The organism is Flavobacterium riviphilum (assembly GCF_055231795.1).
Genome location: NZ_JBUYSY010000006.1, coordinates 57,672 through 115,342 on the forward strand (window position 1 = coordinate 57,672; position 57,671 = coordinate 115,342).

Here is a 57,671-nt window from a genome sequence, read left to right on the forward strand (position 1 = left end):
TTATAGAGCGAAATATTCTAGTATGTCAAGCATAACCTAAAAGTTACTTGATAAAAAAGTATAAAGATATCACACATTGTGCTATATCTTCTACTTTCAAATTTCTACTTTCAAATTTCTACTTTCTAATTGCTACTTTCTAATTGCTACTTTCTAACTTCTATTTTCTAACTTCTATTTTCTAACTTCTATTTTCTAACTTCTACTTTCTAACGTCTACTTTCTAACGTCTACTTTCTAACGTCTACTATCTAACTTTCTACTATCTAACTTTCTACTATATGTTTTTCGCTCGCAATGAATCACGGGATCAAAGTTTTTCCAAAGCAGATGAATGGCATTGTTTTCTAGTAATTCAGGGGTGCGAATACAAGTTTCGATGCCTTTTTCGGAAAAAGTCTTGTAGTACTCTTCAAAGATCAAAGCGGTAACGCCTTTGTTTTGGTATTCGGGGGCTATACCGATGAGGTAAAAAGCCACTTCTTTGCTGTGCTTTCTTGCTTGTAATAAATGCCAAAATCCAAATGGGAATAACTTTCCTTTGGCTTTTTGCAACGCAGGAGCAAAGTTGGGCATCACTATGCTAAATGCGATCAATTGATTGTCTTTGTCTACTACAAACTTAATGTATTCTGGATTGATAAAATTGAGGTACTTTTTCTTGAAATAGGCCTTTTGTACTTCCGAAATAGCCACAAATGAAGCTAATTTGGCATAAGTAGTATTAAACAAATCGAACATTTTATCCACATAGGGCATAATGTCTTTGGTTTTGGTGAAGTTAAGCGTGCGCAATTGATATCTTTTCTTGATCAATTCTGAAGCTTTCATGAAATGTTCTGGTTTCACATTCGAAAACGGGAAAAGACTTTCGATGTATTGTTTTTCAACAGTAAAACCCAATTGTTCCAAATGGGAAACATAATACGGATGGTTGTACCAAGTAATCATGGTACCCATTTGATCATAGCCTTTTGTTAATAAGCCTACTTTGTCCAAATTCGAAAAACCAATAGGGCCTTCGATATGGTCCATTTGATGTTGACGACCCAATTCGGTTACCTTTTTCAATAAGGCTTTGGTAACCTCGATATCATCGATGACATCAAACCAGCCAAAACGTGTTTTCTTTTTACCTTGTTGGCGCACTTCTTGCCAATTGATGATGGCGGCCACACGTCCTACGATTTCATTGTTGCGTTTGGCTACATAAAAATACGCCTCGGCATGTTCAAAAGCAGGATTTTTGGTTTTGTCAAAACTTTCCAATTCATCGGCTATTAACGGGGGGACCCAATACGGATTGTCTTTATAGAGTGAAAAAGGAAACTTGATGAATTCAATAATTTCTTTTTTCGTCTTGGCTTCGTGTAGTGTAATCATATCATGTGATGCTATAAGTAGGAGTGCGAATATAACCAACTTTAGGTCATAAAAAAAGCCCTTTCTTGGGCTTCTTACATTGAGGTCTTAATTTAATTTAACTTTACCTTTCTTGATTTGATTCGCTAAGTTTTTTTGATAAAATCCATCATATCGCCAAGAAATTCCAAATCCTCCATACACAAAGGACGGAGTGTCTTTGAAAGTAGTACTTACTGAAGCGTCGATTTGGAAGTTATTGTTTAGTAAATAAGCCAGTCCTCCACGTACAATAGCATCGCTATAAAAATCACTTTTGTAGCCTTGGTTTTCAATAAAGCCTGACCACTTTTTGCTAAATCCGCGAGTTAAGGTCAAAATGTAGCCATAACTAGGATAATCAGTTCCAATGTAATCGGCTATAAAGTTACCAACTAGCACCCAACGACCGTCTCCAAAATGATTTTGAGTGATGATCATGGCTTTGGGCGAAATACTCGATTCAAGTGAAAAAGCATAGGGATTGCCGTCAAATACAAAATTGGCACCAGCAAACACGGATACAGCGGGCACAAATTGTCTCCAATTGAATCGCTGATTGGCTTTCCAGCTGTATAAATTGACTTTCTTTTCATAGTTTTTGAAAGGATCGTAGATGAGATATTTAGCACCAGCAATAGTTTGTCTGAAGTTGGCTCTATTGGTAGTACTCAAATCGGTCACATATTCGTCATTCTGATATTGAATATCGGCGACAATTTCTAAATTTTCTAAAAAAGCTCCCCATCGTAGTGTGGCATCAAGACCAAAGCCTTTTACTTCATAATCTAGTAGACTATGTTTGGAAGTAATACCATAAACGCCAGTTTCAATTTGTATCACATTTTTTCCTACTCCATAAGCCGACATGGTTTCGCCTGGACGATTGGAGTTGATTTGGTCGGTGTATTGCGCATAAGTAAGAAAAGGGAGAAAGGAAAAAACGATGAAAAATGCTAAAAAATGGGTTTTCATAATTTAATGGTTTTAAGAGTCTGATGTACTAACGGTATCAAATGTACATTATTTTATTATTTATTTAAGAATTTGACTTTACAATTCAATTTTAGATTTACTAATTTTGAAAAAAATTTTCTTTATGCAAACAGCTTCATTTAATGGATTTATAAAAACATTATTTTACATGATTATGTTCTATTATGTTTTTAAATTTTTAGCCAAACTATTGCTACCGCTTTTGGTCAAAAAGGTGGTGCAAAAAGCGGAAGAAAATTTCCATCAACAACAGCAATATAGTCAGCATCAGTACACTCAAAATAGCACCCACTATTCCAATCAAGACGAGATTATCATTGATACTGCTCGTTCCAAAAACCCAAAAGAAACCAAAAAAGTGGGAGAATATGTGGATTACGAAGAAATAGATTAAATTTGTGGCCTAAGCACTATTTTTAATCTAATCCAAATTTATTTCCATTGAAAGTTCTAAATAAATTCTATCCCCACGCTTTAGCAATTCTAGGTTTTGTACTGATTTCATTAATCTATTTTTATCCAGTACTTCAAGGCAAACAAATTTTCCAGTCTGATATTGCGCAATATACAGGCATGGCCAAAGAACAAAACGATTTCAGAGCCATGGAAGACCAAGAGCCCTATTGGACCAATTCGGCTTTTGGAGGAATGCCAACGTATCAGCTGGGAGCCAAGTATCCACATGATTACATTGGGGCACTAGACGATGCTATCCGATTTTTACCACGCCCAGCCGATTATCTATTCTTATACTTTTTAGGGTTTTATGGCCTTTTACTGGTTTTCAGAATCGATCCGCTAAAAGCATTTTTTGGCGCTATTGCCTTTGGATTTTCAACCTATTTGATAATTATACTAGGCGTGGGGCACAATGCCAAGGCTCATGCCATTGGGTATATGCCCTTGGTAGTGGCAGGGTTTGTGTTGGTTTTTCAACGAAAATACATTTTGGGTGGATTAGTGACTTTGTTCGCTACGGCACTTGAGATCAATGCCAATCACTTTCAAATGACGTATTATTTGTTGTTGTTTTTGTTGGTTTTGGTAGGCTATTATGTATATCAAGCCATCAAAGAAAAGCAATATCAAGAGTTAGCCAAAAGTATGGGGATACTTGCCATTGCTGGGATATTGGCAATAGGAGCCAATGCAACCAATTTATTAGCTACCTCCGAGTATGCTGCCTTTAGTACCCGAGGAAAAAACGAATTGACGTTCAATCCCGATGGGTCTCCTAAAACGGGAAATAGTGCCTTGTCTCGAGAATACATAACCGAATACAGTTATGGTATTATGGAAAGTTTCAATTTGATGGCTCCAAGATTATTTGGAGGCTCCAATAGCGAGGCTTTAGGCAAAGACAGCCAAATGTACGAATTCATGATAGGGCAAGGGGTACCTGAAGGACAAGCAGCAGAGTTTGTCAAAGGAATGCCCACCTATTGGGGAGATCAACCTATAGTGGCGGCGCCGGCCTATATCGGAATTGTGGTGTTTTTCCTAGCCATTTTGGCCTTATTTGTCGATGATAGAAAAATAAAATACGTCTTTTTTGGTGGAGCCATGATGGCCTTGGTGTTATCTTGGGGTAAAAATTTTAGTTTACTTACCGATTTTTGTATTGATTATCTGCCTTTGTACGATAAATTTAGAGCGGTTTCTTCTATACAAGTAGTGTTGGAGCTTTGCTTCCCGGTGTTGGCCATAATGGGATTACAATCGTTTTTCAAGTTAGAAAAAACAGCTCAGACCAAAGGTTTGATCCAAACTTCCGTACTGAGTTTAGGTATTCTTTTGATTTTATTCTTAAGCAAAGGTGCCTGGAGTTTTGCAGGAAGTAGCGATGGAATGTTTTTACAAAATTACGGCCCCGGTTTCGTAGACGCCTTAAAAGCGGATCGACAAACCTTGTACACGGCCGATATTGTTCGTTCTGGATTTTTTATCATTTTGGTAGCCTTGCTCTTGTGGGCATACACACAAAAACGTTTAGCCGAAAAAACAGTGATCATTGCTATTGGCGTACTCATGGTATTCGATTTGTTTTTTGTAGATAAAAAATACGTAGCTGCGGACGATTTCATTAGCGGACGCGAAGTGGCGGTGCCTTTTCAAGAAACACCTGCCGATAGACAAATATTACAGGATCAATCCAATTATCGTGTGTTTGAAGTCAATGGTAATTTTTCGAGTGCCAGAGCTTCCTATTTTCATAAGTCTTTAGGGGGGTATCATGCCGCCAAACCCAGAAGAATCCAACAGTTGTTCGATTATCAAATTGCCAAAAACAATATCGAAGTGCTGGATTTTTTAAATGTAAAATACATCATTCAAACGGACAAAGAAGGCAAAGAATTTCCAACGGTAAATCCAAATGCCAATGGCAATGCTTGGTTTGTAAATCAAATAAAAGCTGTGGCTTCTGCCGATGAAGAAATGAAAGCTTTGGATCAATTGGATTCTAAAAATGTCGCTATTGTTAACACAAAAGAGTTTACCATTCAAAATAAAAGCTTTGTAAAAGATAGTTCAGCGGTAATTACTTTAGAAGCCTATAAACCGAATCATTTAACGTATACTTCAAGTAACGCTAACGCTGGTTTAGCACTGTTTTCTGAAATGTATTATGCCAAAGGTTGGAAAGCCTATATTGATGGTAAAGAAACGCCAATTTACAGAGCAGATTATGTTTTGAGAGCTATTGAAATTCCAGCGGGTAAACACAAAGTGGAATTCAAATTTGAACCACAAGTAGTGCAAACCGGAAGTACTATTGCCTTGGTTAGTTCTATTGGAATCCTATTGCTTTTGGTAGGAGGGATATATGTCGAGCGAAAGAAAGTTACGAATGAGGTAAAGTAATTATTTGTAATTTTGTGGAACTTAATTTATTAAAATGGAAGCGTCCAGATTACATCATGCTCATCCATCTACAATGGAAGAGCGGTATATTAAGGAAATAAAAAAAATGTCGCCACAGCAACGTTTTGAAAAACTAATGGCTATTATCGAGATTTCGTATATTTTGAAAACAGCCAAAAAAATTACTAGATAATCAATGCATAGTCAAATCATAGAAATTTGGAAATATTTTTCCATACATCAAGTAAAATATTTGACTATAGGTGGTTTTGCTGTTAGCATATATGGATTTGGTAGAAATACTGGAGATATTGATATTTTTATAGAGGATACCCTTGAAAATAGAGAAAATTTACGATTAGCTCTATTGGATTTAGGTTTAGGTAATTTTGAAAATATCAATACAATGCAATTTATCCCAAGCTGGACAGATATTACTTTAAATTTTAATTTAAGATTGGATATAATGACTTCTGTTAAAGGATTAGAAAATATATCTTTTGACCAACTTTTAGAGAAAGCCTATATCGCGGAAATCAGTGAGGTCCCTGTTTATTTTATTGATTATGAGAATTTAATTAAAGCTAAAAAAGCGGCCAATCGTCCAAAAGATCTTTTAGACATTGAAGAATTAGAAAAAATCAATAAAAACTCAAATACATAACTTTTGAATACTGACTCCAAAAAAATTTTAATCATCACCTATTATTGGCCGCCAGCCGGAGGGCCAGGGGTGCAACGTTGGCTAAAGTTTGTGAAATATTTACCCGATTTTGGGATTCAACCCATAGTGTACGTGCCAGAAAATCCAACGTACCCTATTGTAGATGCGCATTTAGAAAAAGAAGTGTCTGACCAAGCCATTATTTTGAAAAAAAGCATATTTGAACCCTACCAATTGGCTTCTTTTTTTTCCAAGAATAAAACCAAAAAAATTAGCTCAGGAATTATTCCCAATCAAAAAAAACAATCTTTTTTAGAAGCGTTTTTATTGTGGATACGTGGTAATTTGTTCATACCTGATGCTCGGGTGTATTGGGTGAAACCCTCTGTTGCTTTTTTAGAGAAATACATTACTGAAAATGATATTGACACTATCGTTACTTCTGGTCCACCGCACAGTTTGCATTTGATTGGACTAAAGTTGCAGAAAAAAGTAAAGTTCCAATGGATTGCCGATTTCCGAGATCCTTGGACAACGATAGGTTATCACAAAGCCTTGCGTTTGTCTGCTTATGCCGCCAATAAACATAAAACATTAGAACACCAAGTGCTCAATGCAGCCGATACGATTATTGTAACGAGCAAAACAACTAAAACGGAGTTTCAAGCCATCACTTCAAAACCCATTAAAGTGATTACCAACGGCTATGATACCGAAAATGTTGCGCCACAAACCTTAGATGCTAAATTTACTTTGGCGCACATAGGTTCTTTTCTATCGGCGCGTAATCCAATGATTCTTTGGGAGAGTTTGGTGGAATTAATAGCCGAAGTACCAGACTTCAAAAAGCATTTGGAGATAAAATTGATAGGAGCCATTAGTCAAGAAGTTTTAAATACTATTGCGCAATATCAATTGGATGACTATTTGAATAATTTAGGTTATGTATCGCATCAGGAAGCCGTGGCGCATCAACGTAAATCACAAGTGTTATTGCTTATCGAAATTGACTCCGAAGAAACCAAAAGCATCATCCCAGGGAAACTTTTTGAATATATGGTTTCTGGTAGACCTATACTTGCCATTGGTCCCAACGACTCTGATTTTGCCGAGATTATCACTAGTACCAATACAGGGGTGTTTTTTGAGTACGATAAAAAGCAGGAGTTAAAGGCTACAATTTTGTCGTATTATCAGCAATTTTTAGAAGGCAAGTTACAATCTCATGCCGTAGGTTTGCAAAAATATTCCAGAAAAAGTTTAACCAAAGAATTAGCTACACTTCTAACTTCTAATTTCTAACTTCTAACTTCCAATTAATGGGCATTGTTTTAAATCAATCACTAAAAAATACAATTATAACGTACATAGGTTTTGGTATTGGCGGTATAAGTACTTTGTTCTTATTTCCTCCAATTTTGGGAAAAACCTATTATGGTCTATCCAATTATATTTTATCTTGTGCCAATGTCATTATGCCGTTGTTTGCTATAGGGATGCAAAATACAATGGTCAAATTTTACTCGCAGTGCCGAACCGAAGCGGAACGAAATCAGTTTTTATCCTTTACGGTTGTTTTTCCCTTGGTATTGAGTATTCCTTTACTGCTGTTAGGAGTGTTTTTCTATGACGAAATTACTTGGTTTGTGACCCAAAAAAACCCAATCGTTCAAGACTACATTTGGTTGATTCCCTTTGTAGGTTTATGTATGGCTTATTTTGAAATTTTTTACGCCTGGTTACGGGTGCACATGCACTCGGTTTTTGGAAATTTCATTAAAGAAGTGGGACTTCGACTTTTCTCTTTATTGGCATTAATTGGTATTTATTTGAAATGGATAACGGCGGTACAGTTCATTTATATGACAGCTGGTATTTATTTTGTAGCCTTAATCGTGACCATGTGGTATGCTTTCCGAATAAAAAAACCGCACTTTCAACTTGCTATACCATCGAATGTGAAAGGAATAATTGAGTATTCTTTTTATATTATACTTTCGGGTAGTGTGGCCAATTTGTTGTTAGATGGCGACAAAATCATGCTCAACCAATACATGGATATTGGTAATATTGCTTTTTATTCGGTTGCGACTTATATTGCTTTGGTGATTTCGGTACCTAGTCGTGCCATGCATCAAATTGTGTATCCAATAACGGCTAAGTTGATGCATGAAAACAAACACGACGAATTAAACGATTTGTATAAAAAAACTTCCATCAATTTGCAAGTGGTGGGCGGATTTGTGATGTTGTGCATTTTTGTCAACATCAATCAATTGTATGAATTGTTGCCTCAAGAATATGCCGGAGGTATTATGGTAGTATTCATGATTGGGCTGTCCAAATATTTCGACTTAGTGTTAGGCAATAATAATGCGATTATTTTCAATTCTAAGTACTATCGTATGGTCTTATTTTTGGGGGTAATGTTGGCCTTGTTGACTTTTATACTCAATTGGATTTTCATTCCTTTATATGGAATTATTGGTTCTGCATTTGCTACTTTATTGTCTATTACTTGTTACAGCGTTGCTAAACTGCTTTTTGTGGTCAAGCGCATGCATTTGTATCCATTTAGCAAACAAACGCTGCTTTCCTTAGGAGTTACTTCAGGAATCTTTGTCCTTTTTTACTTCTGGCAATTTCCTATACATCCTATTTTAGGGATTCTTTTAAAATCTTTTTTCCTTACGCTTATCTATGTGTATGTGAATTACAAAATGGTTGTTTCCCCCGAAATTAATCAAGCAATGGATGCTGTTTTGGCACGCTTTAAAGGGAAAAAATAAGCTAATGTTATTTTTTAATCGAATGCTGAATTAAAAAAGATTCGGTTTTATGATGGTATTTATAATCTATTTTGTACTTTAGAATAAGGTAAGGTGTTGAAAAACAGTGAGTACCTCCTTGATTGGCCTACTTTTTTCAATTTTCTGTGGGAGTCAAGCGAAAGGGAGTAGTCAAGCAGACTTACGTTTCGACTATCGTTGCCTACATTTCATAATTAAGAAAATAGTGCATATGATATTACCCATGAAAGCCTCTTGTTTTTTAGTACTCGTTTTAGGTATTGCTCAGCTTACTTTTGGACAAAAAAAAGGCGATATCCCCAATCAAGGAACTGCTAAAAAAGACAGCATTTCCATGGCAAGCAAAATCCAAGGCTATCCCGTAACTCCTTTCAAAGACACTTTGTTTTTTATTTATCATAAAATTGGAAGTTTCTCTCCCGAAAAACGTGCACAAGCCATTACAGATCGCATTTTGCAAATTGCTTCCGATCCATTATTTGAAGCGGATTCTTTGAAAATTGTGCCTTCAGATTTTACCCTGGATTTGGTGTATAAAGCAGATTTTATCTTATTATCCATAACCGCTAAAGACGCAGCTGCGGAGGGAAAAGAGCCTCCTATATTGGCAGAACAACGCAAGAAAATTATAGGAAATGCAATTAAAGAGGATTTGATTACCAACGCCCCTTTAAAGTGGATAAAGCGCATCGGTATTGAGTTGCTTTTTATAAGTTGTGTGCTCTTACTGTTGTACGGTATTCATGTGCTTTTTCGAAAGTTTATGCTGTATTTGGTGCAAAATGACGATCGCTTCTTTAAAGGGTTTTTAGTCAACAATCACCACATACTTTCGCCCAAAAATCAATTGTATTTTACATTGCGATTGATAAAACTACTACGGTTGGTGACCAGTATTTTTTTGGTCTACCTTTCCTTGCCTTTGTTGTTTAGTGTGTTTCCTTCTACAGTAGGGTATACCACCACTCTTATAAACTGGATTATGAAACCCGCCAAGTTTATCTTGGTCAGTTTCGTAGACTTTTTACCCAATTTGTTTTCAATCCTAGTAATCGTATTGTTGTTTCGTTATTTGGTCAAAATACTGCGCTATTTTGTGGATGAAATTCAAAAGGGGAACATCGTGATTAAAGGATTTTATAGCGATTGGGCCAAACCCACGTTTAATATCGTGAAAATGCTTTTGTATGCATTCATGCTAGTTATTCTTTTTCCCTATTTGCCGGGATCAGATTCGGTCATTTTCAAAGGGGTTTCTGTTTTTATTGGGGTGTTGTTTTCCATAGGTTCTTCTAACGCTATCGCCAACATGGTGGCGGGTTTAGTAATAACGTATATGCGCCCATTTAGAACGGGTGATTTTATCAAAATTGGGGATATTAGTGGCGAAGTGATAGAAAAAACCGCTTTGGTGGTGCGCATTCGTACCCCTAAAATGGAAGATATTACCATACCCAATGCTACTATATTGTCAAGTTCTTCTATTAACTATTCTTCCAACTGTAAGGAAAATGCTCCAGGGTTGGTGATTCATTCTACTGTGACCATTGGGTACGATGTGCCATGGCGCGCCGTCCACCAAGCACTTATAACGGCAGCGCATCGCACGGAATTTTTATTACAAGAACCTCCACCTTTTGTCATTCAAAAGAGTTTAGACGATTTTTACGTGTCGTATGAAATCAATGCTTTTACCAAAGAAGCTAATAGGCAACAACTGGTCTATTCTACACTGCATCAAAATATTCAAGATAGTTTTTTTGAAGCGGGGATAGAAATTATGTCGCCACATTACAAAGCCTTGCGCGAGGGCAATCATACGACCATCCCTGAATCCTACCTGCCTGACGATTATGTTGCTCCTAGTTTTAACATAAAAAAAGAGAAATAACGAGTAATTACTTGGTATTCAAACGGAAGGTCGATAGAGGAATAAGGGTGTTGGTCGAGTTTTTTTGAGTTTTATCGATTTACGATTTTTCCATTTTACGGGAAACCTCATAGTAAGTAGCTTTGAAAAGAAAATAGTGTTTTTGAATTAAAAATCACCAAATCTAGGTATTGCTCAGGCATTTTTACTGTTGTAAATTTGTGCTATAAAAAATTAAGAAAATTATAACAGTTTATCTTAAAAAAAAAATAGCAAATCATGAAAACAAATGTAAAATCTAGTCAGAAAGACCTTGCTGTTTTTAATGAATCTATAAATTCTAAATTACAAGAAGGTTTTGTTTTAGAAGAAAGAAATGACGAATTGCCCTTTGCGGTATTATCCAAGCGTAAAAGATTTGTCAATCATAAATTAAATTTTAGTTTAGCCTGTATAACCTTTGGGATTTGGTCATTTGTTTGGGTGTACATCAATCACATTTCCAAAGCTCGTAAAATTGTCTTAGGTATAGATGAAGACGGTCAGTTTTTTGAGGAAAACTGTCTTTTATAATTTTTTTTCAATTTAGTATTAAACCCAACAAATCAATCATTTGCTGGGTTTAATTTTTCCGCTAAATATTGAGCGGTAATGGATCGCTCTTCCTTACAAATTGTTTCAGGGGTACCTGCAGCCAAAAGTTGCCCACCATTGGCGCCCCCTTCTGGACCCAAATCGATAATCCAATCGGCACACTTAATCAAATCAAGGTTGTGCTCAATGACCAATAACGAATGCCCTTTTTCGATCAACGCATCAAAGGAAGCGACTAGTTTTTTGATATCGTGAAAATGCAATCCGGTAGTAGGTTCGTCAAATACAAATAAAGCTTTTTCCTTGGTAGCTCCTTTAACCAAAAAGGAAGCCAACTTAATACGCTGGGCTTCACCACCAGATAAGGTGGAGGACGATTGTCCCAACTGTACATATCCCAGACCTACATCTTGCAAGGGTTGTAGTTTTTGAACAATCTTTTTTTGTTGATGTTGTTGGAAAAAGGCCAAGGCATCATCAATGGTAAAAGTAAGGATATCGTGAATGTTCTTTCCTTCGTATTTAACTTCTAAGATTTCTTTTTTAAAGCGATGTCCTTCACAGGTTTCACACGGCAACTGAACATCGGCCATAAACACCATTTCTACCGTGATGCTGCCTTCTCCTTTGCACACTTCGCAACGACCACCGTCAACATTGAAGGAGAAATGTTTAGCTTGGTAGCCTCTGGCTTTGGATAGTTTTTCTTTGGCAAACAAATCTCGTATGTCATCATAGGCTTTGATATAGGTCACCGGATTGGAACGAGAGCTACGTCCAATAGGATTTTGATCAACATATTCTACGTGTTTTATATGCGAAAAGGAACCTTTCATTTCCGAAAATTGACCGGCTTTTTCGCCTACATTTTCCAGTTTCTTTTGCAAAGCAGGAAACAAAATTTTCTTCACTAAAGTACTCTTTCCACTTCCAGAAACGCCTGTAATTACGGTAAGTACATCCAGTGGGAAAACCACATCGATATTTTGTAAGTTGTTTTCTCTAGCCCCTACAATCTCGATGTAGTTTTTAAACGGACGTCTTTTTTTTGGGACGGCAATGCTAAGACTGCCATTCAAATACTTTGCGGTCAACGACTGCGCTTTGATAAAGTCATCATAACTGCCTTGCGCGACTAAGGTACCCCCAAAACTTCCGGCCTCAGGACCAATGTCTATAATAGTGTCGGCAGCTTTCATGATGTCTTCATCGTGTTCCACCACAATGACGGTGTTGCCTAGGTCACGCAACGCAAGCAAGACCTGAATCAATCGATCGGTATCTTTAGGATGCAATCCAATGCTAGGCTCATCTAAGATATACATAGAACCTACCAAACTGCTACCTAAAGAGGTGGCCAAATTAATGCGTTGCGATTCTCCACCCGATAAAGTGGCTGAGGGGCGATTCAGAGTCAAATAATCCAAGCCTACATTGCTTAGAAAAGTCAATCTATTGTTGATTTCTACTAATAAGCGTTTGGCAATTTGTGTTTCATAGGGGGTTAATTCTAGTGATTTGAAGAACAAAAGCAGGTCTTTGATGGGCATATCCACCAAGTCTGAAACGGTTTTTTGATGTATTTTTACATAATTAGCCTCGGTTCGTAAGCGCTTTCCTTTGCAAGTAGGGCAAGTGGTTTTGCCTCGATAACGAGAGAGCATGACCCGATTTTGAATTTTATAATTTTTCTCTTCTAATTCTTTGAAAAAACCATCCAATCCTTGAAAATAGGCGTTACCTGTCCAAAGCAGTTCTTTTTGAGCAGGGGTCAATTGGAAATAAGGTTTGTGGATGGGAAAATCAAATTTATAAGCATTTTTTACCAATTCATCTCGATACCACCCCATGCTTTCGCCTCGCCAGGGAAAAATAGCATTTTCAAAAACGGATAAGGTGGTGTTGGGGACCACCAAGTCGGGGTCGATACCTATAATATTACCATAACCCTCGCAAGTGGGGCAGGCACCATAAGGATTGTTGAAGCTGAATAAATGCACATTAGGTTCTAAAAAAGTAAGATCGTCTAAGGCAAAACTGTTAGAAAAAGTATAAGTAGTGTCTGAGGATAACGCTTTGATACTGCAAGATCCTTTGCCTTCATAAAAAGCCGTTTGTACAGCATCGGCCAATCGATTGTAGAAAGCTTCGTCGGTTTTGACCACAATACGATCCACGATTAAAGCAATGTTGACTTTTTCTAGTGCTGCTTCTGGAGTACTAGCAATGGAAACCAGATACTCATCCAAGCGCAACATCTCTTGATCAACCAATACTCTGGCAAATCCTTGTTGTTGCAGTATTTTTAGTTTGTCGATGGTTTTTCGCCCCGCTTCCACATGCAAAGGAGCTAATAGTAACCATTTGCTGTCTTCGGGCAACGATTGTACACATTGCACAACATCCGTTACGGTGTCTTTTTTGACTTCCTGCCCCGAAATCGGGGAGTAGGTACGACCAATTCGTGCATAGAGCAATTTGATATAGTCATAAATTTCGGTAGAGGTACCTACGGTCGAACGCGCATTGGTGGTATTGACTTTTTGTTCAATAGCAATAGCAGGAGCAATACCTTTGATATAGTCTACTTTGGGCTTGTCCAAGCGACCCAAAAACTGGCGGGCATACGAAGAAAGACTTTCTACATAACGACGTTGTCCCTCAGCATACAAGGTGTCAAAAGCCAAACTCGATTTGCCTGATCCTGATAAGCCTGTGATGACAACCAATTGATTTCTAGGAATCACTACATCCAAATTTTTTAAATTATGGACTTGTGCTCCTTTGATGATGATATTTTGTTTGGGATCTAATGTAGAAAGGTCAATAGACATAATAGCAAGTAATTTTCGCAAAAGTAGTCAATTTTACGCTTTTTAAAGAGTGATGTCTTGCTGTTTTTTTTGCTGTTATTTTGCTTTAGTGGTTTGATTTTTAAGGATTTTCGATGGTTTATGATAGTGTTTTACCTCATTTATTTCAAAATCATTACTTTTGGGTCGATTTATGTTAATTCTGGATACTATGCGTTTACTATACACTTTTCTTTATATTTTTCTTTTTTCTTTTTTAGGGGTTTGGTCTCAAGAGATTCCTCCAATATTACGATACACCCCACTTTCATATGGGGGAGGGAATCAAAATTGGATGATTGCTCAAGATCAAAATCAGTACCTGTATTTTGCTAACAATGAAGGGGTTTTGTCTTATGATGGCTCCAAATGGGAAATCTATCCCGCGGCCAATGAAAGTATTGTACGTTCTGTAAAAGTAATAGGAGAGCGCATTTATACGGGAAATTATATGGATTTTGGGTATTGGACCCGCATGGGAAATGGACAGTTACGTTATACGTCATTAGGTGCTAAAGTCAAAAACAAAATTCAAGAAGACGAGCAGTTTTGGAACATTCATCATTTTGATCAGTGGGTAATTTTTCAGTCCTTAGATAAGATTTTTATTTATGATTCTAAAAAAGACACCTTCAAAATTATTGCCCCGAGTAGTTCTATTTTAAAGTCTTTTCACACGGCAAACACTGTATATTATCAAACGGTAGCTTCGGGTTTATACGAAATTGTTCGCGGCCGAGAGAGTTTAGTAAGTGCCGACCCAATTTTGAAAAACAATAAAATTGTAAACGTGTTTGCTACCGAAGGCGGACTATTGATTCAAACACAGTCGAATGGGTTTTATACCTTAGTAGATGGAAAATTAAAACGTTTTGCTACCGAAATTGATGCAGAATTGTTTTCAGTAGTAATCTACAATAGTTTGCAGTTAGCTAATGGTGATTTTGCTATCGGGACGGTGTCCAATGGGGTGTTTATTCTCAATGCTAACGGAAAACTACGGTACCATCTTTACCAAGGAAAAGGCTTGTCTAATAATACGGTCTTGTCTTTGTTTGAAGATAAAGATGCCAATTTATGGGTAGGTTTGGATAACGGGATCAATTGCATCAATTTGCAATCACCCATTAAAAGTTTTGTCGATATTTCGGGTAAATTAGGAACGGTATACGCCACTAAGCTTCATAACGGATTGCTATATATAGGAACTAATCAAGGGCTATTTTTTAAAAAATTCAATAGCAATGAAGATTTTAAGTTTATTCCAGGTACCAAAGGCCAGGTTTGGTCTTTGTATGAGTACGATGGAGCTCTTTTTTGTGGACACGATTCGGGTACTCTTTTAGTCAATGGAGGAACGGCATCTTTCATTTTCAAGCAGTCGGGTACCTGGAAGTTGAGCCCTATTCCTAATCGAAAAGACGTTTTATTACAAGGAAATTATTACGGGGTTTCAGTCTTGCAAAAAGTGAACAACCAATGGGTGTTCAAAAACAAAATTAAGGGATTCAACAATTCGGCTAAAAGTTTTGAAATCACCAACGGACTTGATGTTTATATCAGTCATGAATACAAAGGGGTTTTTCGTTTGCATCTAGATAAAGAATTGACCCAAACCACACCGGTGTACATGTATACCTATCCCAAAAAAGGCATCAATTCTGGATTAACCAAGTTCAATGGCGCAATCTATTATGCGTACAAAGAAGGGGTGTTCAAATTGAACCCCAAAACGAAACAATTTGAAAAAGATCCTTTTTTGAGTGGCATTTTTCAAAAAGACCAATACAAATCGGGCCGAATGATAGTAGACAACGCTAATAGATTGTGGTTGTTTACCAAAAACAGCATGCATTACATCACCGAAAGCAAATTGAGCAATCAACTTAAGGACAATACCATTCCGATAACCTCGGCATTGTCTAATGCAATGTTGGGCTATGAAAATTGTACCCAAGTGGGCAAGTCAACAATGTTGCTGGGGACTTCCAACGGGTATTTGACGGTGAATTTTAAAGAATTGGAAGATAGAAATTATAAAGTAAATATTACTAAAGTTGGTATTAGCCGCTTGGATGAAGGAACTTTTTTCTTTCCCACAACTGGCAATTCAAAATTTGATGCCAAACAAAACAACATCATCATTAATTTTACGGTACCGGTGTACAACAAGTTCATTAATCCTCAATACCAATTTCAATTGGAAGGGTTTCAAGAACAATGGAGCGCTTGGAATGGTCGCTCTTCCATGTTTTACAAGAATTTACCCCCTGGTGATTATGTTTTTAAAGTACGCGCTCGTTTTTCCAATGAAGTTTTGGAAAATGTAGGGACGTATTCCTTTACCATTTTAAAACCTTGGTATGCGACCAATTTTGCCATAGTGATTTATATGTTGCTTTTAGGGGTGCTAATTTATTACGTTCATCAAGCGTATCAAAAAGCCTATGAAAAAAAGCAAGCCAAATTGATCGAAGAAAACAATCGTTTGTTAGAAATTCAAGAACTAGAAAATCAACAAGAATTAATGCGTCTTCGCAACGAACAGTTAGTACAAGATGTGGATTCTAAAAATAGAGAATTGGCGGTGTCCACCATGAGCTTGCACAACAAAAACGAATTGTTGGCTTTTATTAAAGAAGATTTAAAGAAGACCGCACAAAGCGATGGCAGCACTTCCAAAATTAAATCGGTGATTTCTACGATTAATAAAAACATCACTTCGGAAGATTCTTGGAAGGTGTTTCAAGAAGCCTTTGATAGTGTCGATAAAGATTTCCTAAAGCGTATCAAACAACTCCATCCCAATTTAACCTCCAACGATTTGCGCTTGTGTGCTTATCTACGCATGAATTTATCGTCTAAAGAAATTGCGCCACTACTCAACATCTCGGTTAGAAGTGTAGAAATTAAACGGTATCGTTTGCGTAAAAAATTAGATTTAGAACACGAAAAAGGCTTAGTAGAGTACATTCTAATGGTATAGTTTTTCTTTTTTTAACATAATTTACCTATACAACACCTCAACATTGGGGTTTTTTGGGAAGCTTTTAACAGGATTAACATTTTATTTAAATTGCTGAATTCGCAATAATTACGGGGACTATTTTGCGATTAATAAAAAAATAGACTGCTTTTTTTGCTTTGTATGTTTTTTGTAGAGGTGGAATTTAAACTATCACGTTGTAGTTAGCTTAAATTTACAATTCAATACAAAACCTAAACATTATGAGATCTAAATTAGTAGTAATTGCTTTCATTTTGTTTGCATCATTAGGATATGCGCAAACAAATGAAATCAGTGGAACGGTACTCAGTGCCACAGACGGACTCTCTCTTCCGGGGGTTAATGTGAGAGTGAAAGACGGAAGTCAAAGCACACAAACCGACTTTGATGGAAGTTTTAAATTAAAAAACCTAGCCAACAACGCGGTGATAGTTTTTAGTTACATCGGATACAAAGACTATCAAGTAACGGTATCGGGAAATAAACCCATCACCGTGAAAATGGTAGAAGAATCCAACACACTGAAAGAAGTTGTGGTAATTGGATACGGTACCCAAAAGAAAAGAGAAGTAACCGGTGCCGTTTCTGTTCTAGACGGTAAAGCACTGGATGTTATTAAACCTGTTAAAGTAGAACAAGCCCTTCAAGGAACGGTTTCTGGGGTAAACGTAACCACACAATCTGGTGCTCCGGGTGCTGCCTTGGATATCCGTATTCGTGGTATCGCTACCAATGGAGAAAACCGTCCAACCACTATTATTGACGGTTATGTGGGGGAATTAGGATTGTTAAACCCTAACGATATTGAGACCATCACCGTTCTGAAAGATGCACAAGCCGCTATTTATGGTACTATTGGTGCTAACGGGGTAATCTTAGTAACAACCAAAGCCGGAAAGAAAAACCAAAAAACAAAAGTAAATTATAATACTTACGTTGGTTTTCAAGAAGCAGCTCGTATATTACCTACTTTAAATGCTACAGAATACGCTTTATTATTGAATGAAAGCTATGCCAATGGAGGACAAACCATACCTTATCCTAACGTAACAGGCTTGGGCAAAGGAACCAACTGGCAAAAACAAGTGTTCCAAACAGGCGTACCAATGATTAACCATGACATGACCATTTCTGGTGGTGCAGAGAAAATCAATTACTCTGTGAGTGGTTCACATTTAGATCAAGAAGGTATCATTGGAGGCGCTAAATCAGGTTTCCTTAGAAACACAGCAAGAATTGCTCTTGGTGCCGATTTGACTGATAAAATCAAATTGAAAACCAACGTTATCTATACTTATTTTGATAGAAAAACATTAAACGAAAACGGATTAGGTTCAGTATTGTTCAATGCCTTGAACGTACCGGCAACTTTTAGTCCATATGATGCCAATGGTAGCTTTACCGTACTACCAATAACTGGTTTAGGTACTGAAATCATCAACCCATTAGCTCAAATAGACAATACTTACAATGCTTACAACTTCAAAAAATTGAATGGTAACTTCGGTGTTGACTACAAACTTTTTGAAGGATTTACCCTTTCTAGTACCATTGGTTTTAATACCGCAAACGCTAAGTCTAAAACTTTTGCCAAAGAAGTATCTTATGGAGGAAAAGTATTTGATGTAGTTCGTAGCTCGGTAACCCAAGGAGCAGTAAATGACAACGATTACTCATTTGACCTTTTTGCTACTTACAACAAAACATTTGGCGAAGACCATAACTTGGTAGGAACTTTAGGAAATACCATTTATAAACAATGGGGGAATGGGTTATTTGCTACTGGATTTGATGTACCCTATAATTCTTGGGAATATGCTGATATTGCATTAACTCCGGGTACTATTGATGGTAGAACCAACAGTTCTTATGTATATGACGAAAGAAGATTGTCGTACTTCGGTAGAGTACAATACGATTATAAAGGAAAATATTTGTTGTCGGCCATGTTAAGACGCGATGCTTCGACCAAATTTGGACCTGGAAATAAGGTTGGATATTTTCCATCGTTCACAGCGGGTTGGATCATTTCTGACGAAGGATTCTACGGGGAAAACAGAACCTTGAGCTTTATGAAATTAAGAGCAAGTTATGGTACCCTTGGAAATGACCAAATTCCAAATAATGGCTATGTAGGGTTCCTAAACGGTGAAGCAACTTACGTTTTTGATAATGCCATTGTAAATGGTACAGCTACAGGACAAACACCTAACCCTGATTTAAAATGGGAAGAAGCCAAGAAATTCGACGTTGGTTTGGATTTAAAATTATTCGATAACCAATTATCTATCATTACCGATTATTTTATCGATACCCGTGCTGACCTATTGATTCCAAACATTCCTGTTTCTGGTATTACTGGAGTATTTGCTCCAGGGGCAAGTGCTCCTACTTTGAATGCCGGTACGGTAAGAAACTCAGGGATCGAATTTGCGGTAGATTACAAAAAAACGTTTGAAAATGAATTATCCTTTAGCGTAGGTTATAATGTTACCTTCTTGAAAAATAAAGTGTTGGAAGTGAATAACGGTACTGGATTTATCGAAGGAGGTTCATTTGGAGTTGGACAACCTGCTCCTTCAAGAATGCAAGTAGGATTACCAATCGGATATTTCTATGGATACAAAACCGATGGTATCTTTCAAAACCAAGCCGAAGTTGACGCTCATCCTTCTCAATTAGCTTTAGGAGCCGAAGCAGTACCTGGTGATATTCGCTATGTTGATATCAACGAAGATGGAGTAATTGACGCCAAAGATAGAACCAATATCGGTGACCCAGTTCCTGCCGCTACTATGGGATTCAATGTTCAATTGAACTATAAAAATCTTGATTTTGCATTATACACTTTTGCTTCTGTAGGCAACGATATGGTGCGTAACTACGAAAGAACTTTATCAGACGCAAATCGTTTGAACTATGTATTAGACCGTTGGACAGGAGAAGGGACTAGCAATTCTGTACCTAGAGTAACTACGGGAGCTACATCCAATAATGTGTTCTCTGATTACTTTGTAGAAGACGCTTCGTATTTCAGAATCCAAAACATTCAATTAGGATATACTTTGAATTCTAAATTTACCGAAAGATTTAGTATGTCTAAATTCAGAATGTACGCTGGGGTAAACAACTTGTTGACCTTAACCAAGTACAGAGGTTACGATCCAGGGGCTTCGAATGGTGCTCCAATTGGAGGGGGAATTGACTACGGTTTCTATCCAATTCCTAGAACATACATGTTCGGTTTAAACATTAATTTCTAATTGCAATTACAATGAAAAAGTATCTTATTTTAACCATAGCAACGGTAGTGGTTTCAGCCTTTAGCGTAACCTCATGTACTGATGACTTTGTGGATCGTAAACCCGAATATTCTATCGATTCCGAAAATTATTTCAATGCGAAAGCAGATTATGAATACGCTCTTATCGCAGCTTACGACTTGTTGCAATCGTCTTATGTGAATGTATTGTTGGGCGAAATTGCTTCAGACAATACCTTAGCAGGGGGGGAAAACCCAACCGATGTGATCGGTTTTCAACAAGTAGACGATATGATCCATACTCCTATCAACAGTAACTTGAGAGATGTATGGAACTGGATGTTTGCCGGTGTGCAAAGAGCCAACTTTATCTTAGAATTCAAAGATAAAATCGATTTTCAAGGCAAAAACCAAATCATCGCCGAAGCGCGTTTCTTGCGTGCGTACTACCATTTTGAATTGGTAAAATGGTTTGGAGGTATTCCTTTAAAAGGCGATGCCCGTTTCAAAATTGGAGACGAAAAAACCATTAAAAGAGCCACTAAAGAAGAAGTATATGCGTCTATCGAATCCGATTTGATTTTTGCTTCTCAAAATTTAGCAGCGGTTCCTGCTCAAAAAGGACGTGCTACTAAAGGGGCTGCCTTAGCCTTGCTAGGAAAAGCATACTTATACCAAAACAAATTTGCGCAAGCAGCAACTACTTTAGAAAGTGTAATTACATCCAATACGTACCAATTGGTTACTGATTATAACAGTATTTTTGAAGCCGAAGGAGAAAACAACAAAGAATCGGTTTTTGAAGTACAATATACCGATGCTGAAGGAGCTGGGTTTAATTGTTTACAATGTAGTGAAGGTAACGTAGCTGTAGGATTTAATGGGATACGAGGCTATAAATTAAAGCCTATAACCGCAGGGGTACCTAATCCTAATCCTCCACCTAAATATACTTCTGGTTATAGTTTCAATGTACCAACAAAAGAAAGTTATAATGCATTTGAAGTGGGAGACAGTAGATTGAGTACTTCTATATTAGATATAGTTGCATGGTCAGCAGCCAATAATACTATTTATGATGAAGGGAATGAGCATACAGGTTACTATAATCAAAAATATTTGCCAAGAAAACGTAGCTCTTCTTCTCAAGGAGATTTGAACTTGACCAATCCAAACAACTACAGAGCTATTCGTTATGCTGATGTATTGTTAATGGCGGCCGAAGCCAATGCTAGAGGAGGAATTAGCGATGCCAAAGCCAAACAATATTTGAACGATGTACGTCGTCGTGCTTTTGGAGATTTGAACCATGATATTACGGCTTCTGGTCCAGCTTTAGTTGACTTTATTTTAGCAGAAAGACGTTTAGAATTGATGGGAGAAGGACACCGTTTCTTTGACTTAGTGAGAACTGGTAAAGCGGCTGGGAAAATTCCAAACTTTAAAGCGAATAAAAATGAGTTATTCCCAATTCCAATCGAAGAAATTCAGTTTTCAAACGGTAACTGGGAACAAAACCCTGGATATTAATTCCTAGAAGTCATAATGGCTATGGCAGAGGCAATTCCATAATTCAATTGCATCTTTCGAAGCTGACATAATATAAAAGTAAAGTTTTATGAAATCGCCCATTATCAATCTGTTTGTTGCAAACACCAATGGGTTAAAGGCGATAACATATATGACATACAAAAAATAAATTTTACATATATGAAAAAAATAGTTGTAATCATACAAATGTTAGTACTCACAATACTGTTGAGTTGTACTAACGAAAACGATCTGATCGATTTGAGCGGTGTTCCTGCTCCTGGCAATTTATCAGCGTTAACTACCGTTACCCAAGACAATACGGGTAAGGTGACCATCTTACCTCGTGGAGAAGGGGTAACTCGATATGAAATATATTTTGGTGATGGTACCAAAGATCCTGCCTATGTGATTCCTGGACAATCGGTAGACCATGTGTACAAAGAAGGGGTATACGATGCTAAGATTGTGGGAACTACCATAGATGGCAAAAGAACTGAAGCGATCCAAAAAGTGGTAGTGGCCTTTAGAGCACCTGAAAACTTAGTGGTGACAATTGAAAATGACAAAGTGGTGTCTTACAAAGTAACCGTAAAAGCTACAGCCGATTTTGCTTTGTTTTATGAAGTGTATTTTGGAGAACCAGGTAATGATAAACCAGTTTTAGCCAACAATGGCGAAGCGGTTTCATATACTTACAAAGCGGCAGGTGAATACAACATTAGAGTGGTGTCAAAAAGTGCGGCCATTGCTACTACAACCTATACGGCAAAAGTGATAGCAACTAAAGTAGTGGCTCCAAGTGCCTCGGCTCCAACACCTCCTAACAGACAACCTGCTGATGTGATAAGTTTATATGGTAGCAAATACACCAATTTAGCCGGTACGAATTTCTTCCCAGATTGGGGACAAGGCGGACAAGGCAGCAGCTGGGCTGAGTTTGATTTGAATGGTGATAAAATGCTAAATTATATCAACTTGAGCTACCAAGGAATTCAATTGGCCGATGGAAAAACAATTGATGTTTCTGCTATGGAGTTTTTACACATGGATGTTTGGACCGCCGATTTAGCCAAAATCGAAACCTCTTTGATCAGCTTAACAGGTGGTGAAAAACCAGTAGTGAAAGATCTAGTGGCTAACCAATGGACTAGTATCGAAATTCCAATTTCAGCTTTCACTAGTCAAGGATTGAAAGTGTCAGATATTTTTCAATTGAAATTTGTTGGGACTCCATGGGCTAAAGGCTCTGTATTTATTGATAACATTTATTTCTACAGAACACCTAAGGAATTGACACAATTCCCTATAGATTTCGAATCTACAGTATTGCCATACACTTGGTCTGGTTTTGGATCATCAAGTTTTGGTCCTATTCCTGCATCGGTGGTTACTAATCCAGACAAATCGGGAGCCAATGTTTCTAACAAAGTAGTTAAAATAGAAAAGACTGCTGGAGCACAAATTTGGGCAGGAGCTACTTTACCATTAGATACTAAAATGGATTTTACCAAAGGAACTAAAGTGAAAATCACCGTTTGGTCACCAAAAGTAGGCGCAACGATTAAGTTCAAAATGGAAGATCAAGCCAATTCTAATACTAACTTCGAAGTGGACGCGACTACTACTAAAGCTAATGCTTGGGAAGTATTAACTTTCGATTTAACAGGTAAATATGATGCATCAAAAACGTACAATCTAATCGCGTTATTCCCTGATTTTGGAGTGGATGGTACTGGAACGACTTATTATTTTGATGACTTCAAACAATCCAACTAAAACTATTCAACAATGAAAAATATTTTAAAACAGATAACAGCTGTCTTTTTACTACTGATGATGGTAAATTGCCAGGACGATAATGTAGAGTTTGGAGCCTTGACTGCTCCGACCAACTTACAAGTAAAAGTGGATATTATCGGAAAAACGGCCGCTACCCCTGATGGGGACGGAACGGGTAAAGTTTTGCTAACCGCCAAAGCCGATAACGCCATTTCTTACAAATATATTTTTAGTGACGGTACGTCAGAAAATGCCCCTAGCGGAATTTTTGAAAAAGCCTTTACCAAACCTGGGGTAAATACCTATACCGTAACGGTTTTGGCCAGCGGAAAAGGAGGAATCACTACCAATACTACCATTGAAGTAAAAGTATTGAGCACTTTCAAAGACGAGGAAGCCGTACAATTCTTAACAGGAGGAAGTTCAAAAAAATGGTATTGGTCACAATCAGAGCAAGGACACTTAGGCGTAGGACCCAACAGTAACGATGCGACTCAAAATTACTATCCTGTATGGTATGCAGCGGCACCGGATGAAAAAGCAGGTACTTGTTTGTACAATAGCGTGATGACATTCTCTAAAGTTGGAAATGACTTGAAATTTGAATTGGACAACAAAGGCGATACATTCTATCATGGTTCTTATTTAGGAGGAGGAGATGACCGTTGTCAAGCTTTAGACACCAAAGGACAAAAAACAGTATTGTTAAGCCCTTCGGATTCATTCGTGTCTAAAAATCCAAATGCAGCGACTCAAACTCGTGGTACCATGTTGAATTTCTCTGATAATGGTTTTATGGGGTATTTCATTGGAACTAGCAAATATGAAATCCTTTCCTTAACAGAAAACAGAATGGTAGTAAGAGCCGTAATGGGCAACAATAAAGACTTAGCTTGGTATCATATCTTTACGTCAACACCTCCTGGTTCAGCAGGTCCAAGTGATTATACTAAATTAGTATGGTCAGACGAATTTGATACAGACGGAGCTCCAGATGCTAATAAATGGGGATACGACCTTGGCGCTGGTGGCTGGGGGAATAACGAAGTACAAAACTATACCAACAGCGCTAACAATGTGGTAGTTCAAGGTGGTGTTTTGAAAATTACAGCTAAAAAAGAAGGAGCCAATTATACCTCAGCACGTATCAAAACCCAAGGGAAATACAGCTTTAAGTATGGTAAAATTGAATTTAGAGCCAAAATGGCCAAAGGCGGTGGTACTTGGCCTGCAGTGTGGTCTTTAGGTAGTGATTTCCCTACTGTAGGATGGCCAGCTTGTGGCGAAATTGATTTCTTAGAGTATGTGGGCAACAAACCAAATGAAATAAGTTCAGCTCTACATTTCCCTGGAAATTCTGGTGGTGGTGCCTTGGTAGGTAAGAAAACCATCACGAATGCAGAAACAGAATTCCATGTGTACAAAACCATTTGGTCTCCTGCTGCTATCAAGTTTTATGTAGACAATGAATTGTATTACACGTATGCTAATTCTGCCTCTACAGTATTCAATAAAGAGTTCTTCTTGATTATGAATGTGGCCATGGGTGGAAGCTTAGGCGGAACTATCGATCCGTTATTCACGCAAGGTACAATGGAAGTGGATTACATCAGAGTATACCAATAAATTAATGTTGCTTTTTTCAATATCGAGTAAGTTGGGTAATACCAACTTACTCTGGTATTGATTTTTAATCTTATCCGTCAATATTACTATTTAAACAAAGGAGTACTTAGACATCGTGCAGTAGTAATAGCACTCATTTTTCAAAACATTTTAAGAAACCATTTTTTAATGTTTTTTACCATTCCAAGTGAGTTGTAAAAAACATTCAGAGTAAGTATATCTAATGATGAATAAAATTATAGCAGTACTACTATTAGCTACCGTATCTTTTTCGGTCTTTGGTCAAAGCCAATCGGTAAAGATACATTCGGATAACAAAGGTATTACCCTTCAAATAGATGGTAAAAATTGGCTGGTGAAAGGCATGAATTGGGATTATTTTCCCGTGGGACATAATTACGCTTTTAACTTATGGGAGCAACCCGAGGAGTTTATTCAAAAAGCCTTAGACAATGAAATGGGCCTACTTCAAAAAATGGGTGTAAACACTATTAGAGTGTATACAGGAATTCCCAAAAAATGGATCGAATACATTCATACGCGATTCGGAATCTATACTATGCTCAACCATCCTTTTGGCCGATATGGTGTAGCGATCGAAGGCAATTGGGTAGCCAATACCGAATATGCCGACCCCAAAGTAAGAACCGCTTTGTTGCAAGAAGTACAACAATTAACACAAGAATACAAGGATACCAAAGGACTTTTACTCTTTTTGTTGGGCAATGAAAACAATTTTGGACTGTTTTGGGAAGGAGCCGAAACCGAGAATGTACCCGTAGCAGATCAAAAATCAACCCAAAGAGCGCAAGCCTTATACCGCCTTTTTAATGAGGCAGCAACCGCTATGAAGAAAATCGATACCCATCATCCTGTGGCGATTTGCAATGGCGATTTGATGTTCTTGGATCTTATCGTAAAAGAATGTCCCAATATTGATGTGTTGGGCATCAACGTGTATCGAGGATTGTCTTTTGGCGATCTATTCGAAAGAGTACAAAAAGAATACGGAAAACCGGTACTGTTAACCGAGTTTGGTGCCGATGCTTTTAATGTGAAAACCCAAAAAGAAGACCAAGAAGCACAGGCAGCCATCTTAAAAGGGAATTGGCAAGAAATATATGAAAACGCCTCGGGTTTAGGCAAAGGTCAAAATTGTATCGGCGGGTTTACGTTCCAATTTAGCGACGGCTGGTGGAAAACAGGTCAAACCTACAATTTAGACGTGCACGACACCACCGCATCGTGGTCCAACGGCGGCTACACTGCCGATTATGAAAAAGGAAAAAACAACATGAACGAAGAATGGTTTGGGATTTGTGCCAAAAAACCGGCACCACCTGCGAAAGTGTACGAATTGCAACCCCGCTTGGCCTATTTCCTTTTACAAAAAATACACCAAGTAAACCCCTTATCAAAAGGGATGACCTCCAAAAAACTACATAAAAAGATAGCAGGAATAACAAACAAAACAAAAAAAAACTAGAACAGATAACGAGTGAAGATTCCTCAAGAGGAATACCACAATAACGGAATTACAGCACCACTCTTTTTATTAATTTTTAAAATCAGTACATCATGAACCTTGTCGAAATAGCAGGAGAAAAATATTATAAAATAGAAAATAGCGACGCACTAAGACCCTTCCTAATGAGTGTAGTAAGCGATTCCGATCATTGGCTGTTTTTGGCTAGCAATGGCGGACTGTCAGCAGGAAGAAAAAATGCAGACTATGCATTGTTTCCATATTATACCGATGATAAAATTACAGAATCAGCCGATATAACCGGTAGCAAAACCATTTTCCAAATTCGATTAAAGGACAAAACCCTGATTTGGGAACCTTTTTCCGATCGTTTTAATGACACCTATACCTTGACGCGAAACTTGTACAAAAGTTTTTATGGCAACAGTGTAATTTTTGAAGAAATACACGAGGATTTACAACTTACGTTCCGTTACCAATGGAGTTCAAGCAACCGCTTTGGGTTTGTTAAGCAATCAACGGTAGTCAATAATTCCGATAAAGACTATGCGTTAACCGTTTTAGATGGTCTTCAAAATATTATACCGTACGGTGTAGGTAGCGATTTGCAAAACAGTACCAGTAATTTAGTAGATGCATACAAAAGAAGCGAATTGCATGCCGAAAGTGGTATGGGAATTTTTGCTTTAAGTGCCATTATTGTGGATAGAGCAGAACCAAGCGAGGCGCTCAAAGCGAATATTGTTTGGTCCATGGGTATGGAGCACCCCACTTATTTAGTGTCTTCCAAGCAAGTTCCTGCCTTTAGAAAAGGGCAAAAGCTTAGCAATGAAAATGATAATAAAGGCGAAAAAGGAGCTTATTTTATTAGTAGCGAACTTCAGATGGCTCCCAATTCAGATAAGTCTTGGAAATTTATTGCGAATGTAAATCAAAACCAAGCACAAGTAGTTGCCCTTTGTGAGGCGATTCTTAAGGATGCCACTTTAGAACGTCAACTTAAGGAAGACGTGTTACTAGGTACTAAAAACTTAATTGCCCTGAATGCTGCGGCAGACGGATTGCAGTTTACTGCCGATAAAAAATCGGATGCACGTCATTTTTCGAATGCACTCTTCAATTGTATGCGTGGAGGAATTTTTGACGAAAACTACAAAATAGAAAAAGCAGATTTTGTGCCGTATTTCGAAAAAGCAAATGCTGTCGTTTTTGCCAAAAACAGCGCGTTTTTTGAGGCCTTAGCCGAAGCGTTCAATTACACCGAATTACTAGAACGGGTACAAAATCATGAAGATCAAGATCTAGTGCGTTTGTGTACGGAATATTTACCACTCAAATTCAGCCGTCGTCATGGGGATCCAAGCCGTCCTTGGAATAAATTCTCTATCAACACCCGAAATGAAATAGATGGCTCTAAAGTGTTAGATTATCAAGGCAACTGGCGCGATATTTTCCAAAACTGGGAAGCTTTAGCACATTCGTACCCTAATTTTATCGAGGGGATGATTCATAAGTTCTTGAATGCTTCAACTTTTGACGGATACAATCCGTACCGTGTAACCAAAAGTGGGTTTGATTGGGAAGCTTTAGAACCAGACAATCCATGGGCCTACATTGGTTATTGGGGCGACCACCAAATCATTTATCTACAAAAGTTTTTAGAGTTCATTCAAAAGTTTTATCCAGGCCGATTACAGTCGTATTTTGACAAAGATTGTTTTGTATATGCTGCGGTTCCTTATACCATTAAGTCCTATAAAGACATCGTAAAAAATTCTAAAGAGACTATTGATTACAGTTTTAGTTGGGAAAAGAAAATTCATGAACGTAAAGCAAAAATTGGAGCCGATGGCGCTTTGTTAACCACGTCCAAAGGAGGGATTCACCACGTGAACTTTATCGAGAAAATGTTGGCGACTCTATTAGCCAAAGTATCGAATTTTATTCCAGAAGGAGGAATTTGGATGAATACACAACGTCCGGAGTGGAATGATGCTAATAATGCCTTGGTGGGCAACGGTGTTTCTATGGTAACCCTATACTATTTGCGTCGTTTTATGACTTCTTTTGAAGCGATGTTGTCCGCTTATGCTGCAGAACAAATCGAGCTGTCCAACGAAATCATTCAGTTCTTCGATGATACTAAGGAGTGTTTGGCACATCATCAGTCGGCTCTTTCAGGACCGATTAATGATCAAAAACGTAAAGCCATTTTAGATGGTTTAGGCGAAGCTGCTTCAAAATACCGTTTGCATATTTATGAATTCGGTTTTTCGGGGCAAAAACGTTCGGTGTCGGTAGCCGAATTAAAAGCGTTTACTGCCTTGACCTTAAAATATATTGATCATACCATTAAGGCCAACGAACGTCCGGATCATTTGTATCATGCTTATAACTTGATGGAAGTGGTGAATGATGGCGTTACCATTTCGTATTTAGACGAAATGCTAGAAGGTCAAGTAGCCGTGTTAAGTTCGGGTTATTTAACTGCGGAAGCCGCCTTACAAACTATTGAGGCATTGCGAAACAGTGCTTTGTATCGTGAAGATCAAAATACGTACATTTTATACCCGAACAAAGAGCTGCCTAAATTTCTGGAGAAAAACTGTATTCCAGCACCAAGCGTGGCGCAATCCACCTTATTGTCGCTTTTAATTGCGGATAACAATGGAGCAATTCTTAACCAAGATGTGAAAGGAGCGTACCATTTTAATGGAAATTTCAATAATGCCAACGATTTGAAAAAGGCATTAGAACAATTGGGTAAAAACCAAAAATACAGCACATTAGTCGCTTTGGAAACGCCTAAGATTCTTCAGATTTTCGAAGAAGTGTTCAATCACAAAGCCTTCACAGGCCGATCTGGAACTTTCTTTGGGTATGAGGGCTTAGGATCTACCTTCTGGCATATGATTTCTAAATTGCATTTGGCCGTTCAGGAAGTATTGCAAAAAGCAACGGTTGAGCAAAAAGAAAAGAATTTAGTTAGCGCCTTAACCGCTCATTACGAAGGAGTAAAAGCCGGTATTGGGGTACATAAACCCACCAAATTATACGGGGCGTTTACCACCGATCCGTATTCTCATACCCCTTCACATCGCGGGGCACAACAACCTGGAATGACGGGACAAGTAAAAGAGGATCTTTTAACGAGAAAAGGGGAATTAGGAGTAACCGTGAAAGAAGGAATCCTATCATTCGAACCTACATTCTTGAGTGCCAATCAGTTCTTACAAGAGGCAGAGGAGGTTGAGTTGTATAACGTTAATCAGGAGAAATTTAGTGTACAATTGCCCAAAGGTAGTTTATCATTTACGGTTTGTCAAGTGCCTGTAGTATACCAATGGGCTGACCATGATGGTATCGAGGTCATCGCAAACACAGGAGCCAAAACAGCCCTTCCTGCTAGGACGTTGACCCATGAAATCAGCCAAAAAATATTCAACAGAACTGGAGAGATAAGCCAATTGGTGGTTTCCTTAAAGTCGCTTTAAGATGAAAATAAATAAATACTGCCACGGTATTGTAATGCTATTGCTAACCTTGGTTTTTTTTAGTTGTAAAAGCAGTCAAACTTCCTTACCTAAGGAAGTTTCGGCAGCTACTATACTCGGAAATCCCAACTATCAAGCCATGTGTTATGGCGGATACCGAACCAATTCCAGAGAAAACGTGCCTACCGTAGCACAAATTGTAGACGATTTGAGGATACTCTCGGCTATGAACATCAAAGTGTTGCGTACCTATAACGTGCATTATGCTGAAACAGCGCATTTGTTGGAAGCCATTCGATTACTCCAAAAGGAAAATCCTGCTTTTGAAATGTATGTTATGCTGGGCGCTTGGATCGATTGCAAAAATGCTTGGACCGGGCAACCTTTACTCCGCAACCAAGACAGCGATCGCAATCCCGTTGAAATTGCCGAAGCGGTTCGATTGGCTCAATTGTATCCGGATATCATTAAAATTATCGCCGTGGGCAACGAAGCCATGGTCAAATGGGCATATGCCTATTATGTGGAACCTAGTATCATTTTGAAATGGGTAAATCATTTGCAATCCTTAAAACAAAAAGGTGATCTTCCTAAAGACCTTTGGATAACTAGTTCGGATAATTTTGCTTCATGGGGTGGGGGCGATAAAGAGTATCATGTGGCCGATTTAGCCACGTTGTTTCAAGCGGTAGATTATGTGTCAGTACATACCTATCCGATGCACGATACCCATTACAACCCGAAATTCTGGGGTGTTTTACCCGAAGAAGCTGGGCTTTCAGAGAAAGAAAAGATCGACAAGGCCATGCTACGGGCACGAGAGTATGCCGTGAATCAGTTCAATCAAGTGAAAAATTACATGCAATCCATTGGGGTGAACAAACCCCTACACATCGGAGAAACGGGATGGGCGAGTGTATCCAACGAATTTTATGGAGCCGAAGGTTCCAAAGCCACCGACGAATACAAAGCAGCAGTTTATCATGACCTTATGAGAGCTTGGAGTAAGCAGGCAGGAATAAGTCTTTTTTACTTCGAAGGTTTCGACGAGCAATGGAAAGATGCAAAAAATCCACTGGGTTCCGAAAATCATTTTGGGATGATCACGCTGGAAGGCAAAGCCAAATTCGCACTCTGGAAAGCCGTGGACCAAGGCATATTCAAAGGATTAACCCGAGAGGGAAAAACCATTACCAAAACCTATGATGGAGACGAAAAAAAATTATGGGAGCACGTCAAAACGCCCCCAGTAGTTCAACAATAAAAATAATTCAATCAAATTACAGCAATTCAGATTTGGTCTGTTTCCTTTTATGATATATTCCTAAATCGTAATCCAAACCATCTTTGATGTATAAATAACCAATTTAAAAGGGTATGGAAAATAAAAGTATAAGTGCAGTGAAAGTAGTACCGATGAGTCATAAACTAGCTTTCGGATTTGGAATGTTAGCCAATCAAATGTTTCCCGCAGCACTAGGGATTTTTATGGTAGTGTTAGTCCAAGATCTCGGGTTTCCGGCCTGGATGTGGGGGATTCTATTCTTTTTGCCTCGTATTTTCGACGCATTTTTAGATCCTATCATGGGATACATCTCCGATAACACCCGATCAAAATGGGGCAGACGCCGTCAGTACGTATTTATAGGGGCTATTCTTATGGGAGTATCTTTCGTGGTGATGTGGCAATTGTACCGAGAAAACGGCTTAAATTATAACTTTTTGTATTTCTTGTTTTGGTCGTTTATGTTTTATTTGGGACTCACTATTTTTAGTGTACCCTACGTGGCTATGGGCTACGAAATGAGCGATGATTTTCACGAGAGAACCTCAATTATGGCCATTTCGCAGTGGATAGGACAATGGGCATGGGTTATTGCACCATGGTTTTGGGTGTTTATGTATGATCAAAGTTGGTTTCCAAATGCCGATACTGCTACACGTAGTTTGGCCATTTGGGTGGGAATTTCCTGCATGATTTTAGCCATGATGCCTGCCATTTTTGTCAAAAGCAAATCAACAGAAAACGAAACCAGTTATGCACCACTAAACCTAAAAGGAATAGCCGGAAGTTTAAAAGAAATCATAGCCAGTTTTGGCGAAGCATTCAAAAGTGCGCCATTTAGAAAATTGTGTTTTGCCACCTTTTTAATTTTTAATGCGTTCAATACGGTAGCGAGTTTCTCCTTCTTTATTGTAGTGTATTATTTGTTTCAAGGCGATGTGGGAGCGGCTGGAGTTTGGCCTACCCTTTTTGGAAGCGTAGGAGCCTTAGCTACTACTTTTATGGTGATACCAATTGTGACTTGGATGTCTAAACAATTCGGAAAAAAGACGGCTTTTTTAATCTGTCAAGGGATTTCTATTTTTGGATATATTTTATTGTGGTTCCTTTTTATCCCCGGTAAACCCTATATGTTTTTGTTCGCGCTCCCGTTCTTTTCTTTTGGAATCGGAAGTTTATTTACCCTAATGATGTCGATGACTGCCGATGTGTGCGATGTGGACGAGTTGCAATCGGGCAAACGTAGAGAAGGTATTTTTGGAGCGATTTACTGGTGGATGGTGAAATTCGGTTTTGCCATTGCCGGATTGTTGACTGGGGTGATTATGACTTTTGTTGGTTTCAATCCTGATGCCGCCACCCAAACCGAAAGTGCAGTTACGGGCTTGCGATTGTTCTATTCCGGCATTCCAATGTTAGGAACGCTTTTAGCGATGTGGATCATGAGCGATTATGATTTAACCGAAGAAAAAGCTAGAGAAATCAAAAGCATCTTGCTTCAAAAAAAGGAAGAGGAACAGTAATTTGAAATTGTCTTAAATTATAGTTAAAATCATCGTATGCCTAAAGATTACATAATCTTCAACGGTATTTTTGCAAGACTAAATTGACTAAAGGAAAATGAGGAGTTCATTTTCCTTTAGTCTTTATGATTATATCAAGAAACAACTGAAAACGGCTTTTGGATTGGAATTTGGAATTTCAAATATCGGAATTTTTATATTAGAATTTCTCTTTAAAGATTTTGGAATTTGGAATTTAAGATATTGGAATTTTATATTAGAATTTCTTTTTAAAGATTTTGGAATTTGGAATTTAAGATATTGGAATTTTATATTAGAATTTCTTTTTAAAGATTTTGGAATTTGGAATTTAAGATTTGGAATTTAAGATTTGGAATTTAAGCTTTGGAATTTCTTCCCCAAGTATTGGAATTTGGAATTTCAAATATTGGAATTTAAGATTTTGGAATTTGGAATTTAAGATTTGGAATTTGGAATTTTAAATATTACAATTTCTCCACCATCAAAACCATAAGCTAAACCTAAAATAAAACACAAAATAGCGACCTATGAAAAAAAGAATATTGGTACTAATGATGCTGTCAATCGTGGGGGTTACACAAAGTATTTTGGCACAAAAAAAACAAAAGTATACTGCCGTTACTTTGGATAAAAAAGTGACCACTTTGTTGAAAAAAATGACGCTAGAAGAAAAAATTGGACAATTGAACCAATACAATGGCTTTTGGGACGTTACCGGACCTACACCACAAGAAGGGAAGGCGGCCAAGAAATATGAAGATTTGAAAAAAGGCTATGTGGGTTCGATGCTAAATGTCAAAGGGGTGAAAGACGTGCGTGCTTTACAAAAAATAGCCGTGGAAGAAACCCGCTTAGGTATTCCGCTCTTGTTTGGGTTTGATGTGATTCATGGCTATAAAACCATAAGTCCAATTCCGTTGGCCGAATCAGCCAGTTGGGATTTAGAAGCCATCAAAGCATCTGCAGCTATGGCCGCTGAAGAGGCAGGAGCCGTAGGGATCAATTGGACGTTTGCTCCTATGGTCGATATAAGCAGAGATGCCCGTTGGGGTAGGGTAATGGAAGGCGCTGGCGAGGACCCTTACCTTGGCAGTTTGATTGCCAAAGCTAGAGTAGAAGGATTTCAAGGCGATTTATCCTCTAATAAAAACATTTTGGCTTGTGCCAAACACTTTGCAGGTTATGCCTTTGCCGAGGCGGGAAGAGATTACAACACGGTGGATGTGAGCGAATCGACCCTTCACAATGTGATTTTGCCTCCCTTCAAAGCTGCAGTTGAGGCAGGGGTACTGAGTTTTATGAATGCTTTTAACGAATGGAATGGAGTACCGGCTACCGGAAATGCGTATTTGCAACGCAAAATCTTAAAAGGCGACTGGGGCTTCCCAGGTTTTGTGGTTTCGGATTGGGGATCCATACTCGAAATGCAATTGCATGGGCATGCCAAAGACCTTAAACACGCAGCCGAATTGGCCATTACGGCAGGTTCAGACATGGATATGGAATCCTATGCGTATGTAGACCATTTGGCACAATTGGTTCGCGAAGGTAAAGTAAAAGAAAGCACCATTGACGAAGCGACAAAACGCATTCTAAGAGCTAAATTTTTATTGGGTCTTTTTGATAATCCCTATAAATATTGCGACGAAGCTTACGAACAAGCAACAGTGGGCAAACCCGAAATGCAACAAACCGTTTTGGATATGGCCAAAAAATCGATTGTTCTTTTAAAGAATAACAAAGATCTTCTTCCACTTAAAAAATCGGGACAAAAAATTGCTTTAATTGGTGCTTTGGCAGCGGATAAAACAAGTCCTCTGGGCAATTGGCGCTTGGCAGCCGATGAAAAGTCGGCCGTTTCGGTACTAGAAGGTATGCAAGCCTATAAAGACAACCAATTGACCTACGCCAAAGGAGCAGACTTAGTGTTGGAAGAGCCCAAGTTTGTATTCGAACTCAAAATGAATACCACGGATAAAAGTGGTTTTGCCGAAGCCATCGCGGTTGCCAAAAGTGCCGATGTAGTGGTAATGGTGTTGGGAGAGCACGGTTTACACTCAGGAGAAGCCCGCAGCAGAACCGATATTGGGTTACCTGGGGTGCAACAAGAACTCTTGGAAGCCGTGTATGCAGTGAATCCGAATATTGTTTTGGTGTTGAACAACGGCCGACCTTTAGCGCTACCATGGGCCGACGAGCACATTCCGGCGATAGTGGAAGCTTGGCAACTCGGTTCGCAAAGCGGGAATGCCATCGCGCAAGTATTGTATGGCGATTACAACCCAAGTGGTAAATTACCCATGACCTTTCCTCGTAACTTAGGCCAAGTGCCTTTGTATTACAATCATAAAAACACAGGACGTCCGCATGCCTTAGATCCGGGGACCGTGTTTTGGTCGCATTATATTGATGAAAAAAATGACCCGCTCTATCCTTTTGGTTATGGTTTGAGCTATACCAAATTTGAATATGGCAATTTGCAGTTGTCCAGCACTACCATGAATGCAACTGGAAAAATTGAAGCTACGGTAGAGGTGACCAATACCGGAAAAGTAGCAGGTAAGGAAGTCGTGCAATGGTACATACGCGATTTGGTAGCAAGTGCCACTCGTCCAGTAAAGGAATTAAAAGGGTTTGAAATGGTAGAGTTGCAACCCAATGAAACCAAAAAAGTAGTCTTTACCATAGACGCCAAGACACTTGAGTTTTATTCCGCCAATGCCAAGTGGGAAACAGAGGAAGGCGATTTCAAAGTCTTCGTAGGCGGGAATGCGGCCCAAACCTTGGAAGCCGATTTCCAATACATCAAATAAGAAAACAAAATAGGGGGGAGTGGTAGTAATTACGGCTCCCCTTTTTTAGAGAGGTATCCGTTTCATGAACCCTACCAAGTAGCATGGAACGCTATAATCCTTTTAAATCGTAAAAAATAGATGATGACCTTTCTTCTTGCGTTCTTTGCGTATCTCTTTGTGTTCTTTGCGGTTAAACCTTTAAATTTTAAACAGATTCACTTATAAAACAGCTAAATGAAAAAATATATATTACTATTCTGTGGCGTTACCCTTTTGGGATGGGCACAGACAAAAGAACGAAAACTAGTCTGGGAAGAAAATTTCAACGGTACGACCTTGGATCGCAAGGTGTGGAATGTTGAATTAGGCGATGGTTGTCCTAACAATTGCAAATGGGGGAATAACGAACTGCAAGTGTACACCGATAAAAATTTTAAAGTGCGTAACGGAAAATTAGTCATTACCGCACAGAAAGAAGGGGAAGGGTACACTTCTGCCCGATTGACCACTAAAGGTAAAAAGGAATTTCAATATGGGAAAATGGAAATTCGGGCCCAATTGCCCACCGCCCTTGGGGTTTGGCCAGCGGTTTGGATGCTGGGGTCGAATATTGATACCGTAGGTTGGCCAAAGTGTGGTGAAATTGACATACTCGAATATGTAAGTCGCGAACCGCATGTGGTGTTTACTTCTTTACACACCCAAGACAGCCATGGGCTTACGATCAATACGAAAAAAACCACTTTGCCCAAAATCGAAAAAGGGTATCATTTGTATGCCATTGAATGGGATCAAGAGAAAATTGCCTTTTTTATAGACAATCGTTTGGTGTACACTTTTCAACCCGAAGAAAAAAACGAAACGGTTTGGCCATTTAATCAACCTTTTTATTTCTTGGCCAACTTAGCCGTAGGAGGAAATTTTGGTGGAAAAGAAGTAAACGACGCCGATTTCCCTGATAATTTTTATATCGACTATATCAAGGTCTATCAATAAGTAGGGGAGAATCATCATTTATCTGTTTACAGATTCAACATTACCCTTATGTTTAACTATTGGTCCCGAAGTTTCGGTTATAACCCGATCTTCGGGATTATTGCTGATTTTTCGGGACTATTCCCAATCCTTCAAACAATCTACTGACCTTTTTAAGGCACTTTTCACCCCTCACCATTCACTTCTCACTTCTGACTTCTCACTTCTAACCTCTCACTTCTAACCTCTCACTTCTAACCTCTCACTTCTAACCTCTAACTTCTACCTTCTGATTTCTGCCTTCTGCCATCTGCCATCTGCCTTCTACCTTCTGATTTCTGATTTCTGCCTTCTGCCATCTGCCATCTGCCTTCTACCTTCTGCCATCTACCTTCTGATTTCTGATTTCTGCCTTCTGCCATCTACCTTCTGATTTCTGATTTCTGCCTTCTGCCATCTGCCTTCCGCCTTATGCCTTCTGCCTTCTCACACCCCAAAACCCATAGCCCAAAACCTATAGCCCACAGCCCACAGCCCCCAGTCCACACCCCTTTTTTTGTAAACCCTATCTGAAGTTTTTCGCCTTTTATTAGTAGAAAACACCTTTGTTAGGTTTTTATTTGGTTTTTAAGATAAAAGTTTGTTAAATTTGGTCAACTAACCCATCAAGCTGTTGTGCCTATAGATTAACATTACTTTTTAGAACCCCAAAATAACGAACACTAAAAGGTAATGCTATGGAAACTACTCAATGCACCGATGCGTATTTGGTTCAGCTCTATGTTTCTGGAAATGAAAAAGCCCTAGAACAGCTGATCAACCGCCATGAATCTAAAATATTTGGTTTTATTTATTCCAAAATTCAAGATCGGGATTTGGCCAATGATATTTTTCAAGACACTTTTATCAAAGTAATTCGAACACTAAAGTCAGATGGATACACCGAAGAAGGAAAGTTTTTGCCTTTTGTGATGCGTGTGGCCAATAATTTAATCATTGATCATTTCAGAAAAAGTAAAAAAATGCCATTTTTTAGAGAAACGGAGGAGTTTTCTATTTTTTCGATCATGAAAGATGAGGCTTTGACGGTGGAAAATGAGTTAATAAGGGACCAAGTGGCAAAAGATTTGCGTCGAATTATTCAAGAATTACCCGAGGACCAAAAAGAAGTAGTGATGATGCGCATGTATCAAGATTTGAGTTTCAAAGAAATTTCAGAACTAACGGGAGTAAGTATCAATACAGCTTTGGGTCGCATGCGCTATGCTTTGTTGAATTTGCGTAAAGTGATCGAAAAGCATCAAATTATTTTGACCACTTCATACTAAAAGCAAAAATAGGCCGTTATGTTTTGAGAATCAATAGAGTTTCTCTCTTAATATCTTAAAACAGTATGGCAAAACTTTACTCCAAAAAAAAAGCAACCGCAAAAGATCTCAAACCCAAAAAAGAAGTCATTGATTTTTTGCTGAATTATTCTAGGGCCGTTACGATGGTGAAAACCAAAACTGCAGTTTTTGAAATAATTGCAAATTAAGTATGAACGCTTTAATAAAAAGGTAGGTAAAAAGCCAAATCGCTTTGTATCTACCTTTTTTGTTCTAGTTCGGTCAAGAGCGATTTTCGGCCAATTGTTTTGGTAATGACGTCTTTCTCGAGATCCCAACCTCTAGCAGGCGAATACTCCCGACCATACCAGATCATTTGCAGGTGTAAATCATTCCATAGGTCTTTGGGAAATAGGCGTTTGGCGTCTTTTTCGGTTTGCACCACGTTTTTGCCTGAGCTCAAATTCCAGCGATACATCAAGCGGTGAATATGGGTGTCTACCGGAAAAGCGGGTACGCCAAAGGCTTGCGACATAACTACGCTGGCGGTTTTGTGTCCCACGGCAGGTAGGGCTTCGAGGGCTTCAAAACTTTGAGGCACTTCCCCTTGATGTTTTTCGATTAAAATTTGCGACAAGCCGTAAATTCCTTTCGATTTCATGGGCGATAACCCACAAGGGCGGATAATATCTTGAATTTCTTCTATAGACAATTGGACCATGTCGTACGGATTATCGGCCTTGGCAAATAGGATAGGGGTAATTTGGTTCACCCGTACATCCGTGCATTGGGCCGAAAGCAACACGGCGACCAACAAAGTATAAGGATCTTTATGATCCAACGGAATGGGAATAGAAGGATATAAAGTTTGTAACGTTTGAATTGCGAAAGTGACGCGTTCTTGTTTGGTCATTTTGGTGAATTTATTTGGTAAAAATACTGTATTTTTGAATAGTAGACAATCCAGTCCTGCCAGAGCATTTTCTAAAGCGGGCTTAAAAACAATAGTATCATGACAACATTACAAAAAGGCGATGCCGCACCAGCTTTTTCAGGGGTAGATCAAGACGGAAAAGTACACCAATTAGCCGATTATAAGGGAAAAAAACTAGTAGTGTTTTTTTATCCCAAAGCCAGTACGCCGGGCTGTACCGCTGAGGCCTGCGATTTGAGAGATAATTTTGCTCGTTTTCAGGCACATAATTACGCCTTATTAGGTGTCAGTGCCGATAGTGCTAAGGCGCAAGCCAAGTTCAAAGAAAAATATGAATTTCCTTTTCCTTTACTTGCCGATGAAGACCATGCTGTAATCCAAGCCTTCGGCGTTTGGGGACCCAAAAAATTTATGGGAAAAGAATACGATGGCATTCACAGAACCACCTTTGTAATCGACGAGGAAGGTAAAATTGAAGAAGTAATCAAAGACGTTAAAACCAAAGCGCATGCCGCTCAGATTTTAAAGTAATAGGGCATCTCGGAAAGTTTATGTGAGAAGTTAGAAGTTAGAAGTGAGAAGTGAAAAGTGAGGACTGAAGGGAGTAGAGTTTTCACCATTCACCACTCACCATTCACCACTCACCATTCACCACTCACAACCCACCACTCATAACTCATAACTCACTATTCACTTCTCACCACTCACAACCCACCACTCATAACTCACTATTCACTATTCACCATTCACCATTCACTACTTTGTCAGGTTGAGCGCAGTCGAAACCCTTCTTATTATATGAGAGTCAGTGGAAGCGCAGTCGAAGGGTCTATCTAAAGCAAATCACTAATTCACAGCACAGAGATCTAATTTTTATTTTAAAAAAAAGTAATACTATGACTTCTACTTTGTCAGGTTGAGCGCAGTCGAAACCCTTCTTATTATAAAAGAGTCAATGGTAGCACAATCGCAGGGCCAATCCTAAAGCAAATCACTAATTCACAGCACTGAGGTTTATTTTTTATTTAAAAAAGTAATACAAAATGACGTCTACTTTGTCAGGTTGAGCGCAGTCGAAACCCTTCTTATTATATAAGAGTCAATGGTAGCGCAGTCGAAGGGCTAATTCAAAGCTAACCACCATTCACCATTCACCAATCACCAATTACTACTCTCCATTCACCACTACCTTCAAAAAACTAATAATATGAAAAAAATTTTAGGCATAGGATTATTGCTATTAGGCATGGCCTATGGATACGGACAAGTAACCAATACCAACTATGATGAAGCTTTGGCCAAGCAATTGGGGGGAGACGATTTTGGAATGAAGCGTTATGTTTTGGTTTTACTCAAAACAGGACCCAATACTACTACAGATAAAGCTTTTGTAGCCAAGGCTTTTGAGGGACACATGAAAAATATAGGGCAACTAGTTGAAAATAAAAAACTCGTCGTAGCGGGTCCTTGCGGGAAAAACGACGGACAGTATCGGGGTATTTTTATTTTGAATGTGGCAACTATAGAAGAAGCACAGGCTTTGGTACTCACCGACCCAGCGGTAAAAGAACAGCTATTAACCGCCGAACTACTGCCTTGGTATGGATCCGCGGCACTTCCAACCTACTTGCCCAATCATGACAAAATCTGGAAGAAAAACCCTTAAATTCAGTTGTCAGTTATCAGTTATCAGTTGTCGGTTATCAGTTATTCGTAATCCGTTATCAGTTATCGGTTATCGGTAATTGGTTGTCAGTTGTGGGTTGTCAATAGTGACTGAAGGGAATAGGTTTTTACTACTCACCATTCACCACCCTCTACAAATAACTCAAAACCCAAAACCCACAACGCATAACCCACAACTCAAAACCTTAAACTTTAAACCTTAACCCACAACTTACCACTCATAACCCACCATTCACTACTTTGTCAGGTTGAGCGCAGTCGAAACCCTTCTTATTATAAAAGAGTCAAGGGTAGCACAGTCGCAGGGCCAATCAAAAGCGAATCACTTCTACCTTCTGCCTTCTCACTTCTGCCTTCTCACTTCTGCCTTCTCACCTCTAACTTCTCACTTCTCACTTCTCACCTCTAACTTCTCACTTCTGCCTTCTCACTTCTGATTTCAAACTTCTGATTTCAAACTTCTGATTTCAAACTTCTGCCTTCTGCCTTCTGCCTTCTGCCTTCTGCCTTCTCACTTCTGCCTTCTGCCTTCTCACTTCTAACTTCTCACCTCTAACTTCTCACTTCTGCCTTCTCACCACTCAAAATCAATCAACATGAGGTATCAAAAGTTACTGTATAAAAATAGCAATCTCTTCTCCGGCTTTAGAGTTGGTTTACAACGAGTAGCAGTGTTGATTTTAATAGCAAAAAAAAATAAATAATCGTTGATTAAAAATTACACTATAGCATGAAGTAGCTAAAAAAAACAGAGAATTAATAGAAACTTTTTCGCTAAATTTGAAGTATGATTCAAATTGAAAAAAATATCGATCGCCTTAAAATAATTTGTTCTACCCACAATGTGGACAAAATGTACCTATTTGGTTCAGCTTTAAATTCAAATTTCAATGAAAAAAGCGATATTGATTTTTTAGTAAAATTTAAGCCTTTTGAAATATCACAATACTTTGATAATTATATGAATCTGAAAGAAAATTTGAAAAAATTATTCGGACGAGAAGTTGATTTGCTTGAAGAACAAACACTTAAAAATCCAATCTTAATAAATTCTATAAACAAAACTAAAGCGCTAATTTATGGATGAAAGAATCCTTAAATGGTTATTCGATATTAAAATAGCAATTGACGAAATTGATAGCTATTTTATAAACGAATCAAAAGATTTTTTTAACTATCGAGATAACTTGATGTTAAAAAGAGCTGTTGAAAGAGATTTAGAAATTATAGGCGAAGCAACGAACCGAATTATCACCAGAGATACAACATTTCAAACTAAAATAACCAATGCAAAAGCAATAATTAGTTTGAGAAATCAAGTAATTCATGCTTATGATAATATTTCAGATGAAAACATTTGGTCTATCTTAATCAATCACCTTCCGAAATTAAAAAAGGAAATCGAAAACCTAATCAACGAAAATTCACAAGACACTAAATGATTTTTACTGTTCACTGCTTACTCTTTTCACTTTATCACACTCAAAACCCACTACCACATTTCTTTTCTCACTCTTCACCCCCTGAGCTTGTCGAAGGGCCAATTTCAAAGCCAACCGCTAACTGCCAATCGCCAACTGCCACTCACCACCCACAACTCAAAACCCAAAACCCACAACGCATAACCCACAACTCAAAACTTTAAACTTTAAACCTTAAACCTTAACCCACAACTCAAAACCCAAAACCCAAAAACCAAAACCCAAAAACCACAACTTACCACTTATAACCCACCATTCACTACTTTGTCAGGTTGAGCGCAGTCGAAACCCTTCTTATTATAAAAGAGTCAAGGGTAGCGCAGTCGAAGGGCCAATCCTAAAGCAAATCACTAATTCACAGCACAGAGGTATAATTTTTATTTAAAAAACTAATATACTATGACTTCTACTTTGTCAGGTTGAGCGCAGTCGAAACCCTTCTTATTATATAAGAGTCAATGTTGGTACAGTCGAAAGCGAATCAATAGCGAATCACTTCTCACCTCTAACTTCTCACTTCTGATTTCAAACTTCTGATTTCAAACTTCTGATATCAAACTTCTGCCTTCTAACTTCTGCCTTCTCACCTCTAACTTCTCACCTCTAACTTCTCACTTCTGATATCAAACTTCTGATATCAAACTTCTGCCTTCTGCCTTCTGCCTTCTAACTTCTGATTTCAAACTTCTGCCTTCTGCCTTCTGCCTTCTGCCTTCTGCCTTCTAACTTCTCACTTCTCACGCTTCACAACTAAAAAAATATTTCCCTATATTTGTCACGCAACTGCTACCCCCAAATAGCAGTGTGCCAAGAAATACCACCACCATGCATACCAAACCTACTGCCGATCAAGATTGGTTGTTTGAAATTACGCCCAAAAACAATTTCCTTTCCTTGCAACTCAAGGAAGTGTGGCGTTACCGTGATTTGTTGTTTTTGTTTGTAAAGCGCGACATCGTAACGGTGTACAAGCAAACCGTTTTAGGGCCGTTGTGGTATTTGATTCAGCCCTTATTCACTTCGATTACCTTTACCATTATTTTCAATTCGGTAGCCGGAATTGCCACCGGAACGGTACCCCCATTTTTGTTTAATATGGCCGGAATTACGGTGTGGAATTATTTCACCGCTTGTTTGACCGGGACTTCGGATACGTTTAGAGCCAATGCCAACATTTTTGGAAAAGTATATTTCCCGCGCATCATCACCCCTTTGTCGATTGTGATATCCAATTTGTTGAAACTCGGGATACAATTTGGGATATTTCTAGTGTTTTACGCTATTTATTATGCTAAGGGGGCAGCCATTGGGATGCATGGGTCGGTAGTGTTGCTACCGCTGTTGATCCTGTTAATGGGAGTCTTGGGCTTGGGCTTAGGTATGATCATCTCCTCTTTGGTAACCAAGTACCGCGATTTTACATACCTTGTTGGCTTTGGTGTGCAATTGTTGATGTATTTATCGGCGGTGATGTATCCTTTGGCATTGATTGAAGAAAAATTACCCAAATACGGTTGGTTGGTGCATTATAACCCCTTGGCGTATACCATAGAAACCGCACGCTTTATGTTGCTACAAGTGGGCTCGATTTCGCTATCAGGACTCGCTTTTGCTTTTAGCTTCACCATACTCGTCTTTTTCTTGGGGCTTGTAATTTTTAATAGAACAGAAAAAAGTTTTATTGATACGGTGTAGGGAAGTGAGAAGTGAGAAGTGAGAAGTGAGAAGTGAGAAGTGGGATGTGAAAAGTGAGATGTTGTAAGTAGTAGTAAGGTGGAGAAGTGATTTTTTTGTTGCTTACCCAAAAAATATGAAATTGTTTTATGGATCATAAAGAATTAGATGTTTGGAAAAAAAGTATGGACTTGGTTGAAACGATTTATAAGTTGACTCAAAATTTTCCGGATGCAGAAAAATTTGGTTTAACAAGTCAAATGCGACGTGCTGCGGTTTCGATTCCATCCAATATCGCTGAAGGAGCAGGAAGAAAAGGGAACAAAGAATTTATTCAGTTCCTCCATGTAGCCATTGGTTCTCTTTCAGAGTTGGAAACTCAGTTTTTAATAGCAATCCGATTAGAATATATAAAAAATGATGAAGTGTTAGAACTTCAATTGAATGAAGTCAAGAAGCTTTTATTGGGATTTAGAAATTATTTAAGTAAATGAGAAGTGAGAATTGAAGAGTTAGAGGTTCAGGATACTCACTATTCACTTCTCACTATTCACTTCTCACTATTCACTTCTCACCATACACTTCTCACCATTCACTTAAAATGAAAGACATTATCCTAAAAGCCGAAAACATCTCCAAACAATACCGTTTAGGTACGGTGGGCACGGGTACGCTCAGTCACGATGTGAACCGTTGGTGGCATAAGATACGCGGCAAAGAAGATCCTTATTTAAAAATTGGCGAAACCAACGACCGCACCACCAAAGGCACTTCCGACTATGTGTGGGCTTTGCAAGACATTAATTTTGAAGTGCAACGAGGCGAAGTACTAGGAATCATAGGAAAGAACGGCGCTGGGAAGTCCACTTTGCTGAAGATATTATCCAAAGTAACCGCACCAACTACCGGGAGTATCAAATCCCGTGGACGCATTGCCTCTTTATTGGAAGTAGGGACTGGATTTAATGGGGAACTCACTGGACGGGAAAATGTCTACTTAAATGGCGCCATTCTGGGAATGACCAAAAAAGAAATCACCGCCAAGCTCGACGAAATCATTGCGTTCTCGGGTTGTGAGCGTTATATAGATACTCCTGTTAAACGCTACAGCAGCGGAATGACGGTCCGTTTGGCCTTTGCCGTAGCCGCCTTCCTAGAACCGGAAATCTTAGTAATCGATGAGGTCTTAGCCGTAGGCGACGCCGAATTCCAAAAGAAAGCCATTGGTAAAATGCAAGACATCTCCAAAGGCGAAGGAAGAACGGTCTTGTTTGTGAGTCATAATATGGCGGCGGTGAAGAGTTTGTGTACAAGGGGGATTGTGATGGAGTATGGGCGAGTGGTGTTTGAAGGGGGGATTGATGAAGCTGTAGATTTATATTTGAATTCAAATCAGATAATAGATGAAAAACAATTACAAAGTGTTGGATTTTTTGATTTTTCAAAAAATCTAAATAAGAAATATAAAGAAGGAGGTATTTTAAGTGTAGAAATTTTTTGTGATGGAAAAAGAACAAATTCCTTGTTAACTGGAAAAAATGTAGAATTTCATTTTGCCTTTTCAAATCCCGTAGAGTATAAAGAACCAGTTTTGGGAATAGTTATAAAGGACGATGAAGATTTACCCATTTTGGGATTAAATAACAGAAATACTGGTGACAGTTTAAAACATAAAGAAAGGGAAGGTATTATTAAACTTTATTTTCCAGTTTTTAGATTAATAAAATCAAAAAAGTATAAGGTTGATATTTATTATGGAGATGAAGAAAACAATGTTGATATTATATTGGATGCTTTTCATTTTAATGTTTTGAAAGGATTTGATACAAGGAAACCTATTCAAGAACGGCTGAACTATTTTTATGATTCAGAAATAAAATTCAAATAAAATGCAAGAGAACGTAAGATATATACATGAAGAAACAGTTCATAATTTTAAGGCAGCGAGGGAAGTAGTTCCTTTTCTTTTAAAAGTTCTTGATTGTAGATCAGTTGTTGATGTAGGTTGTGGAATAGGAACCTGGTTAAAAGTTTTTGAAGAAAATGGAGTTCAAGATATTTTGGGGATTGATGGAAATTATGTAGATAAAAATTTACTCAAAATTGACAAAAGCAATTTTGTTGAATACGACCTCGAAAAATTATTTAAAACTAACAGAAAATTTGATTTAGCAATTTCTTTAGAAGTTGCAGAACACCTTAGTGTTGATAGTGCTGATGTATTTGTGAAAACGATTTGTAATTTAAGTGATACCATTCTATTTTCAGCTGCGATACCGAATCAAGGTGGGCAAAATCACATTAACGAACAAGCACCCAACTATTGGATTGAAAAATTTAAAAGCCAAGGATATCAACTCTTTGATATGGTTAGACCTGTTTTTTGGGATAATGAAAATGTTGATTCCTGGTATAGGCAAAATATGCTTTTATTTACAAGATTAAATGATTTAAAAGGAAATCTTGAAAGGTTTGAAACATTTGGCGGAAAGTATTTGGTTCATCCCGTTTTGTCTAAGGGGAAAGTAGGAAGTCTTAACTACTATAAAAATCAAATTGATAGAATTGAATCTGGAAATAAAGATGTTAGATACTATTTAAGTTTATTGTTTAAAGCATTAAAAAGAAAGGTTTAACAGATAAATAAAGGATAAATATTAATTATTGAAATACATGATGAGTTTCAAATAAGAGATAAAATTTATTCTATACTTAAAAAAACATAATTTCAATTTATTTGAGTTGGGAGAATTGACTATTGGTATAAATAATAAACGGCTTTAAGAAAAAGAGTTAATAAATGATTCTAATATGGATTTAAGTGTTATAGTATGTTGTTACAATAGTATCCAAAGAATTAGACCTACTTTAGAGCATTTAGCAAAACAGAAAACAAAATCTTATTTAAAATGGGAGGTTATTATTGTAGACAATAATTCTAATGATAGAACATCTGAATTAGTTTTTCAAATATGGAAAGAATTAAAATCTAAAATACCCTTTAAAATTATTTATGAAACAAGACCTGGATTATCAAATGCCAGAAATAAAGGGATAGCATCTACAAATAGTGAAATATTAATTTTTTGTGATGATGATAATTGGCTAGACGAAAATTTTATTCAAATTGCGTATGATTTAATGTTAGAAAATAATAGCATTGGGATGTTAGGTGGAATCGGTCAAGAGGTAATTGAAGGAGAAAAACCTACTTGGTTTGAAAATGTAAAACTTGCCTATGCTGTTGGGCCACAAAATGATATTGATGGAGATATTACTTTAAAAAAAGGATATGTTTATGGTGCAGGTTCAATTATTAGAAAATCGGTTCTGACTTCAATCAACGAAAAAGGATTTGTAAATCAATTAACAGATAGAGTAGGTAAGGTTTTGGTTTCTGGTGGTGATAATGAAATAGGATATATGATTGCACTTTCAGGGTTTAAAATACATTATTCTTCTAAATTATTATTCAAACATTATCTTCCTAGTAGCAGATTGAAAATATCATATTTGTGTAGACTAACAAAGGGTAAACAGCTTACTTTTTATAAGATTAGTTGTTATGAAAAGTATGTCCTTGATAAAAAATTTCATTTTCCTGAAAATAGATATAGTGGTTTGAAAAAGTCAATTAAAGAAGGTGTAAAACTTTTAATTAGGTTTGTTTTAAATAAAATTTCATATCTGGAATTTAGAATGTCATTTACTCAAGTGTTTTATAAAAGTTATTATTTGTCTCAATATTATGATCAATTTAAATCAGAAATTGAGTTGGTTATGAAAAACATTCATCTATATAAAGAAGATAAACCCTTATAGCTATTTTTAAAATATTAAACAACCTTACAATGCAACCCTTAGTCTCCATTATCATTCCCACCTACAATCGAGCGCATTTAATTGGTGAAACGCTTGATAGTGTTTTGGCGCAAACCTATCCCAATTGGGAATGTATTATTGTGGATGATGGTAGTACGGATACTACCGATGAGGTAGTTGGGGAATATGTCAAAAAGGATAGTCGATTTCAATATAGTCAAAGACCGGATGGGAGAATAAAAGGAGCAAGTTCGTGTAGAAATATTGGTTTTGAATTGAGCCAAGGAGAATATATCCAATATTTAGATGCTGATGATTTGATACATTCCAGAAAAATTGAATTTCAGTTAAATAAAATGATTGAAAGTCAGGTAGATATCTCTTTTTCTAAATGGGTTAATTTTAGTCAGGACAAAGAGAGACATAAACCTTTTCGATTTGAAAAAATTGATTATACTAAGCCGAAAACTGGTAAAGAACTAATGATTAGTTTTGGTATGAATAATTGGTTTATACCTCAGATGTCATGGTTGTTGAAAAGTATACTTATTGATAAAGCAGGATTATGGAATGAAACGATTACAAATAATGATGATGGGGAGTTTTTTACAAGGGTTTTGTATTATTCTGAAAAGATAATATGTGTGGATGCGGTTTATGCTTATTATCGAGTTTTACCCAATAACAGTTTGAGTAAACTAAATTCCGAGGAGAAAATTAATTCGGCGTTTAAAAGTTATCAATTAATTGAGTCTTTCTTAAAGAATGATCAACAAAAAGAACTGTTGAGTTATCCTAAACGGTTATATTATGTTCATTTTTCATTAATTAGACATGAATTTCCTAAATTGTCTAAACGTACAGCAAGAGCTTTCGATCGTTTGAAAGTGAACTGCTTTTTAAATCGTAAAAGGAGATATATGGTTTTCGTTAATTGTTTAGGGTTGTATTATGGTACAATGATTTATGAGTTGTTGCAAAAAGGGATTACCAAATTTAAGAGATAGATAATGTTAGTAGTATAAAAAAAATGATTTCAAAAAAGCTTGTTATAGTAGTTGATGCATTTCCTACAGCCTCAGAAACATTTATAGTTTCGAATATTGTGGGTGCAATTGAAAAAGGTTTTGAGGTTCATGTTTTAGTCAAAGAAAAAAAAACTTCAAATTTCTCTTCCCAAGAAGAGTTGCTAGACAAATACCAAATTTTAGAAAAAACGAGTTGCTTACGTTATCCTGTTAAAAAATATAAGCGTTTTCTTTTTGGTTTTTTTTGTATAGCTCACCCTTTTGTGTTTTGGTATTTTTTAAAAACCTCATGGTTTTTAAAGAAAATAGATTGGAACCTATTGTTTAGTATTCATTATTATCTCCCTTTTCGTAAAACTGAAATTATTCATGTGCATTTTGGTCTCAATGCAGGGTTTATACCGATATTGAAAAAAAGTGGTTTTTTAAAATCGAAATTGTTGGTAACCTTTCATGGTTATGATGCTTTTTTTAAAGATATCAATCACCTAGAATTATTAAAAAAACAATACATGAATTTGTTTCAGATGGCAGATAAAATAACTGTCAATACTCCTTTTTTAAAACAAAATGTATTGGCTTTGGGTTGTCCTGAATCTAAAATAAAGGTAGAGCATGTTGGAATCAATATTGGTTATTTTAAACCAAAAAAAAATCCAAAAAAAATAACATCAACTAATTTCAAACTTATAAGTGTAGGTAGATTAATTGAAATTAAAGGGCATGAATTTGGTATTCGTGTTGTAAAGAAACTTTTGGATAATGGATTTAATGTAACCTATAAGATTATTGGTGAAGGTGTTTTGCAAACAAAGCTTCAAAATTTAATAATTGAATTGAATTTACAAGATTCTGTTTTTTTGATTGGAAAAGGTAGTCAGGTTTTAATTAAAGAAGCTTTAGAGGAATCACATCTTTATTTAATGACCTCTATAAAAGATACTTCAGGTAGAGAGGAAACTCAAGGAATTGTATCAGCCGAAGCTCAAGCTATGGGATTGCCAATAGTAGGTTTTGAAAGCGGCGGAGTACCTTTTACTACTTCCAAAGACACAGGAATAATTGTACAGCAAAAAAATATTGAAGCCATGGCTAAAGCGGTTACATCATTGATTACAAATCCTGCAAAATATAGCGACATGAGTTTAGCAGCTCGAAAATGGGTTTCAAAGGATTTTGATTTAAATAATATGATTTCCAATTATTACAATGATTTAGTATAGATTTGCAAATATAGACTATCAAGTAATGCATAAAAACTTACATTACCAATTAGAATATTTATAAAATGAATTGTCCTTTAGTTTCAATTATCATCCCCACTTTCAATCGTGCACACTTGTTAGCTCAGACACTCGATAGTGTATTGGCTCAAACGTATTCAAATTGGGAATGTATTATTGTGGATGATGGTTCTACAGACAATACTGAGGAGCTAATTACTACCTATATAAAAAGGGATGCTCGTTTTCAATACCATCATAGACCAAAAGAAAGACTTAAGGGGGGAAACGCTGCTAGAAATTATGGTTTTGAAGTATGTAATGGTGACTATGTTAATTGGTTTGACAGTGATGATGTGATGTTTCCTAATAAAATTCAATATAAAATGAATTTAATTTTGAATGCGGATTATGACTTTGTAGTTTGCAAAGGGGCAATTTATGAAAGTTTGCCAGTAATACAGCCTATTCCTTGGCCATTGCATTTGGATGGAAATGTATTGCTAAACCATATTCGAGGGAGAATTTCTTTTGTAACGAATGGACCTCTTTTCAAAAAAGAATTTCTGAATAGCAATAAACCTCTTTTTAACGAAAAATTGACCGTTAGACAAGAATGGGAGTTTTTTAATAGACTGTTGCTGAAATGTCCTAAAATTGCAGTATACGACAGTCCTCTTTATTATTATCGCCGCTTGAATTCAGGTATAAGAGGTCAAATTAGTTTTGATAAATATAAGAGCCGATTAGTAGCAGAAAAATTAACTCTTTTAAATGTTAATAAGTATGGTACTTTTAATGAAGAGGAAGATTATATTTTTAGGAAAATGGTATTTAGAAGAGGATTGGATTTTTTTAAAAGTTTTCCATTAAAAACTAAAATTAGGTTACTCCCTTATATTTTGAATACATTTGTGATTAATCTTAATTTAAACTTTTTAAAAGTTTATTTTCTAAATAGAAGTAGATAATCAATTTTATGTTTTGTAATTGATTCAATATAGTTTTTAAATGAAAAATTTCTTTTTAGTCATTCCTACTCGGGACCGTATTGGCTTTCTTTCTAATCTGTTGTTAGATTTGAACGCTTTTGCCCCTTATATATCTCAGGTAGTTATAGTGGATCAAAGTGTTGAAGATTATACCACTACTCTTGAAAAGCTGCAATTGAACTATCCATACACTTTAGTTAAAAATGATCGGTCTCATTCGGTGAATCATTCTAGAAATCAGGCTTTAGCTTTTTACAAAGAGGAAGATTGGTTGTTTTTTTTGGACGATGATTTGCGTATTCCAAGTCTAGCTTTTGAACAAATTGTAGCCACCTTACAACCTAATGTTATTGATGTGCTGATTCCTGGTATTCAATTTGAAGGAATGGCAGAAAAGGAGTTTCAATATCACACGGTTTTAGATACTATTGCTAAACCGCATAATTTTTCGAAAGGGCGGTTTCGTTTGCAAGTCTGCTCGGGACTCAACATTGTAAAAAAAGAGGTATTTAAAGAGGCGGGTTTTTATTTTGACGAGCATTTTACCATTTGGGGTGATGATTGGGATTATGGCATGCGCTTGTTGCAAGCTGGTGCGAATATTTATTTTGAACCAAAGATATTAGTGGAGCATCTTTGGGCGAATGAAGGAGGGCAACGGGATAAATTTAAAACTCTTAATGTAGCTTTAGAGAAGGAGAAACTTTATTTTTATTTTTATCGTAAGCATTTTTCTGAAACAGTGGCAAAACAGCAGTTCTATTTAGGGATTATCGAAGGAATTAAGATTTTATTAAAGTCATTTAAAATATCTCCTTTAATGAATATTATACAAGGTTATAAAAAATCAAATTATAAATAATATATTTTATGAAAATACTTTTTGTCTCCATGCCATCTATACATGTTACTCGATGGATAGAAAATCTAAAAGATTCATCATATAAACTTTATTGGTTTGATGTTTTAGGGAGAGGAAGATTGGATACTTTTGATTCGGTTACTCAATTCGTGGATTGGAAAAAAAGAAAGGTAAAGCATATAAAAGGCGAGTATTTTTTAAGTAAAAAATATCCAACGGTTTTCGAAAAAATTCAACCTTTGCTGGAAGTTACGGCCAATGATGCTTTAGAGAAAATCATTCTTGAAATCCAGCCTGATTTTATTCACAGTTTTGAACTGCATTATTGTAGTTATCCGATATTAAAGACTATGAATAAGTTTAAGCATTTAAAGTGGATTTATTCTTGTTGGGGAAATGATATTTTTAGGCATCAAGTTTTAAAAAGTGATATTAATAAAATATATTCTGTTTTAAAAAGAGTAGATTTTATGATTACGGATTGTAGAAGAGATTTTTACTTAGCTGAAAAGTTTGGATATAATGGGTGTTTTTTAGGGGTTTTGCCAAGTGGTTCTGGTTATCATCAAAACGAAATAAAATCTAGTTTTACAGATCCAAGTAAAAGAAAAATTATATTGATAAAAGGTTACCAGAACGAAATTGGCAGGGCCATTTTTGTGCTGAAAGCAATAAAATTAATAACAGAAAATATTAAAAATTTTGATGTTTATGTGTTTTCAGCCAGAGGAGAGGTGTCTGACTTTATTCAAAAGGATACTGTATTAAGTAAAAAAGTTCGGATTTTGGAAGCATTAACTCAATTAGATTTGTTTGATTATTTTGGAAAATCATTCATTTATATTGGGAATAATGTATCGGACGGCATGCCTAATACGTTACTTCAAGCATTGTTGTTAGGTGCTTATCCGATACAATCCAATCCTGGGAATGCAACTAAAGAACTTATTGGAAATGGATATTTCGGAGGCATAATTGATAATCCTGAAAATCCTGAAGAAATTGCAAGTAGGATATTGGATGTAATAAAAAACAAGGAAAGTATCCCATCACTAGTAAAGTTGAATCATGAAAACGCTATTCAAGATTATGATTATACTAAAATACAAAACTTAGTTATTGAAATTTATGATAAAAATTAAATGATAAAAACTTTAGTATCTATTATTATTCCTACTTATAATAGGGCCCATTTAATCAAAGAAACTCTCGATTGTGTCTTAATGCAAACGTATTCCAATTGGGAGTGTATTGTTATAGATGATGTTTCAACAGATGCGACACAGCAATTGTTGGAAAAGTATTCTAAAGAAGACGAAAGAATCAGCTACATTATTAAACCTAATGGTTTAAAAAAAGGAGCAAGTAGCTCGAGGAATTTGGGCTTAAAAATTGCAAAAGGAGAATTTATTCAGTTTTTAGATTCGGATGATATCTTGGCACCGAACAAAATTGAAACACAACTTTATTTGTTGGAAAAAGAGGATGAATTTGTTATTTCTACTTGTAAGTGGGGTAAGTTTACGGATCTTAAGGAAGGTTTAAAAGTAAACGAAAATAATGCCGATTACAAAAATTTTAATTCTACGAAAGAGTATTTTAATTTAATAGGTTTACATGGTGGGTTTTATCCTTCTTTGGCTTTTTTGGTAAATAGAAAACTTATTGATTATTCAGGCCATTGGAATGAAAGTTTAAGTATAAATGATGACGGAGAGTTCTTTTTTAGGATACTATCAAATGCTCGAAAAATACTATTTTCAGATACTACTTATGTTTTGTATAGGAATACTTCATTAGATAATTTGAGTTTGTTAAATTCAGAAAATAAGGCTATTAGTTTACTAAATAGCTGGAAAATAATTGAAGTTTTATATGTTGCAAAATACAATGAGCAAAATTCAGTTTATATCAATAAAAAAAAATGTAGTGTTTATAATGAATTAAAAAGACAATATCCTCGTTTAGTAAAGCAAAACAGGGATTTTTTTAAAGTACAGATAAAAAATGACACTTTATTTCTGAAGGTTACTAAACTTAAAAAAAGAATTAGAAATAGATTAAAAAATATTTTTAAATTTTAGTTTATGAGAATAGGTTTCAACCCTCATAAAGACAAACCTCAGGAAGCATCGGATTATTTACATCAGGTGATTATACCAGTGTATATCCCCAATCAAGAAGGTTATTTTAAGGATAGTTTAGAGATATTTAAATTGTGTTTGGAATCCTTGTTTAGTACTATCCACAAAAAAACGTTTGTTACGATTGTGAATAATGGAAGTGATACGATTGTAGTAGACTATCTTGATTTGCTTCTCAAAGAAAATAAAATACAGGAGTTAATTCATACGGAGAATATTGGTAAACTCAATGCGATTCTAAAAGGACTTGCTGGAAACGATATAGAATTAGTTACCATTTCAGATTCGGATGTTTTGTTCTTGCCTAATTGGCAAAAGGAGACAGCGAAGGTATTTGCGAAAGTACCCAAAGCAGGAGTAGTTGGAATTGTTCCTCAATTTAAAACCTATGAGAGTAATTGCGGGAATGTGTTATTTGATTCCCTATTTAATTCTAAACTCCGATTTGTACCTGTAAAAAATGCAGCAGCTTTAACTCGTTTTTATGATAGTTTGGGTTGGGATAAAAATTACAATCAAGATTATTTAGCCTACAATTTGGCATTAGAAATCAATCCTGAATTTAGTGTTTTGATAGGTTCAGGACATTTTGTTGCCACTTATAAAAAAGATATTTTTGAAGAATTGGTTTCTTATATTGGTTATAAAATGGGAGGAACCAGTGAAGGGTATTTGGATGCTTTACCTTTGCAAAAAGATTATTGGAGACTCACTACTTCGGATAATTATGCCTATCACATGGGGAATACAATTGAGAATTGGATGGTCGTTGATACTCCAATTGAAAAACAAGAAAATGTTATTGCTGAATACAATTTTCAGAAACGAAAAAAAATAAACAGCATTTTGTATTTTATAAAAAACAGACTTTTTGTGAAGTTTATTTCTGTAAAAATTTTAGTGAATCTCTTTTTGAAGTGGAAAAGATTACCTAAAAAAATGATCGATACCTACTAAAATGCAAGACAAAACAAAATTCTCCATCCTCATCACCACCAAAAACCGTTTGCCTGATTTGACTTTTACGTTGCAACGCATTCAGCATTTGATCGAAAGAGAAGACGTAGTTTGTGTGATTTGTGATGATGGTTCTCAAGACGGTACTTCGGATTATATACGGCAGCATTATCCGAACATTATTTTGCATACTAATGTAAAATCAAAAGGCTATTTGTATTGCCGAAACAAAATGCTAAATGAAACCCCATCCGATTATGCTATTTCATTAGATGACGATGCGCATTTCATTACGGCTGAACCATTAGAAAGGATTGCTAATTATTTTGAGCAAAATTCCAAAGTTGGTTTGCTAGGTTTAAGAGTTTTTTGGTCCAAAGAGGAGCCAATAACCACCATTTCAAGTGAGCTTCCAATCCGTATGAAAAGTTTTGTGGGTTGTGGGCATGTATGGAACATGAAGGCTTGGCACACTATACCGAATTATCCGGAATGGTTTGTTTTTTATGGAGAAGAAGATTTTGCTTCCTATCAATTGTTCAAAAAGAACTGGGAAATTCATTATTTGCCCCAAGTTTTAGTGCATCATCGTGTAGATATCAAGGCAAGAAAAACGCATGCTGATTATGCATTGCGATTGCGCCGTTCTTTGTGTTCGGGTTGGAATTTGTATTTCTTGTTTTATCCTTTACAATGCATCCCCAGAAAAATGGGCTACTCGCTTTGGATGCAATTCAAATTGAAAGTTTTTAGAGGGGATTGGAAAGCATTGCAAGCTATTGTGTTGGCTTTGTTTGATGTAGTAAAGGCAATACCAAAAATTATAAAGAACCGCAACCGATTGACTTCAGAGGAATATAGAGCTTATCAAAAATTAGAACATACTAGAATTTATTGGAACCCTAATGAAGCATAGTTTTAATAGTTTGTTGAAAATGTATGTAATACCTCGGTTTACGTTCTTGTTTTAAAAGAGCTACCAATCTTTGGTGAATAAAGGACTCAAAAAAAGGCTTTATATCCTTGTTCCTAACAATAGCTTTTCCCTTTTTCAATTGGTATATTCTTTAAAATTTATTTTCCCATACAAGATTTAGTTTGTAACCTTTTGAAAGGGCTCGTTAATTTGTATAAAATTAAATGATCACAAATGACTACAAACCACGGTAAATTCCGATAAAATACCTCAAAATACGATAAACTACCACAAAAAAACCAAAGATTAGCACAAAACACCTCAAAATTTAGGAACTAAATTTGGTATAAAGTAAATTAAATTATACTTTTATACCACAATTCGTAGAGTAACTGTAATTGCTCGAGGTCTTACAATAATTAATTTGCTCAAGAAAACGGGGTCCTACCAGTATTTTTTGAGCTTTTTTTATGCCTTTCTAGGTGTAAAAAGTAGGATATTTACCATGTATTTTATAGAAATTCAATCATTATTTGGTCATTTGACACCATTTCTCTAAACTAAATTGGGCTTTTGATCTTTAGAGCGACCTTGATTTCTGAGTTTTTTGGTTCATTTTTATCAAATTTCCACTCCTCAAGACGAAAATTTTATACGGTCAAGACGCGATAAAAGTAACGTCAAGAGGAAACAAAAACATTATCAAGAGGAAATGGAGGGTGTTTTATCGGATTCACCCCAAAAAAAAGACCCCGAGTAACTGTAATTACTCGAGGTCTTACAACAATTAGTTGCTACTGATACGGGGTCCTACCCGGCTTTTTTGTATGTTAAGCCATTCAGCATTGCGCGTAATCTTTTTCCAGGACGGAAAAGAATACGACTTTTGACAATTTGAGTCGTTGTCACTTCGTTTTCAGAATCCTTTCCTTCGGAGCTTATGCCCACCTGAAAATTACCCAGTCTACCGAGTTTAACAATTCGACCTTGCTCCAATTCTCCAATGATGTTATGCTCTAAAGAGTGCAAAACAGCATAACAGTCCGTTGCTGTGACTGTACATTGGTAGGAAATCAACTCCGCGAGTCTATCCAAATCAACATCACCATCTGCGATGGCAGCGGCATAAAATTTTTCGGGAGCTGCGATGTCCCGAGGGTTCTTTCTAGGAAGAACTTTGTACTTAATGCTCATAATTTTTAGAGTATTAAATTGATAAATAAATTTTTTGTCTTAGTATACTAATCGGTAGTATCTAACTGACAATTACAAATATACAATCGCTTTGTGGTAATCAAAAAACAAACTTATTCACAATTACTGTTAGTTTTTAACATTCTTTGGATTACATTATTTCTTAGTTTGCAACTTTTTGAGTGGCTAATTTTAATTGGTAGCATTAGTTGTGTTTTGTAGTCTTAATGCGTTGAAACAAGGTTACCTTAGTATTTTGAAAATTGGAAAGGATACGATAAGTTTTCTTTGTACCCAAGGCAATAGCTGCTACATTTTGTTATCTTTGACCGCCAAAAAGATCGCATTTGAAAACCATTGCCATTATACCCGCTAGAGGCGGTTCGAAACGATTAAAAGACAAAAACATCAAAGTCCTCAACGGTTTACCGTTACTGGTACACAGCATTCGGTATGCACAGCAATACCCGGAAAGCATAGAAGGGATTTATGTGAGTACCAACGATCCGGCAATCAAAGCCATTGCCTTAGCACATGGAGCCACAGTGATAGACCGCCCCGAGGCGCTATCAGGCGATCAGGCCACGACCATTTC

Annotated in this window: 46 protein-coding genes (1 of these 46 only partly in view); 40 read left to right on the top strand and 6 right to left on the bottom strand. The window is 36.9% G+C overall.

Annotated elements, in window-relative coordinates:
• Positions 1-237: 237 nt before the first annotated feature.
• Positions 238-1,383, bottom strand: a complete 1,146-nt coding sequence (locus ACZIX2_RS07930) for a GTP cyclohydrolase (RefSeq protein WP_463339554.1) — start codon at positions 1,381-1,383, stop codon at positions 238-240.
• 87 nt (positions 1,384-1,470) lie between these two features.
• Entirely contained in the window at positions 1,471-2,376 is a 906-nt protein-coding gene (locus ACZIX2_RS07935; protein WP_463339555.1) for a transporter, read from the bottom strand.
• Between the two features lie 124 nt (positions 2,377-2,500).
• On the opposite strand from ACZIX2_RS07935, the gene ACZIX2_RS07940 reads away from it, so the two are divergent.
• The 8 genes from ACZIX2_RS07940 to ACZIX2_RS07975 all read left to right on the top strand — a co-directional run bounded on the left by ACZIX2_RS07940 (position 2,501) and on the right by ACZIX2_RS07975 (position 11,176).
• Complete coding sequence (locus ACZIX2_RS07940) at positions 2,501-2,791, top strand: DUF4834 family protein (protein WP_463339556.1); 291 nt, start codon at positions 2,501-2,503, stop codon at positions 2,789-2,791.
• 47 nt (positions 2,792-2,838) lie between these two features.
• Positions 2,839-5,259, top strand: a complete 2,421-nt coding sequence (locus tag ACZIX2_RS07945) for a YfhO family protein (RefSeq protein ID WP_463339557.1) — start codon at positions 2,839-2,841, stop codon at positions 5,257-5,259.
• A gap of 34 nt (positions 5,260-5,293) precedes the next feature.
• Complete coding sequence (locus ACZIX2_RS07950) at positions 5,294-5,452, top strand: hypothetical protein (RefSeq protein WP_463339558.1); 159 nt, start codon at positions 5,294-5,296, stop codon at positions 5,450-5,452.
• A 3-nt stretch (positions 5,453-5,455) separates the two neighbouring features.
• Positions 5,456-5,923 (top strand): hypothetical protein, encoded by a 468-nt coding sequence (locus ACZIX2_RS07955; protein ID WP_463339559.1) that lies wholly within the window; start codon positions 5,456-5,458, stop codon positions 5,921-5,923.
• Between the two features lie 3 nt (positions 5,924-5,926).
• On the top strand, positions 5,927-7,225 hold the full coding sequence (locus tag ACZIX2_RS07960) for a glycosyltransferase family 4 protein (RefSeq protein ID WP_463339560.1): 1,299 nt from the start codon (positions 5,927-5,929) through the stop codon (positions 7,223-7,225).
• 17 nt (positions 7,226-7,242) lie between these two features.
• Positions 7,243-8,712, top strand: a complete 1,470-nt coding sequence (locus ACZIX2_RS07965; protein ID WP_463339561.1) for an oligosaccharide flippase family protein — start codon at positions 7,243-7,245, stop codon at positions 8,710-8,712.
• A gap of 232 nt (positions 8,713-8,944) precedes the next feature.
• Positions 8,945-10,624, top strand: a complete 1,680-nt coding sequence (locus ACZIX2_RS07970) for a mechanosensitive ion channel family protein (protein ID WP_463339562.1) — start codon at positions 8,945-8,947, stop codon at positions 10,622-10,624.
• 258 nt (positions 10,625-10,882) lie between these two features.
• The gene (locus ACZIX2_RS07975; protein ID WP_463339563.1) at positions 10,883-11,176 is read left to right on the top strand and encodes a hypothetical protein; all 294 of its coding nucleotides are present in this window, start codon (positions 10,883-10,885) and stop codon (positions 11,174-11,176) included.
• Between the two features lie 32 nt (positions 11,177-11,208).
• Here ACZIX2_RS07975 and uvrA read toward each other — a convergent pair whose 3' ends face one another.
• The gene (gene uvrA, locus ACZIX2_RS07980; RefSeq protein WP_463339645.1) at positions 11,209-14,031 is read right to left on the bottom strand and encodes an excinuclease ABC subunit UvrA; all 2,823 of its coding nucleotides are present in this window, start codon (positions 14,029-14,031) and stop codon (positions 11,209-11,211) included.
• 190 nt (positions 14,032-14,221) lie between these two features.
• On the opposite strand from uvrA, the gene ACZIX2_RS07985 reads away from it, so the two are divergent.
• From ACZIX2_RS07985 to ACZIX2_RS08040, 12 genes are all read left to right on the top strand, one after another.
• Positions 14,222-17,035, top strand: a complete 2,814-nt coding sequence (locus ACZIX2_RS07985) for a helix-turn-helix and ligand-binding sensor domain-containing protein (protein WP_463339564.1) — start codon at positions 14,222-14,224, stop codon at positions 17,033-17,035.
• Between the two features lie 242 nt (positions 17,036-17,277).
• On the top strand, positions 17,278-20,319 hold the full coding sequence (locus ACZIX2_RS07990) for a SusC/RagA family TonB-linked outer membrane protein (protein WP_463339565.1): 3,042 nt from the start codon (positions 17,278-17,280) through the stop codon (positions 20,317-20,319).
• 11 nt (positions 20,320-20,330) lie between these two features.
• Positions 20,331-21,848: a RagB/SusD family nutrient uptake outer membrane protein gene (locus ACZIX2_RS07995; protein ID WP_463339566.1), complete on the top strand. Its 1,518-nt coding sequence runs from the start codon at positions 20,331-20,333 to the stop codon at positions 21,846-21,848.
• 180 nt (positions 21,849-22,028) lie between these two features.
• Complete coding sequence (locus ACZIX2_RS08000) at positions 22,029-23,627, top strand: hypothetical protein (RefSeq protein ID WP_463339567.1); 1,599 nt, start codon at positions 22,029-22,031, stop codon at positions 23,625-23,627.
• A 12-nt stretch (positions 23,628-23,639) separates the two neighbouring features.
• A complete protein-coding gene (locus tag ACZIX2_RS08005; RefSeq protein ID WP_463339568.1) occupies positions 23,640-25,256 on the top strand; it encodes a family 16 glycosylhydrolase in 1,617 nt (538 codons plus the stop codon).
• A 223-nt stretch (positions 25,257-25,479) separates the two neighbouring features.
• Positions 25,480-26,742, top strand: coding sequence for a glycoside hydrolase family 2 TIM barrel-domain containing protein (locus ACZIX2_RS08010; RefSeq protein WP_463339569.1), 1,263 nt, complete (start codon positions 25,480-25,482; stop codon positions 26,740-26,742).
• A 92-nt stretch (positions 26,743-26,834) separates the two neighbouring features.
• Positions 26,835-30,236, top strand: a complete 3,402-nt coding sequence (locus ACZIX2_RS08015; protein ID WP_463339570.1) for a hypothetical protein — start codon at positions 26,835-26,837, stop codon at positions 30,234-30,236.
• A 1-nt stretch (position 30,237) separates the two neighbouring features.
• Complete coding sequence (locus tag ACZIX2_RS08020) at positions 30,238-31,500, top strand: glycosyl hydrolase family 17 protein (RefSeq protein WP_463339571.1); 1,263 nt, start codon at positions 30,238-30,240, stop codon at positions 31,498-31,500.
• A gap of 113 nt (positions 31,501-31,613) precedes the next feature.
• Positions 31,614-33,044 (top strand): MFS transporter, encoded by a 1,431-nt coding sequence (locus tag ACZIX2_RS08025; protein ID WP_463339572.1) that lies wholly within the window; start codon positions 31,614-31,616, stop codon positions 33,042-33,044.
• Between the two features lie 97 nt (positions 33,045-33,141).
• Positions 33,142-33,411 (top strand): hypothetical protein, encoded by a 270-nt coding sequence (locus tag ACZIX2_RS08030; protein WP_463339573.1) that lies wholly within the window; start codon positions 33,142-33,144, stop codon positions 33,409-33,411.
• A 181-nt stretch (positions 33,412-33,592) separates the two neighbouring features.
• Positions 33,593-35,878: a beta-glucosidase BglX gene (bglX, locus tag ACZIX2_RS08035; protein WP_463339574.1), complete on the top strand. Its 2,286-nt coding sequence runs from the start codon at positions 33,593-33,595 to the stop codon at positions 35,876-35,878.
• A gap of 216 nt (positions 35,879-36,094) precedes the next feature.
• Entirely contained in the window at positions 36,095-36,856 is a 762-nt protein-coding gene (locus ACZIX2_RS08040) for a glycoside hydrolase family 16 protein (RefSeq protein ID WP_463339575.1), read from the top strand.
• 254 nt (positions 36,857-37,110) lie between these two features.
• On the opposite strand, the gene ACZIX2_RS08045 is transcribed toward ACZIX2_RS08040, so the two are convergent.
• Entirely contained in the window at positions 37,111-37,257 is a 147-nt protein-coding gene (locus ACZIX2_RS08045; protein ID WP_463339576.1) for a hypothetical protein, read from the bottom strand.
• Between the two features lie 315 nt (positions 37,258-37,572).
• Here ACZIX2_RS08045 and ACZIX2_RS08050 point away from each other — a divergent pair, with 315 nt between their 5' ends.
• Together ACZIX2_RS08050 and ACZIX2_RS08055 are read left to right on the top strand one after the other, a co-directional pair.
• The gene (locus tag ACZIX2_RS08050) at positions 37,573-38,163 is read left to right on the top strand and encodes an RNA polymerase sigma factor (protein ID WP_463339577.1); all 591 of its coding nucleotides are present in this window, start codon (positions 37,573-37,575) and stop codon (positions 38,161-38,163) included.
• A 65-nt stretch (positions 38,164-38,228) separates the two neighbouring features.
• A complete protein-coding gene (locus ACZIX2_RS08055; RefSeq protein WP_463339578.1) occupies positions 38,229-38,372 on the top strand; it encodes a hypothetical protein in 144 nt (47 codons plus the stop codon).
• 50 nt (positions 38,373-38,422) lie between these two features.
• Here ACZIX2_RS08055 and ACZIX2_RS08060 read toward each other — a convergent pair whose 3' ends face one another.
• A complete protein-coding gene (locus tag ACZIX2_RS08060; protein ID WP_463339579.1) occupies positions 38,423-39,076 on the bottom strand; it encodes an endonuclease III domain-containing protein in 654 nt (217 codons plus the stop codon).
• Between the two features lie 99 nt (positions 39,077-39,175).
• On the opposite strand from ACZIX2_RS08060, the gene bcp reads away from it, so the two are divergent.
• The 17 genes from bcp (at position 39,176) to ACZIX2_RS08145 (ending at position 55,882) form a co-directional block, all read left to right on the top strand.
• Positions 39,176-39,628: a thioredoxin-dependent thiol peroxidase gene (bcp, locus tag ACZIX2_RS08065; protein ID WP_463339580.1), complete on the top strand. Its 453-nt coding sequence runs from the start codon at positions 39,176-39,178 to the stop codon at positions 39,626-39,628.
• 676 nt (positions 39,629-40,304) lie between these two features.
• Positions 40,305-40,763 (top strand): YciI family protein, encoded by a 459-nt coding sequence (locus ACZIX2_RS08070; RefSeq protein ID WP_463339581.1) that lies wholly within the window; start codon positions 40,305-40,307, stop codon positions 40,761-40,763.
• Positions 40,764-41,570: 807 nt separating this feature from the next.
• A complete protein-coding gene (locus ACZIX2_RS08075; RefSeq protein ID WP_463339582.1) occupies positions 41,571-41,870 on the top strand; it encodes a nucleotidyltransferase family protein in 300 nt (99 codons plus the stop codon).
• A complete protein-coding gene (locus ACZIX2_RS08080; protein WP_463339583.1) occupies positions 41,863-42,225 on the top strand; it encodes a HepT-like ribonuclease domain-containing protein in 363 nt (120 codons plus the stop codon). Before ACZIX2_RS08075 ends, ACZIX2_RS08080 begins: the two co-directional genes overlap by 8 nt.
• 864 nt (positions 42,226-43,089) lie before the next feature.
• Positions 43,090-43,959, top strand: coding sequence for an ABC transporter permease (locus ACZIX2_RS08085; protein WP_463339584.1), 870 nt, complete (start codon positions 43,090-43,092; stop codon positions 43,957-43,959).
• A 128-nt stretch (positions 43,960-44,087) separates the two neighbouring features.
• The gene (locus ACZIX2_RS08090; protein ID WP_463339585.1) at positions 44,088-44,432 is read left to right on the top strand and encodes a four helix bundle protein; all 345 of its coding nucleotides are present in this window, start codon (positions 44,088-44,090) and stop codon (positions 44,430-44,432) included.
• Between the two features lie 107 nt (positions 44,433-44,539).
• Positions 44,540-45,826, top strand: coding sequence for an ABC transporter ATP-binding protein (locus ACZIX2_RS08095; protein WP_463339586.1), 1,287 nt, complete (start codon positions 44,540-44,542; stop codon positions 45,824-45,826).
• Between the two features lies 1 nt (position 45,827).
• Positions 45,828-46,574: a methyltransferase domain-containing protein gene (locus ACZIX2_RS08100; RefSeq protein WP_463339587.1), complete on the top strand. Its 747-nt coding sequence runs from the start codon at positions 45,828-45,830 to the stop codon at positions 46,572-46,574.
• A 175-nt stretch (positions 46,575-46,749) separates the two neighbouring features.
• Positions 46,750-47,760 (top strand): glycosyltransferase, encoded by a 1,011-nt coding sequence (locus ACZIX2_RS08105; RefSeq protein ID WP_463339588.1) that lies wholly within the window; start codon positions 46,750-46,752, stop codon positions 47,758-47,760.
• 29 nt (positions 47,761-47,789) lie between these two features.
• On the top strand, positions 47,790-48,767 hold the full coding sequence (locus ACZIX2_RS08110) for a glycosyltransferase family 2 protein (RefSeq protein WP_463339589.1): 978 nt from the start codon (positions 47,790-47,792) through the stop codon (positions 48,765-48,767).
• A gap of 23 nt (positions 48,768-48,790) precedes the next feature.
• Positions 48,791-50,011, top strand: a complete 1,221-nt coding sequence (locus tag ACZIX2_RS08115) for a glycosyltransferase (RefSeq protein ID WP_463339590.1) — start codon at positions 48,791-48,793, stop codon at positions 50,009-50,011.
• Between the two features lie 65 nt (positions 50,012-50,076).
• Positions 50,077-50,982 carry a glycosyltransferase family 2 protein gene (locus tag ACZIX2_RS08120; protein WP_463339591.1) on the top strand — a complete coding sequence of 302 codons (906 nt, stop codon included), beginning with the start codon at positions 50,077-50,079 and terminating at the stop codon, positions 50,980-50,982.
• Positions 50,983-51,022: 40 nt separating this feature from the next.
• Positions 51,023-51,865, top strand: coding sequence for a glycosyltransferase family 2 protein (locus tag ACZIX2_RS08125; protein ID WP_463339592.1), 843 nt, complete (start codon positions 51,023-51,025; stop codon positions 51,863-51,865).
• 8 nt (positions 51,866-51,873) lie between these two features.
• Positions 51,874-53,007, top strand: a complete 1,134-nt coding sequence (locus ACZIX2_RS08130; protein WP_463339593.1) for a glycosyltransferase — start codon at positions 51,874-51,876, stop codon at positions 53,005-53,007.
• Entirely contained in the window at positions 53,008-53,949 is a 942-nt protein-coding gene (locus ACZIX2_RS08135; RefSeq protein ID WP_463339594.1) for a glycosyltransferase family 2 protein, read from the top strand.
• A 3-nt stretch (positions 53,950-53,952) separates the two neighbouring features.
• Positions 53,953-54,966, top strand: coding sequence for a glycosyltransferase family A protein (locus tag ACZIX2_RS08140; protein ID WP_463339595.1), 1,014 nt, complete (start codon positions 53,953-53,955; stop codon positions 54,964-54,966).
• Position 54,967: 1 nt separating this feature from the next.
• Complete coding sequence (locus ACZIX2_RS08145; protein WP_463339596.1) at positions 54,968-55,882, top strand: glycosyltransferase family 2 protein; 915 nt, start codon at positions 54,968-54,970, stop codon at positions 55,880-55,882.
• An 810-nt stretch (positions 55,883-56,692) separates the two neighbouring features.
• Here the strand turns inward: ACZIX2_RS08145 and ACZIX2_RS08150 are convergent.
• Positions 56,693-57,076, bottom strand: a complete 384-nt coding sequence (locus ACZIX2_RS08150; RefSeq protein WP_463339597.1) for an HU family DNA-binding protein — start codon at positions 57,074-57,076, stop codon at positions 56,693-56,695.
• Positions 57,077-57,423: 347 nt separating this feature from the next.
• Between ACZIX2_RS08150 and ACZIX2_RS08155 the strand changes: the two genes are divergently transcribed.
• Positions 57,424-57,671, top strand: the 5' portion of a protein-coding gene (locus tag ACZIX2_RS08155) for an acylneuraminate cytidylyltransferase family protein (RefSeq protein WP_463339598.1). The gene runs 424 nt beyond the window's last position; the window shows 248 of its 672 coding nt (coding positions 1-248); the start codon lies at positions 57,424-57,426; its stop codon lies off the right edge, out of view.

Bases quoted from the DNA above. Each gene is read 5' to 3' on its own strand.
- ACZIX2_RS07930 (WP_463339554.1), bottom strand. From the start codon at position 1,383: ATGATTACACTACACGAAGCCAAGACGAAAAAAGAAATTATTGAATTC.
- ACZIX2_RS07935 (WP_463339555.1), bottom strand. From the start codon at position 2,376: ATGAAAACCCATTTTTTAGCATTTTTCATCGTTTTTTCCTTTCTCCCT.
- ACZIX2_RS07940 (WP_463339556.1), top strand. From the start codon at position 2,501: ATGCAAACAGCTTCATTTAATGGATTTATAAAAACATTATTTTACATG.
- ACZIX2_RS07950 (WP_463339558.1), top strand. From the start codon at position 5,294: ATGGAAGCGTCCAGATTACATCATGCTCATCCATCTACAATGGAAGAG.
- ACZIX2_RS07955 (WP_463339559.1), top strand. From the start codon at position 5,456: ATGCATAGTCAAATCATAGAAATTTGGAAATATTTTTCCATACATCAA.
- ACZIX2_RS07965 (WP_463339561.1), top strand. From the start codon at position 7,243: ATGGGCATTGTTTTAAATCAATCACTAAAAAATACAATTATAACGTAC.
- ACZIX2_RS07970 (WP_463339562.1), top strand. From the start codon at position 8,945: ATGATATTACCCATGAAAGCCTCTTGTTTTTTAGTACTCGTTTTAGGT.
- ACZIX2_RS07975 (WP_463339563.1), top strand. From the start codon at position 10,883: ATGAAAACAAATGTAAAATCTAGTCAGAAAGACCTTGCTGTTTTTAAT.
- uvrA (WP_463339645.1), bottom strand. From the start codon at position 14,031: ATGTCTATTGACCTTTCTACATTAGATCCCAAACAAAATATCATCATC.
- ACZIX2_RS07985 (WP_463339564.1), top strand. From the start codon at position 14,222: ATGCGTTTACTATACACTTTTCTTTATATTTTTCTTTTTTCTTTTTTA.
- ACZIX2_RS07990 (WP_463339565.1), top strand. From the start codon at position 17,278: ATGAGATCTAAATTAGTAGTAATTGCTTTCATTTTGTTTGCATCATTA.
- ACZIX2_RS07995 (WP_463339566.1), top strand. From the start codon at position 20,331: ATGAAAAAGTATCTTATTTTAACCATAGCAACGGTAGTGGTTTCAGCC.
- ACZIX2_RS08000 (WP_463339567.1), top strand. From the start codon at position 22,029: ATGAAAAAAATAGTTGTAATCATACAAATGTTAGTACTCACAATACTG.
- ACZIX2_RS08005 (WP_463339568.1), top strand. From the start codon at position 23,640: ATGAAAAATATTTTAAAACAGATAACAGCTGTCTTTTTACTACTGATG.
- ACZIX2_RS08010 (WP_463339569.1), top strand. From the start codon at position 25,480: ATGATGAATAAAATTATAGCAGTACTACTATTAGCTACCGTATCTTTT.
- ACZIX2_RS08015 (WP_463339570.1), top strand. From the start codon at position 26,835: ATGAACCTTGTCGAAATAGCAGGAGAAAAATATTATAAAATAGAAAAT.
- ACZIX2_RS08020 (WP_463339571.1), top strand. From the start codon at position 30,238: ATGAAAATAAATAAATACTGCCACGGTATTGTAATGCTATTGCTAACC.
- ACZIX2_RS08025 (WP_463339572.1), top strand. From the start codon at position 31,614: ATGGAAAATAAAAGTATAAGTGCAGTGAAAGTAGTACCGATGAGTCAT.
- ACZIX2_RS08030 (WP_463339573.1), top strand. From the start codon at position 33,142: ATGAGGAGTTCATTTTCCTTTAGTCTTTATGATTATATCAAGAAACAA.
- bglX (WP_463339574.1), top strand. From the start codon at position 33,593: ATGAAAAAAAGAATATTGGTACTAATGATGCTGTCAATCGTGGGGGTT.
- ACZIX2_RS08040 (WP_463339575.1), top strand. From the start codon at position 36,095: ATGAAAAAATATATATTACTATTCTGTGGCGTTACCCTTTTGGGATGG.
- ACZIX2_RS08045 (WP_463339576.1), bottom strand. From the start codon at position 37,257: ATGGCAGAAGGCAGAAATCAGAAATCAGAAGGTAGATGGCAGAAGGTA.
- ACZIX2_RS08050 (WP_463339577.1), top strand. From the start codon at position 37,573: ATGGAAACTACTCAATGCACCGATGCGTATTTGGTTCAGCTCTATGTT.
- ACZIX2_RS08055 (WP_463339578.1), top strand. From the start codon at position 38,229: ATGGCAAAACTTTACTCCAAAAAAAAAGCAACCGCAAAAGATCTCAAA.
- ACZIX2_RS08060 (WP_463339579.1), bottom strand. From the start codon at position 39,076: ATGACCAAACAAGAACGCGTCACTTTCGCAATTCAAACGTTACAAACT.
- bcp (WP_463339580.1), top strand. From the start codon at position 39,176: ATGACAACATTACAAAAAGGCGATGCCGCACCAGCTTTTTCAGGGGTA.
- ACZIX2_RS08070 (WP_463339581.1), top strand. From the start codon at position 40,305: ATGAAAAAAATTTTAGGCATAGGATTATTGCTATTAGGCATGGCCTAT.
- ACZIX2_RS08075 (WP_463339582.1), top strand. From the start codon at position 41,571: ATGATTCAAATTGAAAAAAATATCGATCGCCTTAAAATAATTTGTTCT.
- ACZIX2_RS08080 (WP_463339583.1), top strand. From the start codon at position 41,863: ATGGATGAAAGAATCCTTAAATGGTTATTCGATATTAAAATAGCAATT.
- ACZIX2_RS08085 (WP_463339584.1), top strand. From the start codon at position 43,090: ATGCATACCAAACCTACTGCCGATCAAGATTGGTTGTTTGAAATTACG.
- ACZIX2_RS08090 (WP_463339585.1), top strand. From the start codon at position 44,088: ATGGATCATAAAGAATTAGATGTTTGGAAAAAAAGTATGGACTTGGTT.
- ACZIX2_RS08095 (WP_463339586.1), top strand. From the start codon at position 44,540: ATGAAAGACATTATCCTAAAAGCCGAAAACATCTCCAAACAATACCGT.
- ACZIX2_RS08100 (WP_463339587.1), top strand. From the start codon at position 45,828: ATGCAAGAGAACGTAAGATATATACATGAAGAAACAGTTCATAATTTT.
- ACZIX2_RS08105 (WP_463339588.1), top strand. From the start codon at position 46,750: ATGGATTTAAGTGTTATAGTATGTTGTTACAATAGTATCCAAAGAATT.
- ACZIX2_RS08110 (WP_463339589.1), top strand. From the start codon at position 47,790: ATGCAACCCTTAGTCTCCATTATCATTCCCACCTACAATCGAGCGCAT.
- ACZIX2_RS08115 (WP_463339590.1), top strand. From the start codon at position 48,791: ATGATTTCAAAAAAGCTTGTTATAGTAGTTGATGCATTTCCTACAGCC.
- ACZIX2_RS08120 (WP_463339591.1), top strand. From the start codon at position 50,077: ATGAATTGTCCTTTAGTTTCAATTATCATCCCCACTTTCAATCGTGCA.
- ACZIX2_RS08125 (WP_463339592.1), top strand. From the start codon at position 51,023: ATGAAAAATTTCTTTTTAGTCATTCCTACTCGGGACCGTATTGGCTTT.
- ACZIX2_RS08130 (WP_463339593.1), top strand. From the start codon at position 51,874: ATGAAAATACTTTTTGTCTCCATGCCATCTATACATGTTACTCGATGG.
- ACZIX2_RS08135 (WP_463339594.1), top strand. From the start codon at position 53,008: ATGATAAAAACTTTAGTATCTATTATTATTCCTACTTATAATAGGGCC.
- ACZIX2_RS08140 (WP_463339595.1), top strand. From the start codon at position 53,953: ATGAGAATAGGTTTCAACCCTCATAAAGACAAACCTCAGGAAGCATCG.
- ACZIX2_RS08145 (WP_463339596.1), top strand. From the start codon at position 54,968: ATGCAAGACAAAACAAAATTCTCCATCCTCATCACCACCAAAAACCGT.
- ACZIX2_RS08150 (WP_463339597.1), bottom strand. From the start codon at position 57,076: ATGAGCATTAAGTACAAAGTTCTTCCTAGAAAGAACCCTCGGGACATC.